The 57671-nt window shown below is 67.7% G+C and carries 43 protein-coding genes and 14 pseudogenes (2 of these 57 only partly in view); 30 read left to right on the top strand and 27 right to left on the bottom strand.

Translation table 11 applies throughout. From position 1 onward, the window contains the following. Positions 1-750, bottom strand: the 5' portion of a protein-coding gene (locus KHP12_RS40475; protein ID WP_244202715.1) for an integrase core domain-containing protein. 159 nt of this gene lie to the left of the window's left edge; the window shows 750 of its 909 coding nt (coding positions 1-750); it begins with the start codon at positions 748-750; the stop codon falls past the left edge of the window. Between the two features lie 304 nt (positions 751-1054). Beyond that, positions 1055-2152 (bottom strand): integrase core domain-containing protein, encoded by a 1098-nt coding sequence (locus tag KHP12_RS40480; protein WP_211834977.1) that lies wholly within the window; start codon positions 2150-2152, stop codon positions 1055-1057. A gap of 122 nt (positions 2153-2274) precedes the next feature. Between KHP12_RS40480 and KHP12_RS40485 the strand changes: the two are divergent. Next, a pseudogene (locus KHP12_RS40485) lies at positions 2275-2577 on the top strand (IS701 family transposase); the annotation flags it as partial. A gap of 75 nt (positions 2578-2652) precedes the next feature. On the opposite strand, the gene KHP12_RS40490 reads toward KHP12_RS40485, so the two are convergent. The 4 genes and pseudogenes from KHP12_RS40490 to KHP12_RS40505 all read right to left on the bottom strand — a co-directional run bounded on the left by KHP12_RS40490 (position 2653) and on the right by KHP12_RS40505 (position 7156). After that, positions 2653-4050, bottom strand: coding sequence for an IS4 family transposase (locus tag KHP12_RS40490; RefSeq protein ID WP_211834287.1), 1398 nt, complete (start codon positions 4048-4050; stop codon positions 2653-2655). Positions 4051-4200: 150 nt separating this feature from the next. Continuing rightward, positions 4201-4944 carry a hypothetical protein gene (locus KHP12_RS40495; protein ID WP_438453283.1) on the bottom strand — a complete coding sequence of 248 codons (744 nt, stop codon included), beginning with the start codon at positions 4942-4944 and terminating at the stop codon, positions 4201-4203. Continuing rightward, a pseudogene (locus KHP12_RS40500) lies at positions 4925-5611 on the bottom strand (IS701 family transposase); the annotation flags it as partial. The gene KHP12_RS40495 and the pseudogene KHP12_RS40500, both read right to left, overlap by 20 nt. Positions 5612-5956: 345 nt before the next feature. Next, positions 5957-7156: a serine hydrolase domain-containing protein gene (locus tag KHP12_RS40505; protein WP_308016994.1), complete on the bottom strand. Its 1200-nt coding sequence runs from the start codon at positions 7154-7156 to the stop codon at positions 5957-5959. 381 nt (positions 7157-7537) lie between these two features. Between KHP12_RS40505 and KHP12_RS40510 the strand changes: the two are divergent. From KHP12_RS40510 to KHP12_RS40520, 3 genes and pseudogenes are all read left to right on the top strand, one after another. Further along, positions 7538-8725: pseudogene (locus KHP12_RS40510) on the top strand (IS3 family transposase). Positions 8726-9373: 648 nt separating this feature from the next. After that, entirely contained in the window at positions 9374-10789 is a 1416-nt protein-coding gene (locus KHP12_RS40515; RefSeq protein WP_086882652.1) for a DEAD/DEAH box helicase, read from the top strand. A gap of 158 nt (positions 10790-10947) precedes the next feature. Next, the gene (locus KHP12_RS40520; protein WP_078644677.1) at positions 10948-11190 is read left to right on the top strand and encodes a DUF5302 domain-containing protein; all 243 of its coding nucleotides are present in this window, start codon (positions 10948-10950) and stop codon (positions 11188-11190) included. A gap of 14 nt (positions 11191-11204) precedes the next feature. Here KHP12_RS40520 and KHP12_RS40525 read toward each other — a convergent pair. From KHP12_RS40525 to KHP12_RS40540, 4 genes and pseudogenes are all read right to left on the bottom strand, one after another. Beyond that, a pseudogene (locus KHP12_RS40525) lies at positions 11205-11646 on the bottom strand (transposase family protein); the annotation flags it as partial. A gap of 45 nt (positions 11647-11691) precedes the next feature. Then, positions 11692-12290: pseudogene (locus KHP12_RS40530) on the bottom strand (integrase core domain-containing protein). 136 nt (positions 12291-12426) lie between these two features. Then, positions 12427-12872, bottom strand: a pseudogene (locus KHP12_RS40535) (helix-turn-helix domain-containing protein); the annotation flags it as partial. Positions 12873-12945: 73 nt separating this feature from the next. Beyond that, on the bottom strand, positions 12946-13761 hold the full coding sequence (locus KHP12_RS40540; RefSeq protein ID WP_086882651.1) for a helix-turn-helix domain-containing protein: 816 nt from the start codon (positions 13759-13761) through the stop codon (positions 12946-12948). A 103-nt stretch (positions 13762-13864) separates the two neighbouring features. Between KHP12_RS40540 and KHP12_RS40545 the strand changes: the two genes are divergently transcribed. Both KHP12_RS40545 and KHP12_RS40550 read left to right on the top strand, forming a co-directional pair. Further along, positions 13865-14698: an SDR family oxidoreductase gene (locus tag KHP12_RS40545; protein ID WP_086882650.1), complete on the top strand. Its 834-nt coding sequence runs from the start codon at positions 13865-13867 to the stop codon at positions 14696-14698. 90 nt (positions 14699-14788) lie between these two features. Beyond that, positions 14789-16291, top strand: coding sequence for a carboxylesterase/lipase family protein (locus tag KHP12_RS40550; protein WP_211834291.1), 1503 nt, complete (start codon positions 14789-14791; stop codon positions 16289-16291). Between the two features lie 93 nt (positions 16292-16384). Here the strand turns inward: KHP12_RS40550 and KHP12_RS40555 are convergent, their stop codons facing one another. Then, on the bottom strand, positions 16385-16951 hold the full coding sequence (locus KHP12_RS40555) for an aldo/keto reductase (RefSeq protein ID WP_372455263.1): 567 nt from the start codon (positions 16949-16951) through the stop codon (positions 16385-16387). Positions 16952-17087: 136 nt separating this feature from the next. Between KHP12_RS40555 and KHP12_RS40560 the strand changes: the two genes are divergently transcribed. From KHP12_RS40560 to KHP12_RS40610, 11 genes and pseudogenes are all read left to right on the top strand, one after another. After that, positions 17088-18002 (top strand): IS630 family transposase, encoded by a 915-nt coding sequence (locus KHP12_RS40560; RefSeq protein ID WP_211834292.1) that lies wholly within the window; start codon positions 17088-17090, stop codon positions 18000-18002. Positions 18003-18723: 721 nt separating this feature from the next. Continuing rightward, positions 18724-19254 (top strand): annotated as a pseudogene (locus KHP12_RS53595) (ABC transporter substrate-binding protein); the annotation flags it as partial. Positions 19255-19270: 16 nt separating this feature from the next. Further along, on the top strand, positions 19271-19576 hold the full coding sequence (locus tag KHP12_RS51720) for a substrate-binding domain-containing protein (RefSeq protein ID WP_086882648.1): 306 nt from the start codon (positions 19271-19273) through the stop codon (positions 19574-19576). A 58-nt stretch (positions 19577-19634) separates the two neighbouring features. After that, positions 19635-20330 (top strand): ATP-binding cassette domain-containing protein, encoded by a 696-nt coding sequence (locus tag KHP12_RS51725; RefSeq protein WP_244202915.1) that lies wholly within the window; start codon positions 19635-19637, stop codon positions 20328-20330. 66 nt (positions 20331-20396) lie between these two features. Beyond that, positions 20397-21191 carry an IclR family transcriptional regulator gene (locus KHP12_RS40580; protein ID WP_037952692.1) on the top strand — a complete coding sequence of 265 codons (795 nt, stop codon included), beginning with the start codon at positions 20397-20399 and terminating at the stop codon, positions 21189-21191. A 2-nt stretch (positions 21192-21193) separates the two neighbouring features. Beyond that, positions 21194-22594, top strand: coding sequence for a 3-isopropylmalate dehydratase large subunit (gene leuC, locus KHP12_RS40585; RefSeq protein WP_086882647.1), 1401 nt, complete (start codon positions 21194-21196; stop codon positions 22592-22594). Continuing rightward, on the top strand, positions 22591-23175 hold the full coding sequence (gene leuD, locus KHP12_RS40590) for a 3-isopropylmalate dehydratase small subunit (RefSeq protein ID WP_086882646.1): 585 nt from the start codon (positions 22591-22593) through the stop codon (positions 23173-23175). The genes leuC and leuD overlap by 4 nt, the downstream gene beginning before the upstream one ends. A gap of 24 nt (positions 23176-23199) precedes the next feature. Further along, complete coding sequence (locus KHP12_RS40595; protein ID WP_086882645.1) at positions 23200-24045, top strand: isocitrate lyase/PEP mutase family protein; 846 nt, start codon at positions 23200-23202, stop codon at positions 24043-24045. A gap of 27 nt (positions 24046-24072) precedes the next feature. Continuing rightward, the gene (locus KHP12_RS40600) at positions 24073-25320 is read left to right on the top strand and encodes an aconitase/3-isopropylmalate dehydratase large subunit family protein (protein WP_086882644.1); all 1248 of its coding nucleotides are present in this window, start codon (positions 24073-24075) and stop codon (positions 25318-25320) included. Then, positions 25317-25826: a LeuD/DmdB family oxidoreductase small subunit gene (locus KHP12_RS40605; protein WP_086882643.1), complete on the top strand. Its 510-nt coding sequence runs from the start codon at positions 25317-25319 to the stop codon at positions 25824-25826. The genes KHP12_RS40600 and KHP12_RS40605 overlap by 4 nt, the downstream gene beginning before the upstream one ends. Before the next feature lie 2 nt (positions 25827-25828). Then, positions 25829-27310 (top strand): long-chain-fatty-acid--CoA ligase, encoded by a 1482-nt coding sequence (locus KHP12_RS40610; RefSeq protein ID WP_208653059.1) that lies wholly within the window; start codon positions 25829-25831, stop codon positions 27308-27310. An 87-nt stretch (positions 27311-27397) separates the two neighbouring features. On the opposite strand, the gene KHP12_RS40615 is transcribed toward KHP12_RS40610, so the two are convergent. From KHP12_RS40615 to KHP12_RS40630, 4 genes and pseudogenes are all read right to left on the bottom strand, one after another. After that, positions 27398-27667 (bottom strand): helix-turn-helix domain-containing protein, encoded by a 270-nt coding sequence (locus tag KHP12_RS40615; protein WP_107471785.1) that lies wholly within the window; start codon positions 27665-27667, stop codon positions 27398-27400. A gap of 159 nt (positions 27668-27826) precedes the next feature. Then, positions 27827-28720 (bottom strand): helix-turn-helix transcriptional regulator, encoded by an 894-nt coding sequence (locus KHP12_RS40620; protein ID WP_086882641.1) that lies wholly within the window; start codon positions 28718-28720, stop codon positions 27827-27829. A 27-nt stretch (positions 28721-28747) separates the two neighbouring features. Then, positions 28748-29554, bottom strand: coding sequence for an SDR family oxidoreductase (locus KHP12_RS40625; RefSeq protein ID WP_086882640.1), 807 nt, complete (start codon positions 29552-29554; stop codon positions 28748-28750). Positions 29555-29927: 373 nt separating this feature from the next. Continuing rightward, positions 29928-30170 (bottom strand): annotated as a pseudogene (locus tag KHP12_RS40630) (transposase); the annotation flags it as partial. Between the two features lie 402 nt (positions 30171-30572). Between KHP12_RS40630 and KHP12_RS40635 the strand changes: the two are divergent. Then, positions 30573-32075, top strand: coding sequence for an APC family permease (locus KHP12_RS40635; RefSeq protein ID WP_244202914.1), 1503 nt, complete (start codon positions 30573-30575; stop codon positions 32073-32075). Positions 32076-32308: 233 nt separating this feature from the next. Here the strand turns inward: KHP12_RS40635 and KHP12_RS40640 are convergent. Continuing rightward, a pseudogene (locus KHP12_RS40640) lies at positions 32309-32800 on the bottom strand (transposase); the annotation flags it as partial. A 15-nt stretch (positions 32801-32815) separates the two neighbouring features. Beyond that, on the bottom strand, positions 32816-33388 hold the full coding sequence (locus tag KHP12_RS40645) for a helix-turn-helix domain-containing protein (RefSeq protein ID WP_167442564.1): 573 nt from the start codon (positions 33386-33388) through the stop codon (positions 32816-32818). A 180-nt stretch (positions 33389-33568) separates the two neighbouring features. Between KHP12_RS40645 and KHP12_RS40650 the strand changes: the two genes are divergently transcribed. From KHP12_RS40650 to KHP12_RS40660, 3 genes are all read left to right on the top strand, one after another. Further along, entirely contained in the window at positions 33569-34306 is a 738-nt protein-coding gene (locus KHP12_RS40650) for a M20 family metallopeptidase (RefSeq protein WP_308289529.1), read from the top strand. 26 nt (positions 34307-34332) lie between these two features. Further along, positions 34333-35502 carry an aminotransferase class I/II-fold pyridoxal phosphate-dependent enzyme gene (locus KHP12_RS40655; RefSeq protein ID WP_211834295.1) on the top strand — a complete coding sequence of 390 codons (1170 nt, stop codon included), beginning with the start codon at positions 34333-34335 and terminating at the stop codon, positions 35500-35502. 242 nt (positions 35503-35744) lie between these two features. Next, complete coding sequence (locus KHP12_RS40660; protein WP_308017066.1) at positions 35745-36386, top strand: winged helix-turn-helix domain-containing protein; 642 nt, start codon at positions 35745-35747, stop codon at positions 36384-36386. Between the two features lie 4 nt (positions 36387-36390). Here KHP12_RS40660 and KHP12_RS40665 read toward each other — a convergent pair. The 7 genes and pseudogenes from KHP12_RS40665 to KHP12_RS40690 all read right to left on the bottom strand — a co-directional run. Next, positions 36391-36762: pseudogene (locus KHP12_RS40665) on the bottom strand (transposase); the annotation flags it as partial. Positions 36763-36887: 125 nt separating this feature from the next. Next, positions 36888-37355: pseudogene (locus KHP12_RS53600) on the bottom strand (MFS transporter); the annotation flags it as partial. Positions 37356-37520: 165 nt separating this feature from the next. Continuing rightward, complete coding sequence (locus KHP12_RS40670; RefSeq protein WP_167442562.1) at positions 37521-38402, bottom strand: alpha/beta fold hydrolase; 882 nt, start codon at positions 38400-38402, stop codon at positions 37521-37523. A 38-nt stretch (positions 38403-38440) separates the two neighbouring features. Further along, on the bottom strand, positions 38441-39736 hold the full coding sequence (locus KHP12_RS40675; protein WP_167442561.1) for a hypothetical protein: 1296 nt from the start codon (positions 39734-39736) through the stop codon (positions 38441-38443). A 112-nt stretch (positions 39737-39848) separates the two neighbouring features. Then, the gene (locus KHP12_RS40680; RefSeq protein ID WP_086882635.1) at positions 39849-40427 is read right to left on the bottom strand and encodes a TetR/AcrR family transcriptional regulator; all 579 of its coding nucleotides are present in this window, start codon (positions 40425-40427) and stop codon (positions 39849-39851) included. Between the two features lie 365 nt (positions 40428-40792). Continuing rightward, on the bottom strand, positions 40793-41005 hold the full coding sequence (locus KHP12_RS40685) for a hypothetical protein (protein WP_086882633.1): 213 nt from the start codon (positions 41003-41005) through the stop codon (positions 40793-40795). A 430-nt stretch (positions 41006-41435) separates the two neighbouring features. Continuing rightward, entirely contained in the window at positions 41436-42551 is a 1116-nt protein-coding gene (locus tag KHP12_RS40690) for an integrase core domain-containing protein (RefSeq protein ID WP_086882655.1), read from the bottom strand. A 65-nt stretch (positions 42552-42616) separates the two neighbouring features. Here KHP12_RS40690 and KHP12_RS52580 point away from each other — a divergent pair, with 65 nt between their 5' ends. Continuing rightward, positions 42617-42742 (top strand): hypothetical protein, encoded by a 126-nt coding sequence (locus KHP12_RS52580; protein WP_281429938.1) that lies wholly within the window; start codon positions 42617-42619, stop codon positions 42740-42742. A 47-nt stretch (positions 42743-42789) separates the two neighbouring features. On the opposite strand, the gene KHP12_RS40695 is transcribed toward KHP12_RS52580, so the two are convergent. Further along, on the bottom strand, positions 42790-46644 hold the full coding sequence (locus tag KHP12_RS40695; RefSeq protein WP_208653058.1) for an nSTAND1 domain-containing NTPase: 3855 nt from the start codon (positions 46642-46644) through the stop codon (positions 42790-42792). Between the two features lie 529 nt (positions 46645-47173). On the opposite strand from KHP12_RS40695, the gene KHP12_RS40700 reads away from it, so the two are divergent. The 3 genes from KHP12_RS40700 (at position 47174) to KHP12_RS40710 (ending at position 49338) form a co-directional block, all read left to right on the top strand. Then, complete coding sequence (locus tag KHP12_RS40700; RefSeq protein WP_167442560.1) at positions 47174-47587, top strand: peptidase inhibitor family I36 protein; 414 nt, start codon at positions 47174-47176, stop codon at positions 47585-47587. Between the two features lie 230 nt (positions 47588-47817). Beyond that, entirely contained in the window at positions 47818-48465 is a 648-nt protein-coding gene (locus KHP12_RS40705) for a hypothetical protein (protein WP_086882630.1), read from the top strand. Between the two features lie 471 nt (positions 48466-48936). Continuing rightward, positions 48937-49338, top strand: a complete 402-nt coding sequence (locus KHP12_RS40710; protein ID WP_086882629.1) for a peptidase inhibitor family I36 protein — start codon at positions 48937-48939, stop codon at positions 49336-49338. Positions 49339-49974: 636 nt separating this feature from the next. Here the strand turns inward: KHP12_RS40710 and KHP12_RS51730 are convergent. Further along, positions 49975-50555: pseudogene (locus tag KHP12_RS51730) on the bottom strand (hypothetical protein). 437 nt (positions 50556-50992) lie between these two features. Here KHP12_RS51730 and KHP12_RS40720 point away from each other — a divergent pair. After that, positions 50993-51667 carry a lytic polysaccharide monooxygenase auxiliary activity family 9 protein gene (locus KHP12_RS40720; protein ID WP_498073219.1) on the top strand — a complete coding sequence of 225 codons (675 nt, stop codon included), beginning with the start codon at positions 50993-50995 and terminating at the stop codon, positions 51665-51667. Between the two features lie 175 nt (positions 51668-51842). Here the strand turns inward: KHP12_RS40720 and KHP12_RS51735 are convergent. Then, a pseudogene (locus KHP12_RS51735) lies at positions 51843-52142 on the bottom strand (integrase); the annotation flags it as partial. A 1010-nt stretch (positions 52143-53152) separates the two neighbouring features. On the opposite strand from KHP12_RS51735, the gene KHP12_RS40730 reads away from it, so the two are divergent. The 4 genes and pseudogenes from KHP12_RS40730 to KHP12_RS40745 form a co-directional block, all read left to right on the top strand. Then, positions 53153-54748 (top strand): arabinofuranosidase catalytic domain-containing protein, encoded by a 1596-nt coding sequence (locus tag KHP12_RS40730; RefSeq protein WP_372455264.1) that lies wholly within the window; start codon positions 53153-53155, stop codon positions 54746-54748. A gap of 238 nt (positions 54749-54986) precedes the next feature. After that, entirely contained in the window at positions 54987-56549 is a 1563-nt protein-coding gene (locus KHP12_RS40735; protein WP_211834298.1) for an RICIN domain-containing protein, read from the top strand. 66 nt (positions 56550-56615) lie between these two features. Further along, positions 56616-57392: pseudogene (locus KHP12_RS40740) on the top strand (SGNH/GDSL hydrolase family protein); the annotation flags it as partial. Between the two features lie 187 nt (positions 57393-57579). After that, positions 57580-57671: the 5' portion of a glycoside hydrolase family 27 protein gene (locus tag KHP12_RS40745; protein ID WP_211834978.1), read on the top strand. The gene runs 1510 nt beyond the window's last position; the window shows 92 of its 1602 coding nt (coding positions 1-92); its start codon is at positions 57580-57582; its stop codon lies beyond the right edge, outside the window.

Raw genomic sequence — 57671 nt, forward strand, 5'->3', positions numbered from 1 at the left:
GTGCTCGCTGACGACAAGGCGCAGGTGGCGCTCTCCGGCGATCAGGACGCGGTCGGTTGCCTCGCGTCGGCATGATGCGATCCAGCGTTCCGCGATGGCGTTCATTCGGGGCACCTGGGGCGGTGTCGGAATGACGTGCACGCCGATGGCCTGGAAGACGGCGTCGAAGCTGTCGGTGAAGTAGGTGCCGCGGTCCCGGATGAGGAGGCTGATCGACTCTGCGCGGTCACCGAGGTCCATGAGGTAGTTCCGTGCTTGCTGGGTGATCCAGGGGCCGGTCGGGTGCCGGGTGATGCCGGCGATGTGCACGCGGCGGGTGCCGTGGTCGATGAAGAACAGCACGAACCAGCGCCGCAGGAAGACCGTGTCGATGTGGAAGAGGTCGGTGGCCATGATGGCGGAGGCCTGGGGTTTGAGGAAGGCGGGCCAGGACTGGTTGGTGCGCTGGGGTGCGGGGCCGATCCCGGCCTTCTGCAAGATCTCCCAGACGGTCGAGGCGCCGACCTTGCGTCCCAGGCCGAGCAGTTCGCCGTGGATCCGTCGATATCCCCACCCCGGGTTCTCCCGCGCGAGGCGCAGGACCAGCTGCCGCAGTGCTTCCGGCGTCGGTGGTCGGCCCGGACGGCGGTGTGCATAGGTCCACTTCCGGGCGACCAGGCGTGGGTGCCAGCGCAGGACCGACCGTGGAGTGACCAGCAACGCCAGCCGTGCACGCTGCTGGTTGTTCACCATCCGGAGCAGCGCTGCCATGACAGTCCTATCGCTCCAGGAAAGTTGAGGTCGTGGCTGGGTGCGTTGGGCGACACTGAGCTGGTGCCGGAGCATCAAGATCTCGACGTCTTTGCCGCACTCGACCGGGCCAGCAGCGCAAGCCATCGGAAGAGCTGACACGCGAGCTGATAGATCAGGCGTATCGCCACGACCCAGCATGATGCCGCAGCACCCGTCAGCTCCAGCGCTCTGGCAGATCCGAAGCCGCAGGTCACCTCGGGTGACATATTTTCCGGCACCCACAACGTCGCACTGCCCTTGCCGGAAACTTCATCCGTGCAGGTCACGCTGCATGTCGGTACTCATGGAGGATGCCGCCGAGGCGATCGCGTCGACGTATGGCGAGGCGGGCTAACGTGTCCGGATCGTCGATCGGCGGGGGCAAGGAGTACAGCGGTCTGGCGTTGGCGATGCCCTGGTGTGGTCGGTGTCCGTTGTAGAACTGCTCGAACTCGCGCAGGGTGTGCAGAAGGTGTCGCTGGTTCCAGACCAATGTCCGGTCCAGGAGCTCGCGGCGACAGGTCTGTATCCAGCGCTCCATGATCGAATTCATCCTCGGTATCTGGATGCCGCTGAGCACGACGTCGATCCCCGCGTCCTTGAGGACGGCATCGAAGAGGTTGGGGAACTTCCCGTCCCTGTCCCGGATCATGAACCGTGCCCGGAAGCCGAGGTCTTCGAGGCCCATGACGAGGTTCTTCGCCGCTTGCGCTACCCAGGTTGCGGTCGGATGTGTGGTGGCGCCCAGGACGCGGATCCGGCGACTGCCGTGTTCGATCACCACGAGCACGTATATCCGTACCCCCGACAGGGTGACTGTTTCCATGAAGTCGCAGGCCAGAAGCGCCTCAGCCTGGGAACGCAGAAAACTGGCCCAGGTACTGGAGTTCCGCTCGGGCGCAGGATCGATGCCGGCCTCCTTCAGGATTTCCCAGACGGTGGACGCGCCCACTCTCAGCCCCAGCACGAGCAACTCGCCGTGCAGGCGCCTGTACCCCCAGCTCGGGTTCTCCTTCGCCAGCCGCAGCACCAGGATGCGGATGGAGCGCACGGTGCAGGGTCGTCCCGGGCGTTTGGGTCGGCAGGAGGCGGCATGACGGCGTTTGACGAGGGTGCGGTGCCAACGCAGCACCGTGTCGGGGCGGACGAGTAGCCGTAGTCTTCGCAGGACGTGAAGTGGCAGCCGGTGCAGCAGCGCCGCCAGGAACGCCCGATTGCCGGGCGTGAACAGGACCTTGCCCTTGTCGAGTTGACGTTCCAAAACGGTGACTTGGTGGCGCAGCGCGAGGATCTCCGCGCACTTGTCCCGGTCGGACATCGGCAGCAGGCGCAGCATCGCGAACGCGTTCGTCACGCCGAGGTAAGCCAGTCGCAGCAGCAGCACGGTCGATCATCTTGCCGCGGTGAGCGTCGGCCTCGCGAGAGCGCCTGTTCTGGCGACTTCGCCGGTCGACCTCCGGTACACCGCGCACACCCCCTTCCACCAGGGCGGACGACATTTTCGGCAAGCGCAGGGTGGAGGAGACCTTTCAGTCCGGAAAGGGCCTGGCCGGACTGGACGAACACCAGGTCCGCCGCTTCACCTCGTGGTCTCGCTGGGTCACCCTGGCCATGCTCGCTCACGCCTTCCTCGTTGTCGTTCGCGCCGACGAACACGCCCGCCACCCCGCCCCGGACGAGCTGATCCCGCTCACCTGCAACGAAATCCAGCGACTGTTCACGACACTCGTCGTCCGGCCCGTGCACGATGCGGCCCATCGGCTCCGCTGGTCCGCCTGGCGACGTCGCCATCAGGCCCGAGCCTAGGCCGGCCATTACTACCGGCAAGCCGCGAACCAGACATGAAGATCACGATCTACGGCTGGAGTCAACACCGTTGATTTAGCGCTTTGACCTGGCCTTCAAGCCGTCTTCCATCACCGTGACCTCGGTTTCGAGGGTGTAGTGCTGAGCTGTGGCGGGGTGTTGGAGGGAGTTCTTGCTGTACTTGCTGGTCGGGTTCTTTCGGGTTCGGGCCTTGGCTCGCTGCCGGCGGCGGGCGGGCAGAAGGTTGTCCAGGATGGCGTGACCGATCGTGCTCACCAGCGTGACCTCGCGCGGGATGATCCCGGCGGCGGTGGTGACCTGGTCGCGGGCTGTTTCCAGGGCGATGGTGAAGCTGATCCGGTCGGGGTCCAGACCCGGTCGTCCGGCGGTGGCGTCGGTGGTGATCCGCACGAGGGCTTGGTAGACGGTCAGCAGGGCGTACACCTCCTGTTCGACCTCCTGCGGGCGGTGCGAGCGCAGGATGCGGCCGTCCAGCATCGTGGCCTTGATCGAGAAGTAGGCGGTCTCGGCCTGCCACCTCTCGTGGTAGAGGGTGACCAGCTCACGGGCGGGGTAGCGGGTGTGGTCGGTGAGGCTGGTGGCCAGGCGCCACTGCTCGCGGCGGACCGTGCCGTCCTGGTAGGTCACGGTGATCCATGCTTCGACGATCCGCACCGGCAGCTTTCCCATGCCGAAGGTCGACAGGTAGGAGCCGTCAGGCAGCCGCTTGGTGATCAGCGGGATGCGACGGGCGCCGGACCGGCACAGGAACTCCGCTCCGGTGGAGCGGAGTTGGAGCAAGAGGGGGTAACCGTCGAAGCCGGTGTCCAGCAACACGAGCATTCCGCGGGTCAACCGGTCGAGCATCTGCTCGGCGTAGATGGTCTCGCCTGTGGTCTCCGGGCCGAAGGCCGCGGCGGGCACCGCCCGGGTGCCGCACTCGATGAGCGTGAGCAGTCGCAGCAGCGGGTAGCCGAACTCCACGTCCTCGCCCTTGCGCTTGCGTTTGGTGTGCCGGGCGGCGATCGGTTCGCTGTCGGGAAGGTGCAGGCTGGTGCCGTCGATAGCCACCGTCCGCAGGCCCCGCCAGAACGCGCCGGGAGTGTGCGGCCCGGCCACCGGCCCGGCCAGTGTCTCGAACAGCGCCTGGAACGGTGCGGATCCCACCCGGCGGCGGGCCCGGCACAGCGCCGAGGTACACGGCCGCACCAGGGCCAGAGCATCCAGGCTCGCGACGAGCTTGCCCCACACCGCCCGATAGCTGCACCGCTCGAACAGGGCCAGCGCCAGGACGAAGTACACCACCACCCGCGAGGGCAGCAGCCTGACCCGCTTCTGGACCGTCCCGGTCTCCTCCAGAACCGCATCGACCAGCGCAAAGTCCACCACCTGCGTCAACTCCCCGAGATGTCCCGGCGCGAACCCGCCCGCGGCTACCGCGATCTCACGGGTGATGACAGACTGCTCCTGCAACGGAACTCCTTGATCAACTCTCTTGGTCGAAAGTTGATCTACCGGGTTCCGTTGCGTCGCTCAACCCCCTTGACGCGTCACCACCAGGTCAAACTCAACGGTGTTGCGGCTGGAGTACTACCGGTAGTTCGTTAAATCCGGCGGTAGAGGTCAATGCCGTGTCCGGTGGTGACCGCGTCGATCAGGGCCTGGAGCTCGGAGGGTGGGTCCCTGTCCGTCCAGGCTCGCCACCATCGGGTGAGGGTGGTGGCGGGGGTGAGCCAGGAACGGATGGCTCGTAAGGCCCTGGGCCAACAAGGCGGTTGGGGCTGGCGGGACGGGGCCGGTCCCCCTCTCTGGCCCCTTGTCGGGGCACGGGTCCGGCCCGGTGGTATCCAGGGGCCCCGGTGGGGCGAACCACTGGTCCCAGCAGAAGGAGAAGGCGCAGTTGACCAGAATCTGGTGGCGGCGGATGGCGCGGTCGGAGCGGACTTGGAAGTCGGCCCAGCCGAGTTCGTCCTTGACTTGCTTGTAGCTCTGCTCAATCCACGGCCGCAGGCCGTAGAGGCGGACGATCTCGGCGAGGCCGGCCGGCGGGTGCGGGCCGGTGGCGGCGTGGGGTGCGTCGGGGTGAGGCAGTTTGGTGGCCAGGTACCAGGTGGCCTTCTCCGGCAGGCTGGCTGGGTCGGTGGTGGCCACGACCAGTCGGCAGGGTGAGTCGGGTCCGTATCCGCCCAGGCGGGCATCGGCGGCCCACCAGGTCTCGGTGTGCCCGTCACGGAAGTGACGCTCCACGGGCGTCCAGTCGCCTGGACGCCTGGCATCGCGCCAGGTCAGGGCGTGGGCCGCTTCGATGGGAGTGTGCGGCTGGTCTGCCGGAGCCCAGGTGCCACGGTGCGGCTTGAGCGCGACCACGTAGGCCAGGCCGGCCTGGCGCAGTGCGAGGTACCAGGTGTCGCTGACTTAAGTAGGCGCAGTCGGCGACCACCGCGCGGCAGTCGAAGCCCGCCTCCTTCCCGCGGGCCGCGAGGTGGGCGGCCGGCTGCGGTTTGGTGCGGAAGGCCGGGTCGGAGCGGCCGCGGGCGAAGTGGTGGGCGGGGGTGTAGGGAGTCGTGTGCAGCGGGTAGTACACGCGGCCGTCGGTCCACACCGTGGTCACCGTGACGATGCCGTTGTCCGTCTTGCCCAGCCGGCCCAGCCACTGCCTGCCCACGTGCGCGGTCGCCGTGCCGTCCTTGCGGTCCCCGGAGTCGTCGATCACGATGACCCCGCCGTCGTGCGGAGCCGTCGTCGACTGCTCGCGCAGCAGTTCAAGCCGCCGGTCGTTGACCTGCTCGGCCTCCCAGGGCGATTCGGACAGGAAGAACTGCAGCCGCTGCACCGCCGGCATCCCCGCACCGGCCACCGGCTCCGCCCCGGCCAGACAGGTGATCGACTTGTTCCGCTCCCGTGGCGCCAGCAGTCCGGTCAGGTACTCGCGAAACCCTCGCCGCTGGGCCAGGCTGAAGAAGAGGTCGTCGAACCGGGCCGCGTAGTCCTCCAACGGCCCCGGCGCAGGCGGACACGGACGGCGAGCGGTCATCTTCAGCCCCCAGCAAGGCAATTGACTCCTACCACCGGCCTACGACCAACCCGACCAGCCGTCAACCCACACCACTGCCGGATTTAACGAACTACCGGTAGGGCGTGTTTCGAAAGTGCTGGTCACAGCCATTCGTTGATGGCCGCGACCAGCACTGTCGCCTCATAGCGGACGGCGAGCTTGTCGTACCTCGTCGCCACCGCGAAGAATGGCCGCATCACGGCCTGCCGATTCCCGGGGCCTCAGCAGGCCGAGTGCCCCGCGACGTTAAAGGCCAAGCTCAGGAAGAAGGGAGCTCAGACCTCGCAGTGCAGCTACCTGGAAGTCACGCAGCTGGCTCCGGGGCTACTGGTGCCGTGGGAGAGCCTGTGCCTTCTGCGCCGAAAGAGTCTTGTAGACGGTACCGGCGAGGTCGGGCAGCGTGTCCCCTTCGCCAACGGCGCTGTTGACAGCAAGGGCGATGATCATGCCAGTCTTCGGGAAGTACATGTGCAGCACCCGGTTTCCAAAAGTGGCCCCCTCATAGGCCCAGACCGTCCCGGCCACAGGATGGACGAACTTCACGACACCGAGCCCGAAACCGATGGGATCGTCGGCCGTGACGCTCTTGATGGGCTTACTCGTCTTCGCCGAGACCAGGGACTCCAGCTCGCGCTGCTGCGCTGAGGGCAGCAGTCGACCGCTGTACAGCGCCCTGTCCCAAGCCGTCATGTCTCTCAGTGAACTCACCAGGCCACCCGCCCCCTGCGCCCAGGACAGGCGGAGCCGAGGAAGTGACTTGTTGAGATGCTTCGGCAGGACGGAATGGGTGGAGTACGGCGTCGGCATGCGCGAGGCCGTGTCCGGAGGGCAGTCCGGGGGGAGGCAGGTGTCGTTCATTCCGAGAGGTTCGATGATGCGCTCGGCGAGCCGCTCATGGTAAGTATCGTGCGACGCTCGTTCGACAATCATCTGCGCGAGGAGGTAGTTCGTATTCGAGTAATCGTACTTCGCGGGACCCAGTGGCAGGCCCTCCACATAGGACATCAGGCGCTCCAGCGTGAAGCGCGTGGAGGGATTGGCGTCGAAATCCTTCAGGAACGCATTCTGCTCGGTGTAGCTGGGGATGCCGCTGGTCATCGACAGCAGTTGCTTGATGGTGACATCGCGCCACGCCGGATACTGGGGAAGCCACTTTCCCAGCTTGTCCCATATGGACAGCTTTCCTTCGGCCTCCAGTTGAAGCAGCAGCACGGACGTGAACGCCTTGGTGTTGCTGCCTATCTGCCACAGCGCCTTGCTGTTCACCGGTCGACCACCGCCGTAGCGGGACGTCCCCGCATCGACCGAGATATCAGGTCGCTGATCGGCATAGGTCACCCGAAGGGAGACCGCTGAGAAATGATCCTTAGTGCCCTGAGCGTCCAGATATTTCTCGAGGTCACTTCGCAGTGACGCGGTGGCACTGCGAACGGATGGCTCCACCACTGCGTGCGCGACGGCCGGCCCACTTCCCGACACCATCATCCCCGAAACAATCGCCGCGGTGACCGTCGCCAGGGCCACGAGGCGCTCCCCTTGCTGACCACCCCGCCGACGAAGCCTGTACCTCACTGTCGCTATTCCTCCATCGAATCGAACAGAACTGGGAACGACGATCACGCTACGCAGTGGAGGCACGGCAGGTAATGGGGGTAACCCCCGCTTGGTAGTGGTGCTGACCCCCTGAGTGAGGCCAAGTACAGCTTCGAAGGCAGCCATCTGCCCGTCGGAAGAGGAGAGACCGCGACGGTCATTGACTCATCGCTGAGGTGCGACAACTGACTCCTCAGAAGACATAGAGCCCTTTAGCTCTGATGGATCTCGTGTTTCAGGAACGGGCCCTACCCCTTGAGCGTGGACACCCTGATCATTGGATCGTGATGATCCATAGGACAGGAGTGCCCGTTGGGGACGTCGAAGTACTCGCCTGAGTTCCGGGCCGATGCCGTCGCGCTGTACCACGCCAGCTCCGGGTGGGACGTATGCGTCGGTGGCCAAGGACGTGGGCGTCAACCACGAGACGCTGCGCACGTGGGTGCGGGACGCCGATCAGGCCGCCCGGCCTGAGGCCGTGGAGGCCTCCGCGATGGAGAAGGAGAACCGTCAGCTGCGGGCGTGGGTGAAGGAACTCGAGCTCGAGCGGGAGATCCTGCGGAGGGCCGCGAAGTATTTTGCGGCCGAGACCAGCTGGTGAGCAGCCGCTTCCAGTTCGTCGACGATCACCGTGGCGCCTTCGGCGTCAAGCGGCTGTGCCGGATGCTGCAGGTCTCTCGTTCCGGCTTCTACCGACACCTGGCCGGCGCGCAAGCGCGGGCCGACCGGGCACGGGCCGATGCCGAGCTCGCTGAGCGCATCACCGAAATCCACCAGGAATCCGACGGCACCTACGGGGCCCCGCGCATCACCGCCGAGCTCCGGGACGGCGGCGAGCGGATCAATCACCAGCGGGTGGCACGCGTCATGAGGAGGTTCACCATCGTCGGGCTCCACCTGCGCAAGAAGGCCCGCACCACCATCCCCGAACCTTCTGCGACGCCGGTGCCGGACCTCCTGCAGCGCGACTTCACCGCGACCACGCCGAACACTCGCTACGTGGGCGACATAACCTACCTGCCGGTGGGCAATGGCCAATTCCTTTATCTGGCAACGGTGTTGGACCTGTCCTCAAGACGACTGGCGGGCTGGTCGATCGCCGGCCACATGCGCACCGAGCTGGTCACCGACGCGCTCAAGGCCGCGGCCGCGGCCGCGGCCCGGGGTGCCGACGGCCTGCGCGGGGCGATCTTCCACAGCGACAACGGGTCGCAATACGTCTCGAAGGAGTTCGCCCAGGTCTGCGGCGAGCTCGGCGTGATCAGATCACGCGGCGCGGTGGGCACGAGCGCGGACAACGCCGCCGCAGAATCGCTGAACGCGACCATGAAAAGAGAGATGCTCCAGGGGAGAAAACGGTGGAACGGGGCCCGCGAGGCCCGGCTCGCGGTCTTCCGATGGGCGACTCGCTACAACACCAGACGAAGGCACTCCCGCCTCGGCCAGATCAGCCCGATCACTTACGAACAGCGATCAACTACGCTGACCACCGCCGCATAACAACCGGTGTCCACGATCAAGGGTGAAGCCCCGGGGTCAAACCCACCAGCAGCGTCACCACGTCACATCCTCACTGTCAGGTGTCGACAAGTACTTGGCGGACTACTCAACGAGTACCACACCATGCCACTCCGACTGCCTCACCATCCACAGGAAACGCCCAGCTCAGCAGCCTGATCGGCACCCTTCAGGCTCGCGGTACGGGTGATTCCGGCGGAGCCGGATGTCGGCCGCCGCCTGCGGAGGCCGAGCCGGGCTCCAGGAACCCATGGAACGGATTCCTGGAGTCCGGCTGCGTTGACCCGACCGGTAACGGGTGCAGCGGGCTGGCCTTGATCACCTGCTGATCTTGAACGAAGCTCACGCTCGACGGATGCTCGACACGTGCGCCTGTCACTGCAACTGGAACGGGATCAGAAGCGTTCCGTCGATGACCGCCACGAAGCGGGGGAAGTAGTGGGCAGACGGCCGACTGAGGCCGGGACTGCCGGGACGCGATCTCGGGACGCGGGGCTGTCACTTCGTGTTAGCCTCATGCTTTTGCGTGCTCGTGACGGTTGGCGATCCTGCCTGTCCGGTTCCTTTTGTTCGTCGACTGCTCATTCCTACCGGGTCTTCCTCGGTACGTTCGCATGCGGAAGGCTCTTCATGAATCACCCTGACCTCCCCGGCACCTCGCGCAGCGATCCCGCCCCGCTCATGGCCACTGCGCCAACGGTGCCTCCGGTCGCTTCCTTCGCCAGCCTGGAACTACCAGCCGAGGTGCTGCGAACGCTCAGCGAACTCGGTGTGCGCGAGCCCTTCCCGATCCAAGCAGCAACCCTGCCCAACGCCCTCGCGGGACGCGATGTCCTGGGGCGCGGGCGCACCGGATCGGGCAAGACGCTCGCTTTCGGCCTACCGCTGCTCGCACGGATGGCTGGGCGGCGCGCGGAACCGAAGCAGCCCCTGGCTCTGATCCTGGTGCCTACCCGGGAGCTGGCCCAACAGGTCACCGAGGCGCTTGCGCCGTACGCAGAGGCACTGCGGCTGCGGATGGCCACGGTCGTCGGCGGCATGTCGATCGGCCGGCAGGCCGCTGCGCTGCGCGATGGAGCCGAGGTGGTCGTCGCCACCCCCGGCCGTCTGCACGACCTCATCGAGCGCAGGGCCTGCCGCTTGGGACGGGTAGGGATCACTGTCCTCGACGAGGCCGACCAGATGTGCGACATGGGCTTCCTGCCGCAGGTGACCGAGGTGCTCGACCAGGTAGACCCCGACGGTCAGCGGTTGCTGTTCTCGGCCACTCTGGGCCGCGACGTCGACCACCTGGTCCGCCGCTACCTCCACGATCCCGTCGTCCACTCGGTCGACATGTCCGCGGGCGCAGTCACGACGATGGACCACCATGTTCTGGTCGTCCACGGCCCCGACCGGTACGCCGTCACCACGGAGATCGCCGCTCGCGACGGCCGCGTACTGCTGTTCCTGGACACCAAGCACGCGGTTGACCAGCTCACCCGGCATCTGCGAGCCAGCGGAGTGCACGCCGCGGCCCTGCACAGCGGCAAGTCCCAGCCGCAGCGCACACGGGCCCTGGCGCAGTTCAAGAACGGCCGGGTCACCGCCCTGGTGGCGACCAATGTCGCGGCCCGTGGCCTGCACGTCGACGACCTCGATCTCGTGGTCAACGTCGACCCGCCCACCGACCCCAAGGACTATGTGCACCGCGCGGGCCGTACCGCCCGGGCCGGTGAGTCCGGCCGCGTCGTCACGTTGGTGCTGGCGGGCCAGCGCCGCGAGATGAGCCGACTGATGGCAGAGGCCGGCATCGAGCCGACCATCACCAAGGTACGCTCGGGCGAGGCGGAGCTGAGCCGGATCACCGGGGCCAAGGCCCCCTCCGGCACCCCGCTCGATGGCGGGTCGGCCGCGCCCCGGCCCAAGAACACCAACGCTCCCTTCCGCGGCCTGGGCACCAGCAAGGACACCTCCCGCGGCGCCGGCGGCAAGTCCCGAAAGGCTCGCGAGGCCCGCAAGCTCGCCGAAGCCCGCAAGGCGGCCCTGGTGCGGCGCGGCGGCTGAGAGCCGTCGCCCTGATGGTCGAAAACTTCCGCCCCGGAGCGGAGAACCTCCAGCCCGGCCCGAAACCCTCCGGTGCATACACCTACGAGATGAACGCCCTCGTGGTGTGCTCGGCATGACAAGCTGTGCTTCCCACTGCTCGAACCCAGGAGGCCGCCATGACCGCAGAGTCTGTATCCGAAGAAGGTTCGGAGCCGACTGACCCCGAGACGTCCGCTCTGGTGCCCGACAGCGACGGCCACTACGACCTGAAACGCAAGTTCAGGGAGGCCCTGGCGCGCAAGCGCAGTGTGCAGGCGGACGCCGCTGACCTCGCTGCGAACGTCGAGGCGTCGAAGGTCCGTAGGGCGAACGGCCCGGCTGCGAGCCAGCGGTCGTTCCGGCGCAAGAGCGGCGGCTGAGTCAATGAGCTCTTTCAGCATTGCCGCTCCAGAGTGAGCACGGCCGCGGAGATTGACGACATTCGATTCGGACTGCACCGGGACCTGCGGAAGATCCGCCACGACTTCAGCCGCGCGACGCCGCGCTCGACCGGTGCCCGTGCTGTGGACAGCGCTCGGTTTACGGTTTGCTGGGTCGGGGTGAGGCCACGACCCGGCGGGCGTCTGAGGGGTGTCGTCACCCACGGGCCAACTCCCATGTAGGCGCGGTCGGCGAGGATGGGAACGCCCTGGCGTTCGCAGATCCGGATGATCCGGTGGCGCGGGCCGTAGCGAGATCGTGCGCGTGGCCGGGCCTAGTCGGCAAGATCCACAGCAGCCGCCGACCGGGTCGGTCACCATCTGCACGTTTACTCCGTGTCGGCGGTGCTTGTGGGAGAAGTCGGCCCGGCCGTCGCCGACCCGGTAGGCGTGGGCGGTGCCGACGGGGATTGCCCTTGCCGAGAACGTCATCCGTACAGGTCATGCGGCATGTTGGTACTCGTGGAGGATCCCGCCGAGTCGATCGTGTCGTCGTTTGTCGAGACGGCTGATCTGCTCAGGATCGTCGATCGGCGTCGGTAAGGCGTGCAGCGGTCTGGCGTTCGCGATGCCCTGGTGCGGCCGGTGTGCGTTGTAGAACTGCTCGAACTCGCGCAGGACGTGGAGCAAGTGTCGGTGGTTCCAGATCAGGGTGCGGTCCAGGAGTTCCCGTCGGCAGGTCTGCACCCACCGTTCCATGAGCGAGTTCATCCTCGGCATCTGAACACCGCTGAGCACGACCTCGATCCCCGCATCCGCCAGAATGGCGTCGAGCAGGCCGGGGAACGGTGCAAGATGGTCTCGGGGCGGATCAGCAGCAGAAGGTGCCGCAGTCTGTCTTTGGGGAGGTGGTGGAGCAGGCCGGCGAGGGTGGCACGGTCGCTGTCGGTGAGGGTCGGCTTGCCGACCTGACGCTGTAGGACGAGCAGTTGGTGCCGGAGGACGAGGATCTCGATGTCCTTGTCTCGGTCGCTCATCGGCAGGAGGTGTAGGAACGCCAGGGCGTTGGTCGTGGCGAGGTAGGCCAGGGGCAGCAGCACGACAGATCATGATGCCGCCCCGGCCCTTTGCGGGTGAAGGCACTTGGGCGAATGTCGAGGAGAACCGAAGATCCGTGATCAGGCTCCCGACCTGCGTGGATGATGTATCGGCACCCGCAAACTCCCCCGTCACCGGGTCGACCAGCATCACCCCACCGACGATGTCCATCTGCCACAACTGCATCGGCCGATCCCGCTGCCAGCGCTTGTAATCCGACCGCTTCCGGCGCCTGGCCCCCGGCTCCACCAGGCCATGCCGGACCAGGATCCGATACACCGTCATCCGCGACGGCACCGGCGCCACTGCCCCCGACCAAACTCCAGCACATGAAGGATCCGCCGCGGACCCCACCGAGGATGCTTACGCCGCAGCTCGCACACGGCCGCCTCCGCCTCGGCAGAGGCCTGATGCGGACACGACCCCGGCGTACGCGACCGGTCCGCCAGCCCGGCCAGTCCCGAGACGGCATACCGGGACTTCCAACCGCTGACCGTCTGCCGGGACACACCAAGCGACGCGGCGACTTCCGTCACCGCCGCACCCGCCAGCACAGCCCGGTATCTCTGCTCGACTACCCACAACTCCACCGGCGCCAATCCCGGCCTCCCCACACACGCCGCCACGTCTCGGCCCCGGGCGCCAGCCGGTGCGATGTCAAGAAGACGCGTCGAGGGAGGCGAGCAGGGCCAGAGCATCGGCCGAGCGGGTGCCGGGCTCTGTGTGCAGGAGCATCATCTCCAGCCTGCTGGCCCCCACCACCTGGAACTTCTCGACCAGGAGTTCCAGGGAACCGACCTGCGGATGCTGTATCCGGAACGTGGCCTCGGCCGCGGAACGCACATCGTGGCGCGCCCACAGCTGACGGAACCGGTCGCTCTTCAGGGACATCTCCCCGATCAGAGATTGGAGGCGCTCGTCGTCGGTCTGTGTACCGACCGTGGCGCGCAGGTGGGCCACGGCGACGGCCGTGTAGTGCTCCCAGTCGGCGTGGTATTCCTGGAGTGCTTCGTCGGTGAAGAGGGCACGCAGCCGGTTCGTTCCGGGCGTGAGCTCCGGTGACAGTGCCTGGGCCAGTCGGTTGGCGGCCAGGACATCGCTGTACTGGTTGAAGACGAACGCGGGCACGTTGAGTGTCCGCAGGAGCATGTCGAGTCCCGAGGGCAGGCGCTCGTCGGGATGGTCAAGGCCGCGGCGCGGTTTCGGGGCGGTGAGTGACAGCAGGTAAGCCGTGCCCTCCGTGTCCAGCTGGAGGACCTGGGCGAGCGCCTCGAGTACCTGGGCCGAGGGGTTGCGGTCGCGGCCTTGCTCCAGGCGCAGGTAGTACTCGGCACTGATGCCGGCCAGCATGGCGACCTCCTCGCGGCGCAACCCGGTCACCCGGCGCAGCCCGTGTCCGGGTGACAGGCCCGCATCGGTGGGGGTGACCTGTTCGCGTCGTGCACGCAGGAAATCTCCGAGGGCGTTGTCCACGATGGCAGGCTATGCGGTCGCAATCGTTTCTGGGTGTCCCTGTCACTACCAGGAACACGGGGGAACTGGCAGGGGCTCCTTGGCGCCGGTGAAGGTCCTTGGTATGACGATGCAGACGTGGTTCATCACTGGTGTCAACAGCGGGTTCGGGCGTGAGCTGGCCGAGCAGCTCCTTTCTCGCGGCGACCGGGTCGCCGGGACGGTCCGGCGGGAGGGCTCGGTCGATGATCTGCGCGTCACGTACGGCGACCGTTTCTGGGTCGGCCACCTCGACGTCACTGACCTGCTGCGGGTCCGCGCGGTCGTGGACGCCGCCTTCGGGGACCTCGGCCGTATCGACGTCGTCGTGATCAACGCGGGTTACGGCCTGTTCGGTGCCGCCGAAGAGTTCACCGACGAGCAGGTGGTCCATCAGATCACCACCAACCTTCTCGGCTCGATCCAGACGGCGCGGGCCGCGCTGCCGCACCTGCGTGCCCAGGGCGGCGGCCGGGTGATCCAGATTTCCTCGGTCGCCGGGCTCGCCGCACACGCCGGTGCCTCCCTCTACCACGCGAGCAAATGGGGCATGGAGGGCTTCACGGAAGCACTCGCCCAGGAGGTGGCACCGTTCGGCATCGAGGTGACCCTCGTAGAGCCCGGAGGAGCGCGGACCGCCTTCAGCGGCAGCAGCCTCCAGCTGAGTGAGCCCTTGGCCGCTTACGACGGGACACCGGCCGCGATGGTGCGCGCCTTCCGGCACACCCGGATTCCGGTCCCCGGCGACCCGGTGAAGGTCGCGGCGAAGGTCATCAACAGCGCCGCGCAGAAGCCGGCCCCGATGAGGCTCGTCCTGGGCAGCGACTCCTACCAGGGAGTCACCACTGCGCTGCGCAACCGGCTCGCCCAGGTCGAGCCTCAGCAGGCGAGTGCGGCCGAGACCGACGCCGACACCTGAGCACAGCAGCGGCACGACCGCTCACCATCCGTACCTGTCGACGCATCGACGCGCACGGCGAGACACCCCCTACCGAGTGGAGCGAACAGCATGGACACGATCGACGCCGAGACGACAGCAGGGACGGTCAGAGGCGAGCTGCGTGACGGGATCGCCGCGTTCAAGGGCATCCCCTATGCGGAGCCACCGTTCGGCGTCAACGCGTTCAAGCCGCCCGTGCCGCGCGCTCCCTGGGAGGGCGTACGTGAGTGCACCGCCTACGGGCCGGGCTGCCCCCAGCCGTCCTCACCCATTTTCGGGGGCCTGAGCACAGGCGAGGACTTCCTGTCGGTCAACGTGTGGGCGCCAGAGGGTGCGACCGGCCTGCCGGTGATGTTCTCGATCCACGGCGGCGGCTTCCTCATGGGCTCGAACGCCGGCTCCGGCTCGGACGGGAACACCTTCGCCCGGGACGGAGTGGTGCTCGTCAGCTGCAACTATCGGCTCGGCGCTTTTGGATTCCTCCACGCCGGGCACCTGGACGACGCCTACGCCGCGGGATCGGGGGCCTACGGAGTGGCCGACCAGATCGCCGCCCTGCGATGGACCCGCGAGAACATCGCGGCCTTCGGCGGCGCCCCGGACAACATCACCATCTTCGGCTCCTCGGCGGGCGGCACATTCGTCGGCGAACTCCTCGGCTGCCCTTCCGCACAGGGACTGTTCCAGCAGGCCGTCTGCCAGAGCGCCGCAGCGGCACCGCTGTTCGGCTTCCCCGCCCACTACGCCGAAGCGATCGCCGAGGCCATGCTTGACAAACTCGGTGTGCCCGCCCGTGACCTGCACACCGTCGACGCGGCGCGCATCCTGCAGGCGCAGACCGAGTTCATGATCGAGAAGCAGCGCGGTGAACACCCCGAGTGCGGACGCATGATCCCGTTCGTCCCGCTCACCGGCGGCGACCTGCTCCCACAGCCCCCGTACCAGGCCATCACCGACGGCGTCGGGACGGACGTCAACCTGGTGATCGGAACCAACCGCGACGAGTGCACCCTGTACGCGCTGATGGAGGAAATGGGCGCTGCTGAAACAGGCATGTCCCCCGGGGGCTGGGACGCCGACCCGGCAGTACAGCAGGCCATCCTTGACGTCTACGAACAGAGCCAGGAACCGGGTTCTGCGATCACACCGCAGGTCTCGATGGATACCGACCGCGCCTTCCGCGTCCCCTCACTGCGGATCGCCGACGCCCACCACCGAGCAGGCGGAACGACCCGATTCTACCAGTTCGCATGGCGCAGCCCGGCCTTCAACGGACGCGTAGGAGCGTCCCACGGCATCGAAGGCCCGTTCGTGTTCGACGACTTCTCCCTGCCGATCACCAAGACGCTGATCGGCGACGAGATGCCCCAGGACCTGCTCACCGCCATGCACGGCTCTTGGATCTCCTTCGCGACCACTGGCGACCCCTCCGCCACCGGTGTCATCCCGGTCTGGCCGACTCACAACCCGGACACTCGCCCCACGATGGTGTTCGACACCAAGACCACCGTCGCCGAAGACCCCGACGGTGAGCGCCGCGCCAGCTGGGACGAGATCGACCTGAGTCTCTAACCTGCCTGCAAGCCGGTCGAATCCACTCCGATGCGGACAGGGCTGTGAAGGCCGGGGCCAAGGACTCGTCGAAGGCCCGGCGGTAGCCCGGAACTACCGGGAGCCCGCCACAGGGCGCGACTTGTAGAAGGACTCCTCCAGGTAGGCGGCCTCGTGCGGCTGGTAGGGCTCCTCCAAGTAGGCGACCGCGTCTTCGTCGAGTTCGACGTCCGCCGCGGCGACCGCGTCGGCCAGCTGGGCCGGCTTGGTGACCCCGACGATGGGCGAGGTCACCGCCGGGTTGCGCATGACCCAGGCCAGGGCGATCTGAGCCGGGGACAGACCCCGCTGGCCCGCGATCTCGTGGACGCGCTCGGCCACTGCCTGGTCCCCGTCGCGGTAGAGGATCTTGCCGCCCTCGTCGGTCTCGGCACGCGCCGTGGCGGTGTCCCGGGCCCGCGTCAGCCTGCCCCGCGCCAGCGGGCTCCACGGGATCACGCCGATGCCCTGGTCGGCGCAGAGCGGGAGCATCTTGCGCTCTGCTTCTCGGTGGATGAGGTTGTAGTTTTCTGACGATCCAATCGGGCCCCGTATGAGACGCGCAGCGCGGCCAACGCACTGGCGGACAGCTGGCTCTGAGGAGGCGACGCCCCCCCCGATGACTCCTGGCGTAAGGATCACCCGAGACCAATGTCCTAGTGTCCTGCGCCAGTATTTGATCGTTAGTTGTTGCGTGACTCCTTCTGCTGCTGGTGCTTCGGTCCCTCGTCGGGGCCCGAAGCTGGAACCGTTACTGCTCTCCGATGAGGAGAGGGCGGTGTTGCAACGGTGGTCGCGTCGGGCGACGTCGGCTCAGGCGCTGGCCCTGCGGGCTCGGATCGTACTGGCGTGTGCGGGCCCGGAGGTGCCGCCGATCGTGGTGGTCGCCCGCGAGTTGCGGGTGGCCGCCGACACGGTCCGCAAGTGGCGGCGCCGGTTCCTGGCCGAGCGGCTGGACGGCCTGGCCGACGAGCCCCGGCCGGGACGACCGCCCGCCATCGGTGTTGATCGGGTGGAGGCGGTCGTGGTCACCACGCTGGAGGAGATCCCGAAGAACGCCACGCACTGGTCGCGGAAGTCGATGGCCGAGCACAGCGGCCTGTCGAAATCCACCGTCGGCCGGATCTGGCGGAAGTTCCAGCTCAAGCCGCACCTCACGAACACCTTCAAGCTGTCCACCGACCCGTTGTTCGTGGAGAAGGTCTACGACGTCGTTGGCCTGTACTTCAACCCGCCCGACGGCGCGGTGGTCCTCTCGGTGGATGAGAAGTCCCAGATCCAGGCCCTGGAACGGTCCCAGCCGGTGCTGCTGATCATGCCCGGCATGCCCGAGCGGCGCACTCACGACTACGTCCGCAACGGCCTGACCACGCTGTTCGCCGCCTTCGACGTCGCCACCGGCGAGGTCATCAGCTCCCTGCACCGTCGGCACCGGGCAGCGGAGTTCAAGAAGTTCCTGATCAAGATCGACAAAGAGGTGCCCGCACACCTCCAGATCCACCTCATCTGCGACAACTACGGCACCCATAAGACTGCGGGTGCCGATAAATCATCCGCGCAGTTCAGGCGGCGTGCTGGTATTGGGGGCGCGGCCGAGGAGGCCGATGGCATCTCGCTGGAGGCGGAGCCTGACGTGGGCGTAGACGGTGGCGGTGACGCCGGTGTGGGCGTTGGCCGAGGAGGTCCTTGGTGACGACGCGTTCGACGCTGTGCTTGCCGAATACTTCATCCGTGCAGGTCACGCGGCATGTTTGTATTCGTGGAGGATGCCGCCAAGGCGGTCGTGGCGTCGTATGTCGAGGTTGCTTAACTTGTCCGGATCGTCGATTGGTGAGGGCAGCGGGTGTAGCGGTCGGGCGTTCGCGATGGAATGTCGGCTGCGCGAGAGCGCCGACTAGAGCGACGAGGCCGACCACCGCCAGCCCGGGTGCAGGCGTCCGACCAGGGCGGATGACATTCTCGGCAAGCGCAAGGTCCGCGTCGATCGTGATCGCGTCGACGATCTCCTGCTCGCGGCTGCCCAGCTCGTGCACCTCACGGTGCAGCTCGTAGTTGCCGACCATCGCGTGGCGCTTATGCGGGGCGCGCTGCTTGGCGACGAACAACCGCTGTAGTGCTTCCGGCGAGCTCGCGCCCGCCCCGTAGCCGATGTCGCCGGGGAGAATGACCGCGCCACCGGCTGTGATCGTGTCGAAGACGCGCTTCGCGTCGGCGTTGATGTCGTGCCTGCCCATCCGAGCCTCCTTGCTCGTTGGGTGGTATGCGTTGCCGTATCCCGGAACGGACGCTGGTCCGTTGCCAGCCGCCGCTTCATTACATCGCTCTGTCCAGGTTGTTGACTTGGGTGAAAGTAGCATCTATCTTCATGCTACATCGCGGCAAGGATTGCCACGATGTAGTCATCGGAGGATGTCATGCGTCGAAGCCTTGCGGCTCGAGCCGCCCTCGTGATCCCGGCACTGCTGGTCGTCGCAGGCAGCGGCGGCAGCGCAACGCTGCGGACACAACTGTCGGGCGGCATCCCCATCGGTGAGATCGGCTACAAGTCCGTCCTTGACGCGTCGAAGGAGGGCATCCCGGTGCTCGCGGTCGGAGGCGGCGCTCAGGGCCCTTACGGCGGCGACTTCTACGCTCGCGCCGACAACAACCGGGTCAACGACCTTCGTGACATCAAGAAGTGGGCGTACACCAACCCCGGGTCCTCGATCTACGCGCGGTCGTTCCTGCTCCCCAAAACGGCGGGACTCCCCACCAAGGCCAAGCGCATCGCCGCCGGCGGAGTCGGCGAGGGTGAGGCCCTACTGGAGGCGGGCAGCGTCGACGTCGCCTGGCTGCCGCCGTCCCTGGCGAGCCGCAGCAAGGGCAAGTTCACGTTGGTCGTGGAGACGAGCAAGTACATCACTGACTTCCAGCAGAGCGTCATCACCACCAGCCCGGCCTACGCCAAAAGAGCACCCCGACGTGGTACGGGGCGTCCTCGCCGGCCGGCAGGAGGCAGCACAGTGGATCACCCAGAACCCGGATGCCGCCGCGCGCATCTACGCCAAGCACGTCGACCTTCCCGTCCCGGCAGCGGTGTCGGTGGTCAAGGGTGCGGTCAAGTCGAACGTCCGGAACGTGGGCTTCAACTCCGCTGCGCTGAAGCGCGCCACGGAGGCCGCGGTCGTCAGCGGGTTCAAGGGCGACGTGAAGTACTGCGACTTCATCGACACCTCGTACCTGCCCAGCGGTGCCACTGCCGAACTGCCGACCAAGTGCGGCGCGTGACAGCCGCACCGGAACCAGGTCTCGCCCCTCCAGCCGCGACGGACACGGAGAACCGATCATGAACACAGATGCGGACACGACGTCCCGCCCCGCTGCGAGCGCCGCAGCCGCCGGAGCCGCGCACGTCGAGGCGTCGGGCGTCGTGCGGGCCTTCGGGCCGGTACAGGCGCTCGGACCCGTCGATCTGCGTATAAGAGCAGGTGAGTTCGTGTCGGTCGTGGGCCCGAGCGGCTGCGGAAAGTCGACGCTCCTGGAGATCATCGGGGGTCTTCAGGCCCCGGACGCGGGCACGGTCGAGGTCGGCGGGGAGACGCTGGCCGGGCCGCGGGAGCGTACCGCGATCGTGTTCCAGGACTCTGCGTGCCTGCCGTGGCGGACCGTCCTGGACAACGTCGCCTTCCCACTGGAGGTGGCGAAGGTGCCCCGGAAGGAGCGCCGCGCCCGGGCCCAGGAACTCCGGGTCCTCCCGATGGTCGGCTGGCCCGCCGTCATGCCCGCGGTCGCGGCCGGGCTACGGCTGACCTTCGGGTTCACCTTCCTCGGCCTGATCATCGCTGAGATGTTCGCCGGCTCCTCGGGGCTCGGCCAGCAGCTCCTGCGCAACGTCGCCCTTGCCCGCATGGAATACATCGCCGAGGAGATCGTCCTGATCGTCGTATTGGCGCTCGTGCCCTTCCTGCTGCTCACGTGGATCGAGAGGCGCGTCAATGACCGCTTCGGCTCCCGCTCGGCACCCCGTGGAAGCCGCTCATGACCGCCATATCCTCGGGTGCGCATTGCGTGAGAACGCTACCAATCGATGAAAACGGAGACCGGAACGATGTCTGAAGGCCAGCCCTCGATCCTCGTCATGGAGAAGGCGGTCCGCGTCCTTGATTGCTTTTCCCCGGGGCAGACCCGGCTGTCGCTGAGCGACATCCGGCGGCTGACGGGCATGCCCAACTCGACGGTCGCCCGCCTGGTCCGCACCCTTGTCGCCAGTGAACTCCTTCAGCGGACGGGAGACGAGTACTGCGTCGGACTCCGCGTGCTCGGCTGGGCGTCGGCCGCGTCGGCCGGCTCGGACCTGTTGGTGGCCGCCGAACCAGTGGCCGCGCACCTGCGGGACGTGACCGGCGAGACGGCCGGGCTCTACATTCGGCGCGGCACGACGAGGGTGGCGGTGATCGTCAAGCTCAGCTCGCGGTCGATCATCTACCGCAGTGACGTCGGCCAGCTCATGCCGATGCACCTGGGAGCGGCCGGCAAGGTGTTCATGGCCCATGACGAGCGGGTGCTCAACGCGGTTCTCGTCGAGACCGCCGACGAGGCGCCGGGCGAGTCGCGGATCGCGCTGGATCGGCAGCTCGAGTTCGTGCGGGGGCATGGTTGGCTGCTGACCGAGGAGGAACGCGAGGCAGGCCTCAACTCACTGGCCGCGCCCGTGTTCGACGCGAGCGGCACCATCGTGGCGGCCATCGCGGTCGGCGGCCCCTCGTCCCGCCTCGACCGAGCGGCCGCCGAGGAATTCGGTCCGCTCGTCGCCGACGCCGCGCGGAGCCTGTCGCGCCGCCTCGGCTATGACGGTGCCCCGGCCGGGCGGGCGCCGGGCACCACGAGCGAGGCGACGGCGTAACGATGACCACCCTGCTGGACAAGATCTGGGACGCCCACGTGGTGCACTGCGGCGCCGCGGGAAGCAGCGATCTGCTCTACGTCGACTTCCACCTGCTCCACGAAGGCTCCAGCCCGCAGGCGTTCGAGGGCCTGCGCCTGGCCGGACGCACGGTCCGCCGGCCCGACCTCACACTCGCCACCGAGGACCACGTCGTTCCCACCCGCGGCCTGCTGGGGCAGACCGGTGTGGCAGTGACGATGGTGGAGGCACTGCGGCGCAATTGCGCGGAGTTCGGAATCCCGCTGCACCGATCGGGCACGGACGGCCAGGGCATCGTGCACGTGATCGGACCCGAGCTCGGCATCACCCAGCCCGGCCGCATCATCCTGTGCGGCGACAGCCACACGAGTACGCACGGCGCGTTCGGTGCGCTCGCGTTCGGCATCGGCACCAGCCAGGTCGAGCACGTGCTGGCGACGCAGACTGTCGCGTTCGCCAAGCCTCGTGCCATGGCCGTGACGCTGCACGGCGCGCTGCCGGCCGGCGTCTCGGCGAAGGACGTGGCACTGGCCGTCATCGGCCGGATCGGCACCGGGGGCGCGCAAGGCCATGTGATCGAGTACCGCGGACCCGCCGTCGAGGCGATGTCCATGGAGTCGCGGCTGACGCTGTGCAACATGTCGATCGAGGCGGGTGCGAAGGCCGGCATGATCGCTCCCGACGACGTGACCGTCGACTACCTCCGCGGCCGGCCGTACGCACCGACGGGGCGCGCCTGGGACGATGCCGTCGCATCGTGGAAGTCGCTGCGCAGCGACGACGACGCCGAGTTCGACCGCAGCATCGACATCGATGTGACGACCTTGTCGCCGTTCGTCAGCTGGGGCACGAACCCGAGCCAGGTCGTCGAGCTGAGCGCGGCGGTCCCGGACCCGGCCGATACGCCCGATCCAGACGCACGCCGCGCCGCCGAGCGGGCTCTGACCTACATGGATCTCTCTCCCGGAACACCGATGCGGGAGATCCCGATCGACGTGGTGTTCCTCGGGTCCTGCACCAACGGCCGCATCGAGGACCTCCGGGCCGCCGCGCAGGTCCTCGAGGGCCGCGAGATCGCGCCCGGGGTGCGCATGCTCGTCGTGCCCGGTTCGGCCGCCGTCATGCGCGCCGCCGAGTCCGAGGGTCTCGACGAGGTGTTCCGCAAGGCCGGGGCAGAGTGGCGCACGGCCGGCTGCTCCTTGTGTGTCGCGATGAACGACGACTCCCTGGCGGCGGGGGAGCGCTGCGCGTCGACCTCCAACCGCAACTTCGAGGGCCGCCAGGGCCGGGGCGGCCGTACGCACCTGGTCTCACCCACCACCGCGGCCGCAACGGCGGTGACCGGCCGCCTCACCGCGCCGTCGAACCTGGGAACCCGATGAAACCGATTACCTCGATCACCGGTCGTGCGGTGGCGATCCGTCGTCCGAACATCGACACCGACCAGATCATCGCCGCCCGACACTGCCTGCGGACGACTCGGACGGGCTTCGCCGAGCACCTCTTCGCCGCGTGGCGGGCAGAGCCGGGTTTCCCGCTGGCCGATCCGGCCCATGCCGGAGCGACGATTCTCCTCGCGGGTGCGGACTTCGGTTCCGGCTCCTCGCGCGAGCATGCCGTCTGGGCACTGCAGGACCACGGTTTCGCCGTCGTCATCGCCACTCGCTTCGGTGACATCTTCGCCGACAACGCTGTCCGGTCCGGACTCGTTCCCGCCGTGCTGGCGGACGACGAGGTAAGCGGCCTGATGGACACCGTCGAGGCCGACCCGGCGTTGCCCGTCACCGTGGACCTCGTGTCGCTGACCGTCCGCGCGGCCGGGATCGAAGCCCCGATCCGGATGGACGCCGACACCCGGCAGCGGTTCCTGGACGGGCACGACGGCATCGACGTGACCCTCCGGCACGAGGCGGCCATCCGCGCGTACGAGCTCACGCACGTCCCCATCGCCAGGGCGTCGTGACTACCAACCAGAGAGGTGACCTCCATGACGACTGCACCTGCCGAACTGCGCAGGCTCTTGTCCGAGCCGGGCATGGTCCGCGCGCCCGGTGTCTATGACGGGATCGGTGCCCATCTCGTACGGCGGGCGGGCTTCCCGGTCGCCTATCTGACCGGCGCCGGGGCAGTGGCCGCCGGCTACGGACTGCCCGACATCGGTCTGGCCACCGCGACGGAGATGGCCGACCGTGCGGAAGTCGTGGTCGAGGCGAGCCGGCTCCCAGTGATCGCGGACGCCGACACCGGCTACGGCAACCCGATGCACGTCGTGCGGACGGTGCGGGCCTACGAGCGCGCCGGTGTCGCGGCGATCCAGCTCGAGGACCAGGACTTCCCGAAGCGCTGCGGGCATTTCACCGACAAGTCCGTCATCAGCGCGGACGACTTCGTCCGCAAGCTCGCCGCCGCCCTCGAAGCCAGGGAGAACGACACCGTCGTCATCGCCCGCACCGACGCGCGCGGACCGGAGGGACTGGACGAGGCCATCACCCGTGCCCACCGTTACGCGGCCGAGGGCGCCGACATGATCTTCGTCGAGGCTCCCCAATCGGTGGAGGAGATCGAACGCATCGCCGCCGAGGTCCAGGCCCCGCTGGTGTTCAACGTCGTCCCCGCGGGGCGGACACCCGCCGTCCCCGATGCGGACCTGGAGAAGCTCGGCTTCCGTATGGCGATCTACCCGGGGGCGCTGCTCCAGCCCGTCACGGCCGCGATGGCCGCCGCGCTGGTCGAGCTGGGTGGCGAGGATCCCCACCTCGGGGAGGGCCCGCTCGGCATATTCCGTGCGGTCGGGTTCGACGACTGGGCCGCGCTCGGCGAACGCTACCGCTGATCCGCTGCGACCACCGAAGGAGACCGTATGGGCATGACCATGGTCGAGAAGATTCTGGCCCGCGCCTCGGGCAGACCCGCGGTACAAGCCGGCGACACCGTGGTCGCCAAGGTCGACATGAACATCTTGATCGACCTCATGTTCACCCAGTGGCCCGATCCGCTGAGCATCGCCGATGCGGAGCGGACGGCCGTCATCCTGGACCACGCAGTCCCGGCTCCCAGCGTTGTGGACGCGAACGCGGCGGTACTCGCCCGTGAGTTCGCCGCGCGGTTCGGGATCGAGAGGTTCTTCGACGTCGGCCGGCACGGCATCTGCCACCAGGTGATCGCCGAGAACGCTCTCGCCCTCCCCGGGCAGGTGCTGACCTGCACGGACTCCCACACCTGCGCCGGCGGCGCCTACAACAACGCCGCACGCGGGCTGGGACCCGTCGAGATCATCTCGATCCTGTGCACCGGGGAGACCTGGTACAGCGTGGCGCCGACGATCCGCTATGAGCTCACCGGCGCGCCCGCTCCCGGGGTCACCGGCAAGGACGTCTTCCTTCACCTCGCCGGGACCTGGGGAGACGCGACGAACCACACGTTGGAGTTCGGTGGGCCGGGGCTCGCCTCGCTGCCGATGAACGACCGTCGGACCATCGCCACCCAAGGTGCGGAGGTTTCCGCCGACTTCAGCGTCTTCGAGTTCGACGAGCACTGCGCCGCCTACCTGGCCGAGCACGGGGCCCCGGACTCGTTCACCCCCGCCGCCCCGGACCCGGACGCCGCGTACGTCGCCACCCGCACGATCGACCTCGGCGCCCTCGTGCCGTACGTCGCCCGCCCGGGCAAGGTCAGCGAGAACGCGCTTCCCATCCCCGAGATCGAGGATCGTGCGGTGCAGCAGTGCTTCATCGGCTCCTGTGCCAACGGCCAGCTCGAGGACCTGCGCATCGCCGCCGAGATCCTCGGCGGCCGTCAGGTCGCGCGGGACGTCCGGCTGATCGTCACACCCGCCTCGCAGCAGGTCTACCGGGACGCCGTCCGCCTCGGGTACGTCCAGGCCCTCGCAGATGCCGGGGCCGTGGTCACGAACTCCACGTGCGGCGCCTGCTTCGGCTACCACATGGGGGTCCTCGGCGCGGGCGAGGTCTGTCTGACCTCCAGCACCCGCAACTTCCGCGGCCGAATGGGCAGTCCGGACGCCGAGATCTACATGGCCTCCACCGCGACCGTGGCCAGCTCCGCCGTGATCGGACGCATCACCGACCCGAGGAAGGCCCTGGGATGAGCCACACGATCACCGGCCGGACCTGGGTGATCGGGGACAGCGTCGACACCGACGCCCTGTACCCCGGTTTCGCGATGCGCCTGCCCGTCCCCGAGGCGGCGACACATGTGCTCTACGACCTGCGCCCCGGCTGGTCCGCGCAGGTCCGCCCCGGCGACATCCTGGTGGCAGGCCGCAACTTCGGCATCGGCTCGAGCCGTCAGGTGGCGGCGTTGTTGCGCCATCTCGGCATCACCGCACTCGTCGCCGAGGACTTCAACTCCCTCTTCCACCGCAACGCGATCAACCACGGCCTTCCCGCCGTCACCGTACCCGGCGTCAGCAACCTGGTCACCGAGGGAGACGTCATCACCCTCGACCTGGAAGCCGGCCTGCTCCGAAATGCAGACACCGAGCTCGCCTTCAGCCCGGTCCCGCCGATGATGCTGGAGATCCTCGACGCCGGCGGACTGCTTCCCCGCCTCGTCGCCGCCGGCTATCTCGCCGACCCGTCCGGAAAGGGCTGACCGTGAACCTGGCCATCAACCTGGTCGCGTCCGCCCGCTCGCAGCCCCGGCACCCGGCGATCAAACTGGACGGCCACGTCCTGGATTACGCCGCGCTGCACGCTTCCGCCGCAGCCGTGGCCGGTGACTTGCGCGAACGCGGTGTGGAGCCGGGCGACCGGGTCGGCCTGGTGCTGCCGAACGTGCCCGCCTTCCCGATCGTGTTCTACGGTGCGCTGTTCGCCGGCGCGGTCGTGGTCCCGATGAACCCGCTGCTCAAGACACGCGAAGTCGAGTACTACCTGGGCGACTCGGGCATGAAGGTCGTCTACGGCTGGGACGGCTCTGGGGACGTCGTGCCCGAGGCGGCCAAGGCCGTGGGGATCACCGGGATCGTCGTCCCGGCGACCGGCCCCACCGAGCTGAGCGGCACCCCGATCGAGGAGCCGGTCGAGCGCGCGGACAACGACACCGCCGTCATCCTCTACACCTCCGGCACCACCGGGCAGCCCAAGGGCGCGGAGCTCACCCACCACAACCTTTCCTCCAATGCGGCGACCATGGCCGAGACACTGATCGAACTCGGCCCGGACGACGTGATCATGGGCTGCTTGCCCCTGTTCCACGTCTTCGGTCTCACCTGTGGGCTCAATGCCGCGGTCCACTCGGGAGTCACGCTGACGCTGATTCCGCGGTTCGATCCGGCCAAGGCGCTGGAGGTGGTGTCCCGTGACCAGGTGACCGTGTTCGAGGGTGTGCCCACCATGTACGCGGCGATGCTGAACTGCCCCGATGCGGCGACTGCCGATATGTCCTCGCTGCGCACCTGCGTCACCGGGGGCTCCGCGATGCCCGTGGAGATCTTGCGTAGCTTCGAGTCCCGGTTCGGCTGCGAGGTCTTCGAGGGCTACGGCCTGTCGGAGACCTCGCCGGTCGCGTCGTTCAACCAGCCCGGCCATGAGCGCAAGGCAGGCACCATCGGCTTCCCGGTACGCGGTTGCGAGATGCGCCTGGTCAACGACGACGGCGAGGACGTCCCGGTCGGCGAGCCCGGGGAGATCGCCATCCGCGGCGAAAACGTCATGAAGGGCTACTGGAACCGCCCCGAGGCCACCGCCGAAGCGATACCGGACGGTTGGTTCCGCAGCGGCGACATCGCCACCAAGGACGCGGACGGCTACCACACCATCGTCGACCGCAAGAAGGATCTGATCATCCGCGGCGGCTACAACGTCTACCCCCGCGAGGTCGAGGAAACCCTCTACCAGCACCCCGCCGTGGCCGAGGCCGCGGTGATCGGGATCAAGCATCCCGATCTCGGTGAGGAGATCGGCGCCGCGGTGGCCCTCAAACCGGGCGCCGAGGCGGACCCGGAGGAGCTCAAGAACTTCGTCCGGGACCGTCTCGCGGCGTACAAGTACCCCCGTTCGGTCTGGCTTGTCGACACCCTCCCGAAGGGATCCACTGGCAAGATCCTCCGCCGCAAGGTTGAACCCGCAGACTGACAGAAGGTGACGGGTTCCTGGAATCCTGGCGGAGGCGGAGCAGGGACCCGCTGGACTTCCCGTGCCAGCTTCACCCCACTCACCCGCTCAAACCACCAGCCCGACCCGCTCCAAGGTCCATAAATCGGCCTCGAACCCGTGCGCCTGGGCACCCTGCTCCAACGCGGCCCGCACCTGCTCGACCTGGGCGTCATCAAGCTTGGGCGGCCGCCCCGTGGCCGGAGACCGCCGCAGCGCCGCGGCCCCGCCCTGTTCCCACTGGCGCTTCCACCGCCGCACGCTCTCGGGACGGACCCCCAGCATTCCCGCGATCTGCGCATGGGGACGCCCCTGCTCGAACAACTCCACCGCCCGCATACGTCGAGCCTCGGCCAACTGCGGTCGCGTCAGCGGCGGAACGCAGACTTCGGAAACAACGGACTGAAACTCGGAAAGCAGCCAAGATACTCACACCGCACAGTGCCCTACACCCACAGAACTAACGAAAACCTCAGTAGTACGGCTGAAGGGGTTGGACTATCCGTTGTGTGCTTCGAACTCGGTTGCCAGCGTCTGTTGGGTGGCCGCCCACGACGCCAGGAGCGCTACATTGTCAGCGGTCGGTGTGCCCGCGGGTGCGGTGTAGACGTTGAGGTGCAGGCCGGGTTCGGCGGGCAGTTCCAGGGACTCGACGTCCAAGTCGAGCTGGCCCACGATCGGATGGTGCACCCGCTTGCGGCCGGACCGGTGCAGCCGCACGTCCTGAGATGCCCACCGCTGCCGAAATAGCTCACTGCACGTTGACAGTTCGCCGACTAGGGAGATCAGCTCCTCGTCGTGCGGATTGCGGCCGGCTTCCATGCGTAGCTTCGCGGCCGCGGCACCCGCAACTTGGTCGTAATCGACAAAGAAATCTCTGGCCGCCTCAGGGTTGAGATAGACGAACCGCGCTGTGTTCGCGGGCCGTCGCGGGTCGGCCAGTACCGGTGAATACAGCGCGCGAGCGAGTTGATTCATGGCGAGCACGTCATAACGGCCGTTACCGATCCAGGCCGGCGCATCGGAAATCGCGTCGAGCACCTGCTGCAGCGTCGAGCGCACCGTCACGGCAGGCCTACGCCGGCGTGGGCCGCTGGGCGCCCTGGATTGGCGCGCGAGGTGGAACAGGTGGTCGCGCTCGGCCTCGTCGAGTTGCAAGGCAGAGGCCAACGCGTCGAGTACGCCATCGGAGGCACCGGCGAGGCTGCCGCGCTCCATGCGCACGTAGTAGTCGACCGATACCCCCGCCAGTAGCGCTACCTCCTCGCGGCGCAGACCTTTGACCCGACGGTTGCCGCCGTAAGCGGGCAGGCCCGCCTGCTCCGGTGCGATGCGGGCGCGACGCGAACTGAGAAACTCCCGGATCTCGGTGCGTAGATCCATCGTGGCCATCCCCTCACCGTAAGCCCGTCCCGCAGTCTAAGGGGTACCCGATGCGGTCGTCGCGGTGCCGCCGTCTACCGGGATGATGGTGCCCGTGAGGTAGGAGCCGGCCCGGCTGGCGAGGAACACGGCGATACCTGCCATGTCGTCGTCGCGGCCGAGGCGGCGCAGAGGGGCCTTCGCCGCGATCTTGTCGCCGATGGCATCGAGCGTGGACGCCACCATCTGCGACGGGAACACTCCCGGTGCTACCGCGTTCACCGTGACGTGCTGTGGGCCCAGTTCCCTGGCAAGCACTCTGGTGAGTTGATGGAGTGCCGCTTTGCTGCTGGCGTACGAGTAGTTGGGCGCCTCGGCGACGTGGATGGCGGCGATACTGCCGATGTTAATGATCCGCGCGGGGTCATCGGCGGTGCCCGCCCTGCGAAGTGCGGGAAGCAGCGCCTGCACCAGCCAGAACGGCGACTTGAGGTTGAGGTCGATCACTGCGTCCCAGGCTTCGTCCGGGAACGTCTCCAGTGGTGCGAGCCACAGTGCTCCCGCGTTGTTGACAAGGATGTCCAGGCGTTCCGAGTCGGCCTTGACAAGATCAGCGAGGCGCTGACACTCGTCGCGCCTGGACAGGTCGGCGGGGATTGCTTGAACGTCGCCGAATTCGGACAGTAGATGCTGTGCCTCCGCGCACGCGTCTGCCTTGCGTGAGCTGATGACGACGCGGGCGCCCGCCTGCAGAAGGCCGCGCGCTATCATCATCCCAATGCCCCTGGTGCCGCCAGTGACAAGTGCGCACTTCCCACTCAGATCGAAAAGTTCTGTGTGAGTGGTGAATTGGTTGTCCGCCATTGGTCTCCGTCCCTTTTGTCGTGGAAGAATGCGCCGACACGGTCGCGCATTCGGGGCAGCTGAATTGAACTGATGGGGTAAAGCTGCAGTGCGTGTCCATGGAGTGTTGTCGGCGCTTTCGACTCAACCAGTTTGACAGGCGTTTTGGACGTCTGGGAGACCCTGGTGATACAGGTACTGTGAGAGCCCCCCTTTCCTGGTGCGCTGACTCACCCCGGATCCACCGGCTTGATTCCCGGTTGATCGTTTCGGGGTCGTGCAGGCCGTGTTGGGGCTGAGTCGCGGATTCGGCATGGGGTGGCCGATGGTCTGCCCAGCTCTTCCACTTTGTCCACAGGTCTCGGGCCCTTTCGGGCAGGTCGGTCAGGGAGCGTCAGTGGGCCGGCGGTGCATGCACCGTGCTGAACAGCTGGGTGAAGTCCTCGCTCCAGGGCCGGCGTTCGGACAGGTGCAGGGTGAGGCGGCGGGCGGAGCGGGACAGGCGGGCGGGCACGTTGATCAGGCGGTCACGGATGGTGGCGGTGGTCGCCCTGGCATGGAACGCGGAGGCCAGGGCGCCGGCGGCGCGGGTCAGGTTGTGTGCCAGGGCCGCCAGGGCGAGCCACGCGGCATTGGCCTGACATCAGTTTCGCCGCAGGGAAGGCGCCGGTGCCGTCCTCCGAGGCGGGCAGCCGGACGTGCTCCCCGACCAGCGCGGGCAGACCGCACCGCTCGGCCAGCCGCACCACCGGCTCCAGCCCGCCGTACGCGATCAGGTTTGGATCATCGAACGCGGATGAGACCGCCGCCGCGGCATGGGGAGATTGCATCTCGGAAGTGCCTTGCCGATCGTGCCTGATGTGGTCCTGGAGAAACCCCATCATCGCAGGTTGCAAGGCACTTCTTCGTTTCTGGAAGAGCCATCCACCGGCATCAGGCCGGTGGAAAGGAGGCCATCACCACGATCCACTTAGTATTGCAACCTACCCGGCCCGAGACTGAGCGGGTCCCGTGAAGCCCAGCACCCGGAGGCCCTGCCGTGTCCACCCCCGTCCCACATCTGCGGCGCAGCCTGCGCCGCTTCGACATCATGGCGATGGGCGTCGCCGCCGTGCTCTCCTTCGATACCCTCGGACAGATCGCGTCCGGTGGCGGCGAGGCCGCTACCTGGATCGCCATCATCGCGTTGGGCTTCCTCGTCCCGTACGCCTTGATCTTCGCCGAGACTGGCGCGGCCTTCCCCCAAGAAGGTGGGCCGTACGTCTGGGTGAAGCTCGCCCTCGGCAGGTCGGCGGCGGCTGTGACCACCCTCTTCTACTGGGTCACCAACCCCATTTGGCTCGGCGGCTCCCTCGCTTTCATCGCCGCCGAGACCTGGGACGGCTTCGTCTTCCGCCTCGGCACCGGTACCTTCGCCGACTACGCCTTCAAGCTGCTGTTCATTTGGGCGGCCATCCTCACCGCCGTCATCTCGCTGCACCGCGGAAAGTGGATCACCACCGCGGGCGCAGCGATGAAGGTCCTCGCCATCATCCTGTTCACCGGCACCGCCCTCGCCTACGGCACCGAGAACGGCTTCCACGGCCTCGACAGGACCTCCTTCAGCCCGACCAGCGCCGGTTTCCTCGCCCTGGTACCGGTGCTGCTCTTCGCCTACGTCGGCTTCGAGGCGCCCAACGCCGCCGGCGACGAGATGCACGACCCGCAGCGTGACGTCCCGATCTCCATCGGAGTCTCGTGCCTGATCGCCGCCTGCTGTTACCTGCTTCCGGTCCTCGCGATCCTGTCCGCCGCCCCGCCTGGACAGGCCACAGGCATCGGGGGATTCATGGACGCAGCGCGCCTCGTCTACACAGGCGTGTACGGCGGTTGGACTGAGCCGCTGCTCACGGCCACCGCCGTATTGTTCGTCTTCGCGCTGCTCACCCAGGGCAGCGCCTGGATGATCGTCAGCGACCGCATGCAGGCCATGGCCGCCGCCGACGGCGGTTTCTTCAGCCGCGGCCTTGGAGCCTTCCACTCACGGCTCAGCACCCCGGTCCGTATGAACCTCCTGTCCGGGATCACCGCGACGGCCTTCATGATCGCCGCTATGACCCTTGTCCACGGCAGCGCTGCCGCCGTCTTCAACGTGGTCCTCGCGGTCGCCATCACCACTCTGCTGCTCTCCTACCTCACCATCGTGCCGGCTCTGCTCATCCTGCGCGTACGCCACCCTCAAGTCACCCGCCCCTACCGAGTGCCATTCGGCACGACCGGTTTCAAGGTGTATGCCGCGCTCACCTACGGCTGGATCGTGCTCGGCTCCTGGGTGGCCCTGTTCCCGGGCACGTTGGAGTCCCTGTTCGGCGTCAGCTACGACTTCCACGACACCTGGGGCGTCTCGCGTACCACCTTTGAGGTGTTCACCCTCGGCACGGTTGTCCTGCTGCTAGTCATCGGCATCGCCGGATACGCCACCAGCCGGGGCCCGTCGGCCCTCACCTCCGACCGTTCGGCCAGTCGCCCGGTCAGCATATCCGGCGGTTCGCGAGAACATTGACAGCTCCTGCCAGCCCCTGCGGGGGCGGCTGGTCACCGGCATGGGCGATGTGCAGACCGTCGGGCTCGGTGGAGCAACTGCCACTGGGGGCGAAGACTTGATGGCAGAGCTGGTGAACGTGAGTGCGGACGAACCGGGGGTGCCGCTGACGGAGTCGGACCCGATGCTGCTGCTCCGCACCTCAGGCACTACGGGCAGGCTCAAGAGGACGTTCCGGTTGAAGGCGGGATAGTTCATGGGTTATGCCAAGTTATGGACGTTTCGCCGGTTGCTCGTTTCGCGAGGTTGGAGATCACCGCAAGGCGGATCATGCTCTCGGAGTGCGCCGGTTTGGTCTCGTAGTCGCGGGCGAGGCGACGGTGCGTCATGATCCATTCGAAACTTCGCTCGACGACCCAGCGCCGCGGGATCACGGAGAAGCCTTTGACCTGCTCGTTTCGCGGGACGACGTCGACGTCGATGCCGAGCAAGGCGCCGTGCTCGATCGCCTTCTTCTTGTAGCCGGTGTCGACCCGTGCCTTGCTGATGGTGGGGTGGTCGGCGGCGACGCGGCTGAGGAGCTGGATACCGGCCTCGTTGTCCGAGACGCTGGCGGCAGTCACCATGACCAGCAGTAACAGGCCGAGGGTGTCGACGACGACGATGCTGCGTTTGCGGCCGACGGTCTTCTTGCCGGCGTCGGTGCCCTGGGTGTCGGTGGGCGCGCTGGTAGCGGTCTTGACGCTCGCCTCGCCAGGTTCTCAAGACTCCGGAGGGTAACTCATCACAAGGATCGCGCGCCCGCTGTCCCGGCCGGCCGCGTATACGTGTGTGACACTGCCGGTGAAGTAGGCCGTGTCACCCGCGTGGAGAGTGACGAGATGGCCTTCGGGCCCGCACAGCACCTCGCCGGCGACGCAGTGGACGACTTCCCGTGTTCCCGCCCCGTGGGGCTCGCCCTCGAAGTGCGTACCGTCGGGCAGGTCGAGTTCGAACACTTCGGTTCGGTGATGCGAGGTGTCCGTGTGGAGCAGACGGCCCCGCATACCTTTGGCCGACTTCACCACCGGCCCTTCGGAGGCTCGCAGCACCCGGACGGGTGCTGGCTCTGGGCCCTCGATGAGTTGGCCGACACTCAGTCCCAGTGCGTGGCCCAGGCGCCACATCGTCTCGAGCGACGGATTGCCTTCGCCCGCCTCGATCCTAGCCAAGCTCGTCTTGGACAGCCCCGTCGCCCGGGCGAGGTCTCCGAGGGAGAGGCTGTGAGCCTCACGGTGGCGGCGGACCGTGTGGGCGAGGTTCTGTGCATGGGCGGTTATGGACTGAAGCTCCATCGTTCCCTTCATTGAACGATTCGGACCATATATGTTACACCTGTTGTGGGGCATCCGCTGTGACAACCGAGGAGTGACCCACATGACGAATCATGCCGCACGTATCCAGGGGTGGCTGGAACCGCGGGCTGAGGAGGTGGCTGAGCTCCTGGCGCGGCTCGTGGCGACGGCCACTTCGAGGTGGTGCCGGATCAGGACCGCAAGCAGTTCATCGCAGAACGCCGCGACGGAAGGATCATCGGCCGCGGCACTGCGGATATGAAGGGCGGCATCGTCAGCATGCTCTACGGAGCCGCTGCCGCCAAGGAACTCGGACTGCTCGGCGACGGCCGCGTCGTGCTTCACCTGGTGTGCGACGAGGAGACCGGCAGCGTCGCGGGATCCGGCCACCTGCGTCAGGCGGGGCTGATCGACGAGCGAGCCGTCGCCATGGTGACGGGGGGGCCGAGCGGGGGCGGGATATGGCACGCGGCCCGAGGGGCCGTCTCCCTGCGCGTCGACCTCAAGGGATGTGAAGCACACGTCGGCCAGGCCAACAAAGGCATCAACGCCTTCCAGCACATGCTGCACGTGGCCCGCCCGGTCGAGGCGTACGCCGAGGAGATGGCAGCCCGGCACACCCGCTTCCCGATGAACGGTGACGACGCGCTCGGCACCATGCTGGTAGTGGGCGGCCTGTCCGGTGGCGGGTCGAACTTCAACGTGATCCCAGCGTCCGTCTACTTCACCGTCGACGGCCGTTACAACCCTGAAGAGGACCTCGACATTCGCTGGTACGCCCAGCTCGGCATCCCCGCGTTCGGATACGGCGCAGGGCGCCTTGACGTCTCACACGGCCCGAACGAGTACGTCGACGAGAGTGCGATACGTCGCGCCGCCGCCGTCTACGCCCTTTACGCACAGGAGATGCTTGCGTGATACCTCCTGCTCTCACCGCAGTCGTCATGGCGCGCGCTGCCGAAGCCGGCAGTCCCCCGCTCGTGCTGGAGGCGGGGCCCGGCCAGATCGTCCGCATCGGCGGACGGGACCTGGTGAACATGGCATCGTGTGACTATCTGGGGTTCGCCCGGCACCCACGCGTGGTGGCCGCTGCACGCCGCACCCTGGAGGACTGGGGACTCGGCAATGCTGCGGGCCGCGTTCTGAGCGGCAACACCGTCCTGCACCGGACGCTGGAACGCCGCATAGCCTCGTGGGTCGGCTGTGAGGACGCCGTCCTGCATGGGTCCTGCTGGAACGCCAATGCTGCGGTCTTCGGCGCGCTGGCGGTGCTGGCGACCCAGGCAGGCAGTACCCTCACGGTCTTCTCCGATCGCCTCAACCACGCCAGCATCATCGATGCCATCCGTGCCCAGCACCGCAGGGTCTCGCATCTGGGGCTGTACAGCCACCACGACACAGCGGATCTGCGCCGCCAGATGCAGGAGCATGCGCACTGCGACGTCAAGGTGATCGTCACTGACGGCGTGTTCAGTATGGAGGGCGACCAGGCGCCGCTGACCGCATTGCGCGACCTCGCGAACGAATTCGACGCGCTGCTCGTCGTGGACGACTCCCACGGCATCGGCGTCCTGGGCAGGCAGGGGCGAGGCACCGCAGAAGAGCAGGACTGCCTGGGCGATGTCGACCTCATCAGCGGGACACTGGGCAAGGCGCTCGGCGGTGCGACGGGCGGCTTCGTTGCGGCGTCGACCGACTTCACCAATACACTGCGCAGCCTGTCGCGCCCCTACACCTTCTCTAACAATCCGCCCCCTGCCGTCATCGCCGGTGCGCTGGCCGCTTTGGACATACTGCAGGAGGACACAACTGCCCTGCATACCCTGCGCGTTCGCACCCGACAGCTACGCGAAGGAGTCGCGCGGCTCGGGCTTTCCACCTATGCCGGGGAGCATCCCGTCGTGCCTGTGATCACCGGAGACGAAAAGCGCACTCAAAGCCTCGCGCAAAAGCTCCGCGACGAAGGCGTCTTCACGACACCCATAACCTTCCCCGTGGTACCCGCTGGTGAAGCGAGGCTGCGACTGCAGGTCACAGCCACTCACTCCCAGACCGCCATCGACCAAGTGATCACTGCTCTGGAGCGCCACCCGGTTCCGCAGACTCTCGCGTGATTCGGTGGGTCCGCGGTGACGCCTTCACCATGCAGGCGATGCTGTCACAGACTGCGGAGCCATCGGTCCCCAGCTGCCTGACGGGCTCGGCGTTGCAAGCGGCAGTGGCGCAGCAAAGTGGGCATGGAACGGTTGATGTGCGGTCGCTTCTTCGACGTGCTGAGGTTCCGCACGGGTTGCTGATCTCCTCGGATAGTTGTCGGGGGTGGTGACGTGTTGTGATCCCTGCGGTAGCCGGTGGTATGCGGTACGCGCAGGGCGGCGGGCTGACCGCGGAGCGGCGGCGGTTTCGGGAGCGGATCCGGTACGACGTGGGTGAGCGGTCCGCTCGCGGCGAGAAGAACGCGGTGATCGCGAAGGATCTGCGGGTCAGTGAGCGGTCGGTGGAGCGGTGGCGCCGGTCCTGGCGCGAGGGAGGACGGCAGGCACTGAGTCCTACGGGACCGGCCAAGCGGCCCAAGGTCGACGACCGTGACTTCGTCATACTCGAACCACTGCTGCGGTGCGGCGCGAGAGCTCAGGGTTGGCCGGATGAGCGGTGGACGCTCTCGCGGATGCGGCTGCTGATCGCAGACCAGCTGGGCGTGTTGTTGTCGGTCCGCGGGGTGTGGGAGTTGCTGCGGCGGCACGGCTGGTCATGTCAGCGGCCTGCGCGTCGAGCGGTCGAACGCGACGATGCGGCGGTGGAGGGATGGGTGAAGGAGACCTGGCCGCGGGCAAAGCCACTGCGGCGGCGCTCGGGGCATGGCTGGTCTTCGAGGACGAAGCCGCCGTCTCGACGACGTCGCACCGCGCACGCACCTGGGTGCCCAAAGGGGGCACACCGACGGTGCGGTTTAACGGGGCCTGGGCAGCGGTGCGGTCGCCGACATCCGCGGCGGTGACCATGACGCCCAGCAGCAGGCCGAGGGTGTCGACCACGACGTGCCGCTTGCGCCCGTTGATGTTCTTGCCGCCGTCGAAGCCGCGGCTGTCGGTGCCGACGACGGCGTCCGCCTTGACGGACTGCGAGTCGATCACGCCCGCCGTCGGCTCTGCGTCCCGGCCCAGCCTCATCCGGACCTGCGCGCGCAGCCGGTCATGGAACTCCTCGACCAGGGCGTGGTCGCGCCAGCGGCGGAAGAAGGCATATACCCGTTCCCACGGCGGGAAGTCGGCCGGCATCGCCCGCCACTTGATCCCGTTGTCCACGAGATACCGGACTGCGTCCAGCAGCGCGCGGTGGCAATACCCTTCCCGCCGGCCGCCCCGCCCGCGCATCCAGCCCGGCACCGGCAGCAGCGGCCGGACCTCGGCCCACTCCCAGTTCGACTGCCACCCCTCAAGATCGAAAAGAGGGGGAAGATGGTTGTCCAGTCCCAGTGTTCGGCGATGGCGCGTCCGGTCGGCACTGCGAGGACCAGGGATGCCGTGATGCCCATCACGACGGTCGAGACCGCGCGTGCACGGCGCTCGGCAGGCGCGAGGCGCACCGCGAGGCCCAGTGCTGTGACGACGATGAGACCGGTACTCGCTGCCATGACGACCCGGAGCGCCATGATCGTCAGTAGGGTGGGGCTCTGCCAGGACGCGATGTTCGTGGCCGCGAAGACGAGCAGAGCTGCCGATATGAGGAGGCGCCGTTCGACTCGCGCCGTCATCACGACAAGAACGGGCGTCAGCAGCCCGTACGCGAGAGCGAAGACGGTGACGAGCTGGCCTGCGGTCGCCTCATTGACTCCGAGCCCTTGGGCGACGAGGTCGAGCTGTCCCGTCAGGACGTATTCGGCGACTCCGGCCGTGAACGTTGCACAGGAGAGCACAGCGGTGATCAGCGGGGGACGGTGTTCTCCCGGGTTTCCAGGGTTGCGCATGGTGCTCAATTTCGTTTCGTAGAGGAGTGCTTGGAGCGCGCCCGCCGGGCGCTGGTAGGGACGAGGGGCCCCGTGGCTGTTGGAACCAGATCGTTCGTTTCAGCCACGAGGCCCCTCGCCCTGGCGGGCCGCTTCGGATCGCCGACCTCGGCGGCCAGGCGCCGGCTACAGGTACGTGGCCAGGAACGGCAGGACGACGTCGGCCATCTCGTCGGGTACTTCCTCTGCAAGGTCATGGCCGGCGTCGAAGGTGTGTCCGGTGACGTCGTGGGCCATGAGCCGCATCTGGGACTCGTTGCGGTCGCCGATGAACGCGGATCCGCCGAGGGCGAGGACCGGGATGTCCAGTTTCTTCTGTGCGGTCTGCCGGTTCTGTTCGGCGTCGACGAGCATGGCCCGGTAGATGGAGAGCATCGCGCGGATGCCGCCGGGCATGGAGTAGCAGCGCACGTATTCGTCGACCGCGTCGGGGGTGGCGCTGTCGGGGTGGCTGCGCTCGTACTTGATCATGTAGGTGATCAGCTCGCGCTCGTGTCCGGCGATCAGCATCTCGGGTATGTCCGGCTGGAAGTAAAAGCCCAGGTGCCACAGGTGCATGCCGCTGGAGACATTCTCGGGGGTGAGGGCTGTGTGGTCCTCGAAGCCGAATCCGGGGAACAGGGCCTCGGCGAACACGAGAGCGGTGACGTGGTCGCGGTGGCGGGCGGCGAGCTGGTAGCCGATCACCGCTCCCCAGTCCTCGCCCGCCACGGCGTATGTCTCGTGTCCGAGGTGGGTCATCAGCTCGGCGATGTCGTCGCTCATCGTCGCGGAGTCGTAGCCGTCCGAGGGGCGGGCGGAGTCGCCGAGACCGCGAAGGTCCGGCACGACGACGGTGTAGTGGGGCGTGAGCTTCGGGACGAGGTGGCGCCAGTGGTAGCCGGTCTTGGGCACGCCGTGCAGGAGCACTATTGCGGGGCCGGACCCGGCTGTGCGGTAGTGCAGACTCGTTCCGTTGACGGTGGCGCGGCCCGTGCGGACGGGCGTTCCGTCATGGTCGTACATCATGTTTTCCCACCTTCCTGGTGTCCTTCGCGATGCGGGTGTCAGCGGGCTTGCGGAGGGTCGACGAGGGTCACCAGGCGGCTCGGTCCGGTGCCGTCCGCGTTTGTCCGGGCAGCGGAACGGACGGCGGGGCGCAGGGTGACGTTCTCGGGGTAGAGCCGGCCGAGCAGGGCCAGGACGACGAGGTCGTCCTGGCCGGTGGCGTCCAGGGTGACCTCGCCTGCTTCAGACCACACCAGTCCCGGTGCGCGCAGGGTCGTCCACACGTTCGCGGTGCGGGGCGAGTCGTCGACCGGTGCGTCGCCCGCGGCGGGGTCCGGTCGGTGGGCGTAGCGGTGGCCGCGCAGGGCCTGGCCGAGGTCGACGCGGGCGGTGGTGCCGTCATGGGCGATCTCGATGCGGGCGGTGCGGGTCCCGTCGGCGACCGGCGCGGTGACGGTACGGGCGGAGAGCGGGCCGGTGGTCGTGGTGGCGGGCGGCAGGTCCTCGACGAGGGTGCGGGGTGCGGCGTAGTAGTCCTGCACCTCGGCGACATACGTGGCGGTTTCTTCGGTGGTCGGGTTGGGGCGCCAGGTCAGCAGGTGCCGGGGTGCGGTCAGGGGTGGCTGGTCGAGGACGGCGGGCAGGGCGGTGCCCCCGCCCGCCTCGAAGCCGTAGCCGGCCGGGCCGGAGGTGCCGGTGACGACGTTGCGAGCGAAGGCGACGATGCTGGTGTGCCGGATCTGGCGGACCAGGAGTTCGGTGAGGAACGCGTCGCGGGCCGGTTCGGTGTGCCGCAGTCCGGTTGGGGTGATCAGGAGCGGGACGTCTTGCCAGTTGGTGAAGGGCAGCAGGGCGTCGCGCAGCAGGACGATCTGGTGGAGCCACTCGTTGTAGAGCTGCATTGTGACGGGTCCGCCGCGTCGGCCGCGGAGCAGATCGGCTGCGGGAGGGGTGAGCAGGTGGCCGTAGCAGTGGCTGCGGACGACCAGCGGGCCGGCGGGCAGCGGTACCGGATCGGTGAGCAGCCTCTCCAGTGCCTTGGCGGACCATGAGGCGAGCTCCTGGCCGATGGTCTCGGCCTGCGCGCCCAGTTCGCGGGCTGCGGAGGCGGTGTCGGGGCCGATGGCCAGCGAGAGGGAGGTCTCCCGGGTGCCGAGGGTGAGTGTCGCACGGATCTGGTCCTCCAGCACCTCGCCGTCGGCGGTGGTGAGGGCGTTGTCATCGATGATGCCCTGCAGCAGTGGCTCGGTGGCGGTGAAGAAATCGCGGGCGGTCAGGGTGGCGCCGGCCGCGGGGAAGGTGTTCCAGCGGCTGCCGCCGAGAGCGGGCGTACTCGGGGTGGGTGCGGGGTGCATGGGTCCTCCGAAGTCTTCGATGAAGCGGTGGTGGGTGTCGTCGGACTCCGTGCCCGCGCGGGATCCGACGGCTTTTCTGGATCGCCTGATACAGATTTTGGGCATGGAAAAGTCAGTCGAGGGAGGCCAGCGCGACTTCCACGAGGGGTTCGAGGCTGCGGACGTCCGGCGTGATCTTCGAGGAGACCAGCAGTCCATTGAGGAAGGTGACGAGGAAGGCGGCGAGGGTGTGCGGGCCGTGCCGCGTCGCGATCTCGCCCCGCTCCGCCGCGACCCGCAGCACCTCGGCGAGCGCATCCCGGCTGGCGTCCTGCATGTCCCGCACGGTGCGCCGGGTCGCCGCATCCTCCGGCAGGCGCTCGCAGGCGGCGTTGACTACCAGGCAGCCCCGGCCGTTGTCCTCCACGGCGATCCGGACTCGCTCGACCAGCATCGCGCGGATCGCCGACCGGGCGTCCGTCCCTTCCTCCAGGCTGCGCAGGGCGGCCGCCGCGAGGGTAGTGCGGTAGTGCTCCAGCGCCGCCCGGTACAGGCCCTCCTTGTCGCCGAACGCGGCATACAGGGAGCCCTGCCCGATTCCCAGGTGCTGCGTCAGGTCGCGCACCGAGGTCGCCTCGTAGCCGCGCGTCCAGAACAGCTCCATCGCGCGGCTCACCGCCGCCTCGGTGTCGAACTCCCGGGTCCTTGCCATGGCCCCACCGTAACCTATCTGGATCGCACGCTCAAGAATGCGGAGACGGCGGCCAAGGTGTGCCGAGGTGCGGTGATCTTCAGCCCCGGACGGCCCCATCGCCGTCATCGGCACCCTTGCGGCCGTATGCCCGGGTTGTCGATCTGCTCACATCCCTCTCTTGCGCGCCATGCGAACACGGAGCAGCGGTCATGCCACGGGAATCAGCATTTTGACGAACACCATGGCGCGTATGTTGGGTGCGCCGCCGGCCTCTCCCAGCAGGGCTCCGGAGTAGGAGTGCCCTACGAGGAACCACGCCACTGTCCGGATGCGGCCGATCTTGTCGGAGACATACCCGAGCACTACGTTCGCGACGATGTTGCTCAGTGTCGGCGTCCCCCACACCGTTTGTCATTCGGGGGTGGACAGCCCGCTCGGCGGGACCGGATCTTGTCCTTGCCAAGTTGGCGTTCCAGCACGGTGATCTGGTGGCGCAGGGCGAGGATCTCGACGTCCTTGTCTCGATCGGCCATGGGCAGCAGGCGCAGCATCGCGAACGCGTTCGTCACGCCCAGGTAAGTCAGTCGCAGCAGCACGATCGATCATCATGACGCGCTGACGGCAACTGCGCGAGAGCGTGAGCTCGAGCGACCGCGGCCAGATTTCGGGAAACCCGAAGAACCGTTCCCACCAGGGCGGATGAGGTTTCCGGCAAGGGCAGGTGTACGACCCCGAGCACTCTGCTACAGAGTGGTACGGCTCGTCGCGGAGAGTTGTCGCGCGGCTGGGGGTCAAGGGGTCGCAGGTTCAAATCCTGTCGTCCCGACTAGCGTTTTCGCAGGGCGGAGGCCGTTTCCGCAGGTAGCGGAAGCGGCCTTAACCGTTTCCCGGATGGGAGCAATGGGGAGCCCTCGTGCTCCCAACTCGCAGACGTGTCAACGGTGCCCGATTCGTCCGTCGCCCGATCCGGTAGACATGCGGTGCCGTACCGCGCCCCTGTGTGCCTGAAGGGTGTCAATACTCCGATCAGGCCGCTGAGCTGGGCGTTTCCTGTGGACGGTAAGGCGGCCGGGGTGGCGTCGGGTGGTACTCGTTGAGCAGTCCGCCGAGCACTTGGCGGCGCCTGACCGTGGCTGCGGGCAGGAGGATGACGTTCGGGTCGTCGTCTGGGGCACGTAGGTCCAGGCCGCGGTGGGCTCGTCCGGCGTTGTAGTGCTCGGCGTACTGGTCGAGGACCGTCCGCAGGTGTCGTCCACCCGTGATGAGGAGTCGGTCGGTGCATTCGGCCCGGGCTGTGCGTATCCAACGTTCGGCGAACGTGTTGGACCGTGGGCTTTGCGGCGGAGTCGGGATGGCGGCTGTGCCGTTGCCGGCGAAGACGGCGTTGAATGCGGCGGTGAACTTGCTGTCCCGGTCACGGATGAGGAACCGGAAGCACCAAGCCCTGTCGCCGAGGTCCATGAGCAGGTTGCGGGCGAGTCGCGTGACCCATGCGCCGCTAGGGCGTGCGGTGACGCCCAGGACATGGACGCGCCGGGTGGCAATCTCCACAATGAAGAACACATAGAGACGCTTGAGGAAGACAGTTTCCACGTGCATGAAGTCGCAGGCCAGCAGCGTGTGGGCCTGGGAGCGAAGGAAGGAGCGCCAGGTCTGCTGGGATGCGCGTTGCGGTGCGGGCGGCAGGCCGGAGCGGCGCAGAACGCGCCGGATCGTCGCGGCGGCGACCCGATGGCCAAGCCGTCGCAGTTCGCCTTGGATGCTGACGTATCCCCAGGTGGGGTTCTCTCTCGCCAGGCGCTGGATGAGCCCGACTGTCTCTTCCGGTAACGGTGGCCGACCGGATCTGACCGCCCTCTGGCGCCATTTCCAGCGCACGAGTCGACGGTGCCAGATCAGCAGCGTGCCCGGGGTGACCAGCCGATGGCGACGTAAGACGGGTGGCAGGTGCTTGGCGAGAGCGGTGAGCACGGCACGATCAGCCCATGAGAGCCGCGGCCGCCGCTCGACCTGCCGACGTAGCACAGCGGCCTCATGACGAAGGGCAAGGATCTCGGCGTTCTTCGCGGCGGTCGAGCGGCCCACCAGGAGGAGGCAGCTCAGTAGTCGGCAGAAGATCAGGTAGAGCAGTCGCAGACCCACGATCACTGATCAGGCCCATACTCGGGCGATCGCAAAGCCCCAGGTCAACCACAGTAGGGGCGAAGATGACCAAGCTCGCCGATCGTGGCTGGCTGTACAAACGGCCCGACGGGAAGTTCACCGTGCGCCTGCAACAGCGCCACAACGGGGGCGGCAAGGGGCGTAACCGACGGGTCCCCGACGGAAGTTGAGGTTGGTGCGGGCGGCTCCGCGCGCCTCAGGGGCGGGTCGGGGCGCATCAGCATAGGGACCGGAACGGCAGATCGGGCAGGTATTGCTGCCATTGCTGCGGTGTAAGGGCGTTGTGGGTGGTGACGCAGACCCGTTGGACGGCTACCCCGACGCTGACGCGCGTCAGCTGAAGGGTGCGGTCGTCGGCGACGGTTGCCAGGACACGCCCGTTTGGGCTGAACGCCGTGTCGTTGACGGGTCCGCCGTGACCGGTCAGGGCCGAGCCGATGGCGGTGGCATGTTCCGGATGAGATACGTCCCACAGGCGCACGGTCCGGTCGTCGCCACCGGTGGCCAGGACACGCCCGTCTGGGCTGAAGGTGAGGGAGTCGACGAAGCTGGAATGGCCGGTGAGCGGCTGGCCCGCCCGTGCGAAATGGGCAGAGTCGGTGACGTTCCACAGCCGTACGGTGTGGTCGGCGCTCGCAGTGGCGAGGGTATGACCGTCCGGGCTGAAGGCTGCGGCGCGAATGCCGCCGCTGTCGGTTTGTACGGCCGGCCGGAACAGCCGGGGCTGTGCCGGATTCGACGTGTTCCACAGACGGAGCGTGTCATCGGAGCCCGCGCTGGCCAGAACGTGTCCGCTCGGGCTGAACGCCAGCGCCTCGACGCTGTCGGTGTGGCCCTGCAGGACGCCCAGAGCACGAGCACGCCCCGGATCGGTGACGTTCCACAGCCGTACGGTGTGGTCGGCGCTCGCGGTGGCCAGCACGCGGCCGTTCGGGCTGAATACCACGCGCATGACCGGGCCCTTGTGGCCGCCCAGCACCCGCAGGCGCCTGGCTCGACGGGGGTCGGTGACGTCCCACAGGCGCACGGCGCCGTCGGCTCCGGACGTGGCCAGCACGCGGTCGTTTGGGCTGAAGGCCACGCTGGAGACGGTGCCCTTGGTGCCCGCCAGCGCAGCCAGTGCTCTGGGAAGCGCGGGATCGGTGACATCCCAGAGCTTCGTGCCCTGGTCGCTGCCCCCGGTAGCCAGAAGATGACCACTGGGGCTGAAGGCGACGGCGTCGAGGGGACCTGGCGTAGCCAGACGAGTACCGGGAAGATGCCACAGTCGTACCGTGTGATCACGGGAGGCACTGGCGAGCGTACGGCCGTCCGGGCTGAAAGCCAGCCAGTAAACGTAGTCGGTGTGACCGGTCAGCGGTTCGCCGAGGGCCGATGGATGGCGGGGGTCGGTGACGTTCCACAGCCGTATGGTGTGGTCGGCTCCGGCGGTGGCGAGGGTCTGTCCGTCGGGGCTGAACGCCACGGCGTACACGGAGTCGGTGTGGCCGGTCAGCGCAGGGCCCAGAGGGGCGGCGTGCGTGGGGCGGGACACGTCCCAAAGGCGCACGGTGTGGTCATCGCTGACACTGGCGAGCGTGCGTCCGTCAGGGCTGAAGGCGACCGCGTAGACCGTGTCCTTGTGGCCCTTCATCGGAGAGCCGAGAGGCTTGGGCTCGGCCGGGTCCGCGATGTCCCAAAGGTGAATGGTGTGATCGTGGCCGGCGCTGGCCAGCACGCGCCCTCTCGGGCTGAACGTCGCCGAGGCGACCGCCCCCACATGGCCGGTCAAGGCGTGACCGATGGGCGTGGCGTGCTCGGGGTCGGACACGTTCCACAGCCGCAGCGTGTGGTCGTAGCTCGAGGTGGCGAGGATCCGGCCGTCGGCGCTGAACGACACGGAGAACACGTAACTGGTGTGCCCCCTCAGGGTCGGGCCCCACACCGCGGGATGAGCGGGATCGGTGACGTTCCACAGCCGTACCACCCGGTCGCGGCCCGCGGCCGCCAGAGTGCGGCCGTCGGGGCTGAAGGCCAACCAGTACACCCAGCCGATGTGGTCCCTGAGGGGTTTGCCGAGTGCTCTGGGGCGGGCGGAGTCGGTGACGTCCCACAGGCGCACGGTGCCGTCGGTGCCCGCGGTGGCCAGGGTGCGCCGGTCAGGACTGTAGGCCACGGCGAAAACGGTGTCGGTGTGGCCGGTCAACGTGGTCGCGAGGGGCGTGTTCTCGGTGCTGAGGAGCCTGGTGTAGAGCTCGGGTGAGGGCCGCAGCCGGTAGGCGGCCAGGCTGAGACGCGCGGCCAGCGAGGTGTCGTTGCTCTCCACCTGCTCGGACCGGGCCGTGATCTCGCGGGATATGGCAACATCACGCTCCGCCCGTGCGGCGCCGCGCTGCTGGAACGCGACGACGGCGGCCGTTGAGGCCAGTACCGCCAGGACGGCCAGTACGGCGACTGCTGCTCGGCGCAGGTGACCGGCCCGGCGTTGCTGCCGGAGGGACGCCCACAGGAAGTCCTGGACCCGTTCACTGAGAAGGAGGTCGCTTCGGTGACGTTCGGCCCATTCGGTAGCTGTGGCCAGCTGACTGCCGCGGTAGAGCAGGCCCGGATCCTTGTGCTCGCGCTCCCAGGTGGTTGCGGCTTCCGTCAACCGCTGATGGGTGAGCAGTCCTGCCCGGTCCTCGTTCAGCCAGCCGGCCAGCCGCGGCCACGCTTGGAGCAGTGCCTCGTGGGTGATCTCGACGGTGTCGGTGTCCAGTGTGACGAGGCGGGCCTGGGCCAGCGCGTCCAGAACGGCCTGGGTGCCGGGGTGAGCGAGGGCGTCCAATTCGGCGCGCGCGACACGTCGTTTGGTGTCGTCGGCCCCCTCGCCGAGGACGACGAGCCGCAGGAAGACGGCGCGGGCCAGGTGCTGTTGCGAAGGCGTCAGGCCGGCGAAGACGGTTTCGGCCGTCTGCGCGAGAGCATGTCGGATACCGCCGGCGGCTTCGTAACCGGCCAGGGTGAGGGTGTTGCCGCGTCGGCGCCGCCAGGTCTCGCGCAAGGCGTGCGAGACCAGCGGCAGGGCGTTGGGCTGGCCGGTGGCATCGGCGACAACGCGGGCCAGCAGCGGGGTTTCGACAGTGCAATCGGCCTGTACGGCGGGTTGGCTGATGGCCCGGCGCAGTTCGTCGGTGGTCATCGGGCCGACAAGCAACTGGGCGTCGCGCAGCGCCTCGACAAGCTTCGGGTGTTCGGAGCAGCGGGCGTAGAAGTCGGCCCGGACGCCGATCACGACGCGAGTGCGGCTGTTGGCAGCCTGGGCTGCGGTGGTCAGTGCCTCGATGAATGCGGCCCGTTCTCGTGTGCTGGTGCAGAGAGTGAAGACCTCCTCGAACTGGTCGACAATCAATAGGAGTTCGCTGTCCTCGGGCCGGTCGGCGAGGATCTGCAGAACGGTCATGTGCAGGGCGCGGGGCTTTTCCTGTAGGTCCTCGGACAGGGCGGTGGCTGATCCGCCGCTCAACGCGGCCAGTCGTGCGGCGCACTCCTCCAGCGGGTGGGGGCCTGGGACGAGCAGTACCATGCGCCATTCGCCCTTCCCCGCTGTGATGGCATCGGCCCTGGGCAGCAGGCCGGCACGCAACAGGGACGACTTGCCCGAGCCGGAGGCTCCGAACACAGCGAGGAAGCGGTGGTCACGGACGCGGGTGACCAGGTCGTCGGTCAGGCGTTCGCGTCCGAAGAACCGTTCGGCGTCTTGCGGCTGAAACGGCGCGAGCCCCGCGTAGGGGCTCCGGCGTTCGTCGTCGAGGGAATCGAGCGACGCCTCGGCCGGTTCCTCGGCCGCCAATTCCGCGGCGGTCGACCGCCACCGAGTCTCCCACTCGGCCGGATCACCGTCACAGGCCCGTACGTATGCGAGGGTGACGGCCAGGCTCGGCAGTTTGCGCCCCGCGGCGGCGTCCGCGAGGGTCGTGGACGAGTAATGCGCCCGACGGGCCAACTCACGGTAGGGCGGACTTCCCGCCTCGGCCCGTAATCGCCGCAGGTCGGCCGCAAAGGCGGTCAGCACGCCATCGTCGTCCGCCAACGGACGCTCGGCTCGTGGCACCCATACCTCCCCTGGATAAACAGATCCGGCTCATTGTCCGGAGCTTGTTGTCCGGCATCCAACCCCCGATTCCGGACAACAAAACAGCAGTACAAACAAGGGCAGCAGCCGACTGCGGTCTTCGCTCCGCCGACTCACCTCGGTCTGTCGGACGACCGGACGCCAGCAGGATCCGGAACAGGATCTGGACCACGGAGAAGGGTCAACGATGAAGAAGCTCGCCGCTGTCACGTCTGGTGTGCTCACCACGGCGCCCGGCAGTCGCGACGCCAGGCGCAGGCACAGCCGGTGCGAACACGCGTGGAGCAGCGGGTGCGAGCGTCGGTTCCTTGCCTCCAAGCAGGCCCGGAGGCAAGGAACGAGCTCCCATGCCGCTGTCACCCTCGCCAGGGTCAGCCTCGACCTGAGTGCCAAACAGGCCCGGGGGAGCAGCGCTGGGCGCACAACAACGTCTGGGGCTACAACGGCCCGTACGACGGGCTGCTGGGCGCAGAGAGCCACAGCGGAACGATCGACGGAAGGATGTCTCATGGGAAACACACAAAGGGCGAGACCAATACCCAGGAAGCTCGCCATCGGTTCCTTCCTGGGCGCCGCAGCACTCGTCCTGACCACGTTGGCGGTGGCAGACACCGCCGAAGCCGCAGATTGCCCCTCCGGGGCGCTGTGTGCCTACACCTCGACGTACGAATCCGGATCACGCGGGGCGGTCTACGAGGACAACACGGACCTCACCGGCTTTTCCCAGTTCCGTGGGGCCGAGTCTTTGTGGAACGCCGGTACCTCCTGCAATGTGCGGGTCTACAGCCAGCGTAACTACACGGGCCACTACTGGACATTGGCCCGCGGCACGGGCATGTACTCGCTCAACGACGTGGCCAACAACCCGGAATGGGGAACGGCTTTGTACCACCATGTCTACTCAAACAACTGGTGCGTATGAGGCGAGCCCCCGCACGGCTCGCGGAGATCGTCGTCACCGCCGCCGCGTTCACGACTGGCTGTTCGTTCTCAGGTAGCGGCGACCGAGGGCAAGTCTCGTTCGACCCGCGACCGCTGTCCGCCGCCCTTGTCACCTCCGTGGCGGACACCGCTCGTTTGCGAGAGCAAGAGGAGTCCGCCGTCGCTGATTGCATGGCACGCCGCGGATTCAGGTACGGGCCGGAGCGAACGATGGTGAGCGAGCGTGCGGTGACCACCAATCCGTACGGTCTGCTACGCAAGGAGCAGGCACGCCAGGACGGTTACGGAGTAGTGGGCGAGATCCTCAGTGGGACGGGCAACCATGCTCCGCCGGCCGCTCACCACTCCACTGGCTGGACAAAGACGCTGGAAGGCACGCACGTAGAGAAATTCACTCTTTCGACCGGAGTGGTTCTGACCTACCGGCCCGACGGGTGCGCCTACCAGGGCCGGGAAGCAGCCTACGGGCCGGGCTGGAACCGGCTTGAGAATGAACTGGAGGGCTTGCAGGCGGCTGTGATGGACCAGGTCGAAAAAGACGGCCGATATATCAACGCGCTGGCCAAATGGTCCTCATGCATGCGGAAGTCAGGCTACTTGTACGACGATCTGCAGGCACCGAGACAAGAGCTTGCCCGCGACATAAAGTCGACCGGCGGCAGCAACAGAGCACTACGCAGCCTCGGCCGCAAAGAGTTGCGCATCGCGTCCGACGATTACGTCTGCGAGTGCAGGGTACGGCTTCACGAGACGGTGTACGAAGCCCAACGGGACGCAGAAAAATCCACGCTCAACGACTCTACCCGAGCCGACCTTCGGCGCTACCAGACGTTGAAGCGGAAGGCATTGGGTCGCTAAATAGATGCACTCCACCGGCCCAGGGTGAAGGAAATGCACAACAGCGTCCACCACAAGCACGTCACGCTGGAAGGATTCCCCTGCCCTAAGTCCCGACAGGGGCGGCGCGCCTAGCGGGGCTGATTTACGACACGCGTGCGTACGTGCCGGACTGTTCCCAGTGCAACTAGCGCCCCATGCACGACCTCGGATGACGAACCCCAAGAGCAGCGCTACCTGATCACGGGTGCAATCCCGTCAAGAACCCGTCGGGAAACTTCCACAGGAAGTCCCCGACGTCCAGCCGGCCCGGCGGCGCTTGGCCCGCGCGCAGGGCGTCGATCCTGGCGATGCGCGACGGCCCTGACACTAGTCAGCGCGCCTCCACACTCTCGGCCGGCTGACGAAAGGCGTCACCCGACAGCTCACGAAAGGTGATCCCATTTTCCGGGTCCGCCTGAGGCACCGACCAGATCTGACCAAAGGAGAGAGATGCTGATCCGCTCACGCCTGGCGCGGTTTACCGCAACGGCCGCCGTCGCCGTCGGGGCAATGACCGCCTCGACTGCAGTTCCGGCGTCGGCAGCGCCGGCTGCCTTCCCCATCGATAAAAGCGAATGCCCCGCGCAGTACTTCTGCGCCTGGCACGTTCAGGACAATTCCTACTCGGAGATGTGCAAGTGGAAGGACAACGCTCCCTCCTGGTACAACTGCTCATGGGTGGCGGACGGGAAGTTCACGTACGCCGTCTACAACAACGGTACCTCGGGGCGGGGAGTGACGATGTACCGGGAGGCCAACTACCACAGCGCCATTGGCGACTGCGTCTCGAAAGGCGAGTTTGTTCGTCTCGCGAACAACTACAGCCCTCTTTCGTCCAAGTGGAACTGCTGACCCGTTCGACCGGTTCCAGCAGACCTCCCGCACCCGCGGGGCCCGTCATCGCGCCGCCGTGCATGGCGGTCCGCAACGCGGGCAGCCTCTGCCGTCGCCGGGCATACGGTGCGGGTTGAGGACTCCCGTCTGGTGCGACGGTCCGGAGTTGGAACCGACCAGCACCCGGCGGTGGGAGCAAGCCGAGCGGCAGCGCAACGTGACGCAAACCCGACCACGATCCGCCTGTCGGCAGGAGTTGGACCTGACCAGACCGTGGCCTACCTCTCGCAGGACCGCATCCATCTGCTGTGCCGCCGCCACTTCCCCAAGGCGTCGGTCAGGGAGGACTACCAGCCTGTGACGGCAGAAGAACTGGAAGGCCTCGGACAAGGGTTCTGAGGCCCCGCCGGAGGCGGGCGTCACTGCAGCGTCTGCGACCTCGACGCGCTGACCCTTTAGCCCCGCGGAGCTCGACGACCCGTGCCAACGTGCGGCTGGCGAACTCCGCGGGGCGCTTGCGTTACTGCGTACGGGAGTTCCTGGTCCCGATTGCTCTCCACGCTGGTTGAGGGTTCGGGTCCGCTCACGGTTGGCTTCCCGGGCCGCCCCCAGATCGGCCTGGCTCTGCGGGTGCCGATAAATCATGAACGCAGCTCAGGCGGTGTGCTGGTACTCGTGGAGGGTTCCGCTGAGTCGGTCTCGTCTGTGGACTTCCAGGTGGGCGAGTTGGGCTTGTTGGATGATGGGTGTGGGTAGCGGGCGGCGGGGGGCGGCTTGCTTCAGAGCCCTGTGCGGGCGGTGCTTGTTGTAGAAGGATGCGTACTCGCGAGGGGCGTGGAGAAGGTGGCTCTGGCTCCAGATCAAGGTCCGGTCCAGCAGTTCCCTGCGCCAGCTCTGTATCCAGCGATCCGGCGATACCCCCACGGCGCATTCTCCCTGGCCAGGCGCAGGACCAGGGCGCGTATCGATCGGATCGTGCGTGGGCGTCCACGCCGTCTGGGTACGCAGGTCGCGGCATGGCGCCGCCTGAGCAGGTCACGGTGCCGGCGCAGGACCGTGTCGGGCCGGACCAGCAGCAGAAGGTGCCGCAGTCTGTCTTTGGGGAGGTGGTGGAGCAGGCCGGCGAGGGTGGCACGGTCTGTGTCGGTGAAGGTCGGCTTGCCGACCCGGCGTTGCAGGGCCAGCAGTTGGTGCCGGAGTACGAGGATCTCGACGTCCTTCTCCCTGTCGCTCATCGGCGGGAGCCGTAGGAACGCCAGGGCGTTGGTCGCGGCGAGGTAGGCCAGGCGCAGCAGTACGACAGACCATGATGCCGCCGGGGCCCTGCGCAGGTGAAGACCCCGGGGCGAATGTCGAGGAGAACCGAAGATCCGTGATCAGGCTCCCGACCTGCGTGGATGATTCATCGGCACCCGCAGTGTCGTGGCTCTCTGAGCTCCGAATTACGCGGAACGCAGGCAGGCCGCACCCTCGCTTCCCGGTTTCGGGAAGGGTTCTGACTGTCGTGCCACCGAAGTCGCCGAAGCCTCCCGTGACTCCCGGCTCACGACAGATTCCCTGATCGCCGCCCACTCCTGTAATCAACTCCGTTTGCTTCATTGACATTTCACTCAGAAGTCGTAGGTTGGGAGCGCTCCCATGGTGCCTTTCAACGGGAAGGAGTTCCCCCCACATGCGCAAACAGAGCCCATTAACCGGGCGTTCCCGGTCGGCCCTCCGCCGGCCTCTTCAGGTGCTCGCCATGCTGTTCGCCGTGGTTGTCGGCGCACTGACCTGGTCGGCCCCCGCCCAGGCTCACGGCTCCGTCGTCGGCCCCGCCTCCCGCGCGTACCACTGCTGGGAAAGGTGGGGTAACGACCACATGAACCCGGCCATGCAGACCGAAGACCCCATGTGTTGGCAGGCCTTCCAGGCCAACCCCGACACCATGTGGAACTGGATGAGCGCGCTCCGCGACGGCCTCGGTGGCCAGTTCCAGTCGCAGACCCCCAACGGGACGCTCTGCAGCAACAACCTCTCGAGGAACGCCAGTCTGAACAAGCCCGGGCAGTGGAAGACGACCACCGTCGGCAACAACTTCTCGGTCCACGTGCACGACCAGGCGTCCCACGGTGCCGACTACTTCACGGCCTACGTGAGCAAGCAGGGCTTCGACCCCAAGACCCAGACCCTGGGCTGGGGCAACCTCGACTTCATCACGCAGACCGGCCGCTTCGGCCCGGCGACGGACTACATGTTCAACGTCAGCACCTCCGGCTACACCGGACACCACATCCTGTTCGTGATCTGGCAGGCCTCGCACCTCGACCAGGCCTACATGTGGTGCAGCGACGTGAACTTCGGCTGAGCAGGGGAGCGCCGCACACGGCACCGGTCTCTGCCGGGCGCCGGTAACCCGCCGCCCGGCCGACCGAGCTCCCTCGGGGCAGGGGGCCCATTTGGTCACCCTGCCCCGACGGGGCTCCCTTCGCTCCCGGTGTGAACGCGCCCGATCGCACGGCAGTCGCACGGTAGCCGGCTCCCCACCCCCATGAGGTGTTCTCCCTGGCCAGGCGCAGGACCAGGACGCGTATCGATCGGATGGTGGGTGGGCGTCCGCGTCGCCTGGGTGCGCAGGATGCGGCATGGCGCCGCTTGAGCAGGTCGCGATGCCAGCGCAACACCGTGTCGGGGCGGACCAGCAGCAGAAGGTGCCGCAGTCTGCCTTTGGGGAGGTGGTGGAGCAGGCCGGCGAGGGTGGCACGGTCGCTGTCGGTGAGGGTCGGCTTGCCGACCTGACGCTGTAGGACGAGCAGTTGGTGCCGGAGGACGAGGATCTCGATGTCCTTGTCTCGGTCGCTCATCGGCAGGAGGTGTAGGAACGCCAGGGAGTTGGTCGTGGCGAGGTAGGCCAGGGGCAGCAGTACGACAGATCATGATGCCGCCCCGGCCCTTTGCGGGTGAAGGCACTTGGGCGAATGTCGAGGAGAGCCGAAGATCCGTGATCAGGCCTCCGACCTGCGTGGATGATGTATCGGCACTTGCAGTGCTGACAGCAGCTGCGCGAGAGTGTCGGCTCGAGCGACCGCGGCCAAGGTCTCGGGAATCCGAAGAAGCGGTCCCCACCAGGGCGGATGAGACTTCCGGCAAGGGCAGGAACCAGCGGGTTCGGCGCCGCTTCACCGTGACTGAGCGGCGCAAGCGTGACGAGTTCGCGGCGGCGAGCCGCGTGTACGGCGTCGCAGCCGCCTGGGTGCCCCAGTGCCATGAATCCGCGGGGCGCCGACGTCGGGCTGGAGGGAGCCGTCTAGCCTTCCGAGTCCCATGTCGTACGGAAGGCGTGGAGTGAATCGATTCCACGCAAGCGCTTCGACGGATGCTACGACCGGCGGAATGCGGATCAATCCCGTGCCGTGAAGCGACGGCGGCGCCGACGAGCGGCCCGAAGCCCCCCTGCTTCGGCTGGTGCTCTCCGAATCGGCCCTTCGCCACAGGAGCTTGGCGGCTGCGTTCCTGCTCACCCGCATGATGGGCAGTCACCCATACGCCGTCGGGCAGGCCCGCGCGGCCCGCCCGATGGGAAGACCGGCCGCCCATCGCCTGCCGCCGCCCCGGGACTGTTCGAGCGTCCCGATCGGTCCCGAACTGCCGGAATCGGCCGTTGAATCGATTCCGCGACAAGGTTCGCAACAAGTGACTCCGCACTCTTGACAGTCCACGAAGCCGGGAGCACCGTCTCCCCCCGAACCTCTCTGCAATCTCGCTGCGGAAACGGCACTTTCAAGCGCTTCCGGATTGTCAGCGCCACCACAGACGACCCGATCGGGTCGCGCCGGCACGGTAGGGAGATCAGATGAGAACCATGCGTACAAGGTGCCACCCGCTGTCCGTGCGCGGGGGCGTGCGACGGTTGTTCGCGGCGGTAGGGCGCGGTGGCAGGCCGGGACGCGTGCCGGGCCGGGCACACCTCCCTCTGCCGACGCGCTCGCCCGGCTCAGCGGCGACAGTGTTCGCCCGGGCGGGAGCCGCGGCCGTGTTCGTCGCCGGCGCGCTTGCCGGCGCCACGGCCACGGCGGGTACGGCCCGTGCTGACACGTCCGGGCCGTGCGACATCTACGCGACAGGCGGTACCCCCTGCGTGGCGGCGCACAGCACGACGCGAGCGTTGTACGCCTCGTACAACGGACCGCTTTACCAGGTCCGGCGTGCCTCGGACAACAGCACCCGGAACATCGGCGTCCTGAGCGCGGGCGGATACGCCGACGCCGCCGCCCAGGACTCGTTCTGCTCGGGGACGACCTGTCTCATCACGATCATCTATGACCAGTCCGGCCGCGGCAACAACCTCACCCAGGCGCCCGGCGGCGGTGCTGCGGGCGGCCCCGACAACCTCGCGAACGCGACCGCCGCGCCCACCATGGTGGGAGGTCACAAGGCCTACGGCGTTTTCGTGGCGCCCGGCACGGGTTACCGCAACAACCACACCAACGGCATCGCGACCGGGGACAACCCCGAGGGTATGTACGCGATCTTCGACGGCACGCACTACAACGGCGGATGCTGCTTCGACTACGGCAACGCCGAGACGGACAGCAACGACGACGGCAACGGCACCATGGAGGCCATCTACTTCGGCAACATCAGGGTCTGGGGCTACGGTTCGGGCAACGGCCCCTGGATCATGGCCGATCTGGAGAACGGCCTGTTCTCCGGGGTGAACCAGCGCTACAACGCGGGCGACCCGACCATCAACTACCGGTACACGACCGCCATCATCAAGGGCGGCCCGAACCACTGGGCGATCCGTGGGGGCAACGCCCAGTCCGGCGCCCTGTCCACCTTCTACGACGGGCCGCGTCCAAACGTCCCGGGCTACAACCCGATGCGGAAGCAGGGTGCCATCATCCTGGGCACCGGCGGGGACAACAGCAAGGGCGCCCAAGGCACCTTCTACGAGGGCGTGATGACCTCCGGCTACCCGTCGGACACCACCGAGAACGCGGTCCAGGCCAACATCACCGCGGCCGGCTACAGCAACTCCTCCGGCGGGACGAGCACGGGCGCGCTGCACGCGGTGGGGGCGGGCAAGTGCTTGGACGTGCCCAACTCGTCCACCACGGCCGGTACCCAGCTACAGATCTGGGACTGCGGCGGCAGCGCCAACCAGACCTGGACCCGCACCTCCTCGGGCCAACTGACCGTCTACAGCGGCAGCAGCCAGATGTGCCTGGACGCGTACGACAACCAGACGTCCGCCGGCACCAAGGTGGTGACCTGGCCGTGCAACGGCGGCGCCAACCAGCAGTGGCAGCTGAACTCCGACGGCACCGTCACCGGCACCCAGTCCGGACTCTGCCTCGACGTCACCGGCGCTTCCACCGCAAACGGCGCCTTGGCGGAACTCTGGCCGTGCAACGGCGGGTCCAACCAGCAATGGAATCTCGACTGACGTGACCGGCCCGTGGCCGGCTCGCCACCGTCACGGGCCACTCGCCACCGGATACGGGCATCCGCGTGCCCGGCGCCCGGCGGCACCTCCCGGATCTTCCGACCGTCCGGCCGAATCGCCGTATTCCCCTCGCCCGGACCTGGCAGGGGGGGCGCGTCACGCAGGCGGCTTCGACGGCGAACAACGCCACACCGCCCCGGCGCCACCGGTCGCCACGCGCCACCACTGGAGGATGACGATGTCCGGAGCCAGAGCGCTCCGCGGCCTCTGGGCCGCCCCCGTAGCCGTGCTCGCCCTCCTGGCCGGGAGCCTGGCCACGGCCGGGGCCACGTTCGCCGTACCGGCCGAGCGCCACGCGCCGGCCGCCGCCCTGTACGTGGCTCCGGGTGCGGATCCCAGCGGGGACGGCACCGCCGGGCAGCCGTTCGCGACGATCGACCAGGCGCAGTGGCCCGCGCACCAGCTCTCGGCCGATGCGGACGTCGTGGTCTACCTGGCCGGGGGGACCTACCGGTTGTCCAAGCCGCTGACCTTCGGCTCCGGCGACGGCGGCCAGAACGGCCACGCCATCACCTACCGGGCCGCGTCCGGGCAGCAGCCGGTCGTGACCGGTGCCCGCCCGGTGGTGAATTGGCAGGTACATGATCAGCCGACCAATATCTGGTCGGCCCACATCGGCATCGGCGTGAACACGCGCCAGTTGTACGTGAATGGCAAGGAGGCGCTGCGGGCGGCGATCCAGGTGCCCCGCTCCGCCTTCACCTTCACCCAGACCGGCCTGACCGTCACCGACCCCTCCCTCGACTACCTGGCCGGTCTCTCGGACAAGAGCCCCAACTCGTGGGGCTACGACACCATCAACGCGCCGTTCGCCGGCGGGACCATGTATGTGGAGAACAACTACGCGTTCCTCAAGCAGGCCGGACAGTGGTACCTCGACTCGTCCACCGGCGATCTGTACTACCGGGCCCAGCCGGGGCAGAACCCCAACACCCTCGATGTCGAACTGCCCCGATTGAAGAGCCTGCTCGGCATCAGCGGCAGCTACGGCTCACCGGCGACCGGTCTGGGATGCGCCGGCATCCGGTTCACGGGAACCTCCTGGCTCGGCCCGAGCGGATCCGACGGCTACGCGGACCAGCAGAGCGGCGCGCACATCACCGGGGCGCACGCGATGCCCGCCAACTGGCTGAGCACCTGCAAGTCGGGCTGTACGCAGTTCGAGGCCACCCGTGACCACTGGGTGCAGATGCCCGCGGCCGTACAGGTCTCCGCCGCCACCGGCATCACGTTCTCCGGCAACACGTTCTCCGAACTCGGGCAGGCCGGACTGGGCGTGGGCAACGACGGTGCCGCCGCGGCCTCCGGCACCGGACTCGGCGCGGGCGACATCACCATCACCGATAACACGTTCACCGACATCGCCGGCAGTGGCATCCAGGGCGGCGGGATCCAGCCGGACGCGCACCACCCCGGCAACCCGCAGATGCAGCAGTTCGAGTTCGTGCCGGTCTCAGGCGGCTATGGGCAACTGCGGGCGCAGCACTCCGGACACGTCGTGGCGGTGTCGGGCGGCTCCACGGCCGCCGGTACGCCCAACATCGTGCAGCAGGCTCCGGACGGAACGGCCGGCACTCTGTGGCTGCCGGTACGACAGCCCGACGACTCGTACGCCTTCCAGAACAAGAACAGCGGTCTGTGCCTTGACGTCTACGGCGGCGGCAGCAGCCTCGGCCGGCAGCTCGACCAATGGCCCTGCAAGAACACCGTCGGCAGCAACCAGGACTTCACCCCCCGCTGACCGGTCCGCGCCCGGCCCGGCGGCTCGTTCACCACATCCACCGTCCCGCACCAGTGAGGAAGGCTGATGAAGAAGTACTGGCTCCCCTTGGCCGCGGCACTGACGGCCGCGCTTGGCATGGGCGCCGCATTGCCCGCGACCGCCGTCACCACCACCGAGGCGCCTCGCCCCGCCGCGCGGGCCGCCGCGCCCGCCGGCTTGCGGCTGATGCCGTTGGGCAACTCGATCACCTGGGGCGTCGGCAGCCCGTCCGGGAATGGTTACCGGGGCTTCCTGTGGAACCGTCTGGCGGCCGAGGGACACGCCGTGGACTTCGTCGGCTCGGGACGCAACGGGTCCATGTCCGACCCGGACAACGAAGGCCACTCCGGCTGGCGGATCGACCAGATAGCAGGAATCACGGACTCCGTGCTGGCCCGCTACCGGCCGAACGTCGTCACCCTGGAAATCGGCACCAACGATCTCAACGGCAACTATCAGGTCCCGACCGCCCCCGACCGGCTCCGTGCACTCATCGACCAGATCACGAGGGACGCGCCCGACGCGACCGTCCTCGTCGGCACCCTGATCGTCTCCACCAGCGGTACCGAGGAGGCCCACCGGCCCGCGTTCAACGCCAAGCTCCCCGGAATCGTCCAGGCCGAGCAGGCCGCCGGCAAGCACGTACGCCTGGTGGACATGAGCGCTCTGACTGCCGCGGATCTGTCCGACGCCCTGCACCCCAACGACAACGGCTACCGCAAGATGGCGGACGCCTTCAACGCGGGGGTCCAGGCCGCGGACGCGACGGGCTGGATCAAACCGCCCCGTCCCGTGCGTGGCCAGGTGCGGCATTCATCAGCGGCGGACCGCACTTCCGGTCTCCTGGCCAAGTGAACCGGCGTACGTGAACGTCACCCGCCGCACCGGCACCCCGCCCGGCGGATGCGCCCCGGGAGTGGGCGCCTCCTTCCGCAACCCGGCCCAGGAGTGAGGAATCATGCCCGTGTCCACTGCGAGAGCCAGGCGACGGTTGTCGCTGTCCCCGCGGATGTCCTTGCGCAGAACATTGACGCTCATCGTCTCGGTCGTGCTGCTCACCGCGGCCGTTCCCCTCGTCTCCCTCGGAACGGCGCAACCCGC

The sequence above is a fragment of the Streptomyces asiaticus genome, from assembly GCF_018138715.1.
GTDB classification, from domain to species: domain Bacteria; phylum Actinomycetota; class Actinomycetes; order Streptomycetales; family Streptomycetaceae; genus Streptomyces; species Streptomyces asiaticus.

Bases quoted from the DNA above. Each gene is read 5' to 3' on its own strand.
- KHP12_RS40515 (WP_086882652.1), top strand. From the start codon at position 9,374: ATGAATCACCCTGACCTCCCCGGCACCTCGCGCAGCGATCCCGCCCCG.
- KHP12_RS40520 (WP_078644677.1), top strand. From the start codon at position 10,948: ATGACCGCAGAGTCTGTATCCGAAGAAGGTTCGGAGCCGACTGACCCC.
- KHP12_RS40545 (WP_086882650.1), top strand. From the start codon at position 13,865: ATGACGATGCAGACGTGGTTCATCACTGGTGTCAACAGCGGGTTCGGG.
- KHP12_RS40550 (WP_211834291.1), top strand. From the start codon at position 14,789: ATGGACACGATCGACGCCGAGACGACAGCAGGGACGGTCAGAGGCGAG.
- KHP12_RS51725 (WP_244202915.1), top strand. From the start codon at position 19,635: ATGAACACAGATGCGGACACGACGTCCCGCCCCGCTGCGAGCGCCGCA.
- KHP12_RS40580 (WP_037952692.1), top strand. From the start codon at position 20,397: ATGTCTGAAGGCCAGCCCTCGATCCTCGTCATGGAGAAGGCGGTCCGC.
- leuC (WP_086882647.1), top strand. From the start codon at position 21,194: ATGACCACCCTGCTGGACAAGATCTGGGACGCCCACGTGGTGCACTGC.
- leuD (WP_086882646.1), top strand. From the start codon at position 22,591: ATGAAACCGATTACCTCGATCACCGGTCGTGCGGTGGCGATCCGTCGT.
- KHP12_RS40595 (WP_086882645.1), top strand. From the start codon at position 23,200: ATGACGACTGCACCTGCCGAACTGCGCAGGCTCTTGTCCGAGCCGGGC.
- KHP12_RS40600 (WP_086882644.1), top strand. From the start codon at position 24,073: ATGGGCATGACCATGGTCGAGAAGATTCTGGCCCGCGCCTCGGGCAGA.
- KHP12_RS40605 (WP_086882643.1), top strand. From the start codon at position 25,317: ATGAGCCACACGATCACCGGCCGGACCTGGGTGATCGGGGACAGCGTC.
- KHP12_RS40615 (WP_107471785.1), bottom strand. From the start codon at position 27,667: ATGCGGGCGGTGGAGTTGTTCGAGCAGGGGCGTCCCCATGCGCAGATC.
- KHP12_RS40620 (WP_086882641.1), bottom strand. From the start codon at position 28,720: ATGGCCACGATGGATCTACGCACCGAGATCCGGGAGTTTCTCAGTTCG.
- KHP12_RS40625 (WP_086882640.1), bottom strand. From the start codon at position 29,554: ATGGCGGACAACCAATTCACCACTCACACAGAACTTTTCGATCTGAGT.
- KHP12_RS40645 (WP_167442564.1), bottom strand. From the start codon at position 33,388: ATGGAGCTTCAGTCCATAACCGCCCATGCACAGAACCTCGCCCACACG.
- KHP12_RS40655 (WP_211834295.1), top strand. From the start codon at position 34,333: ATGGCGCGCGCTGCCGAAGCCGGCAGTCCCCCGCTCGTGCTGGAGGCG.
- KHP12_RS40660 (WP_308017066.1), top strand. From the start codon at position 35,745: ATGCGGTACGCGCAGGGCGGCGGGCTGACCGCGGAGCGGCGGCGGTTT.
- KHP12_RS40670 (WP_167442562.1), bottom strand. From the start codon at position 38,402: ATGATGTACGACCATGACGGAACGCCCGTCCGCACGGGCCGCGCCACC.
- KHP12_RS40675 (WP_167442561.1), bottom strand. From the start codon at position 39,736: ATGCACCCCGCACCCACCCCGAGTACGCCCGCTCTCGGCGGCAGCCGC.
- KHP12_RS40680 (WP_086882635.1), bottom strand. From the start codon at position 40,427: ATGGCAAGGACCCGGGAGTTCGACACCGAGGCGGCGGTGAGCCGCGCG.
- KHP12_RS52580 (WP_281429938.1), top strand. From the start codon at position 42,617: ATGACCAAGCTCGCCGATCGTGGCTGGCTGTACAAACGGCCCGACGGG.
- KHP12_RS40700 (WP_167442560.1), top strand. From the start codon at position 47,174: ATGGGAAACACACAAAGGGCGAGACCAATACCCAGGAAGCTCGCCATC.
- KHP12_RS40705 (WP_086882630.1), top strand. From the start codon at position 47,818: ATGGTGAGCGAGCGTGCGGTGACCACCAATCCGTACGGTCTGCTACGC.
- KHP12_RS40710 (WP_086882629.1), top strand. From the start codon at position 48,937: ATGCTGATCCGCTCACGCCTGGCGCGGTTTACCGCAACGGCCGCCGTC.
- KHP12_RS40720 (WP_498073219.1), top strand. From the start codon at position 50,993: ATGCGCAAACAGAGCCCATTAACCGGGCGTTCCCGGTCGGCCCTCCGC.
- KHP12_RS40730 (WP_372455264.1), top strand. From the start codon at position 53,153: ATGAGAACCATGCGTACAAGGTGCCACCCGCTGTCCGTGCGCGGGGGC.
- KHP12_RS40735 (WP_211834298.1), top strand. From the start codon at position 54,987: ATGTCCGGAGCCAGAGCGCTCCGCGGCCTCTGGGCCGCCCCCGTAGCC.